General features: G+C 48.1%; 48 protein-coding genes (1 of these 48 running past the window's edge). 24 read left to right on the forward strand and 24 right to left on the reverse strand.

The annotated features are described in order from the left end of the window. The 4 genes from DXZ20_RS33330 to petP form a co-directional block, all read right to left on the reverse strand. The coding region (locus DXZ20_RS33330) for a transglycosylase domain-containing protein (protein WP_163703705.1) at positions 1–766 on the reverse strand (766 nt) is incomplete at its 3' end. Between the two features lie 149 nt (positions 767–915). Further along, positions 916–1,932: a chlorophyll synthase ChlG gene (gene chlG, locus DXZ20_RS33335; protein WP_163702977.1), complete on the reverse strand. Its 1,017-nt coding sequence runs from the start codon at positions 1,930–1,932 to the stop codon at positions 916–918. A gap of 48 nt (positions 1,933–1,980) precedes the next feature. Further along, the gene (locus DXZ20_RS33340; protein WP_163702978.1) at positions 1,981–3,063 is read right to left on the reverse strand and encodes a Get3/ArsA fold putative tail anchor-mediating ATPase NosAFP; all 1,083 of its coding nucleotides are present in this window, start codon (positions 3,061–3,063) and stop codon (positions 1,981–1,983) included. Positions 3,064–3,168: 105 nt separating this feature from the next. Continuing rightward, positions 3,169–3,363: a cytochrome b6f subunit PetP gene (gene petP / locus DXZ20_RS33345; protein WP_036021259.1), complete on the reverse strand. Its 195-nt coding sequence runs from the start codon at positions 3,361–3,363 to the stop codon at positions 3,169–3,171. Between the two features lie 170 nt (positions 3,364–3,533). Between petP and hisF the strand changes: the two genes are divergently transcribed. Together hisF and DXZ20_RS37980 are read left to right on the forward strand one after the other, a co-directional pair. Further along, positions 3,534–4,295: an imidazole glycerol phosphate synthase subunit HisF gene (gene hisF, locus DXZ20_RS33350; RefSeq protein ID WP_163702979.1), complete on the forward strand. Its 762-nt coding sequence runs from the start codon at positions 3,534–3,536 to the stop codon at positions 4,293–4,295. Positions 4,296–4,455: 160 nt separating this feature from the next. Next, entirely contained in the window at positions 4,456–4,752 is a 297-nt protein-coding gene (locus DXZ20_RS37980) for a hypothetical protein (RefSeq protein WP_250564732.1), read from the forward strand. A gap of 14 nt (positions 4,753–4,766) precedes the next feature. Here DXZ20_RS37980 and DXZ20_RS33360 read toward each other — a convergent pair whose 3' ends face one another. Next, a complete protein-coding gene (locus DXZ20_RS33360) occupies positions 4,767–5,462 on the reverse strand; it encodes a peptidoglycan-binding domain-containing protein (protein ID WP_250566018.1) in 696 nt (231 codons plus the stop codon). Positions 5,463–5,652: 190 nt separating this feature from the next. Between DXZ20_RS33360 and DXZ20_RS33365 the strand changes: the two genes are divergently transcribed. Then, positions 5,653–6,441 (forward strand): ADP-ribosylglycohydrolase family protein, encoded by a 789-nt coding sequence (locus tag DXZ20_RS33365; protein WP_163702981.1) that lies wholly within the window; start codon positions 5,653–5,655, stop codon positions 6,439–6,441. Positions 6,442–6,901: 460 nt separating this feature from the next. Then, complete coding sequence (locus DXZ20_RS33370) at positions 6,902–9,436, forward strand: HD family phosphohydrolase (RefSeq protein ID WP_163702982.1); 2,535 nt, start codon at positions 6,902–6,904, stop codon at positions 9,434–9,436. Positions 9,437–9,462: 26 nt separating this feature from the next. On the opposite strand, the gene DXZ20_RS33375 is transcribed toward DXZ20_RS33370, so the two are convergent. From DXZ20_RS33375 to amt, 5 genes are all read right to left on the reverse strand, one after another. After that, the gene (locus DXZ20_RS33375; protein WP_284681701.1) at positions 9,463–10,365 is read right to left on the reverse strand and encodes a metal ABC transporter permease; all 903 of its coding nucleotides are present in this window, start codon (positions 10,363–10,365) and stop codon (positions 9,463–9,465) included. Beyond that, positions 10,358–11,134, reverse strand: coding sequence for a metal ABC transporter ATP-binding protein (locus DXZ20_RS33380; protein ID WP_163702983.1), 777 nt, complete (start codon positions 11,132–11,134; stop codon positions 10,358–10,360). Before DXZ20_RS33380 ends, DXZ20_RS33375 begins: the two co-directional genes overlap by 8 nt. 137 nt (positions 11,135–11,271) lie before the next feature. Next, a complete protein-coding gene (locus tag DXZ20_RS33385) occupies positions 11,272–12,228 on the reverse strand; it encodes a metal ABC transporter substrate-binding protein (protein WP_163702984.1) in 957 nt (318 codons plus the stop codon). A gap of 302 nt (positions 12,229–12,530) precedes the next feature. Further along, complete coding sequence (locus DXZ20_RS33390) at positions 12,531–12,854, reverse strand: low molecular weight protein tyrosine phosphatase family protein (protein WP_163661144.1); 324 nt, start codon at positions 12,852–12,854, stop codon at positions 12,531–12,533. 44 nt (positions 12,855–12,898) lie between these two features. Beyond that, positions 12,899–15,541, reverse strand: a complete 2,643-nt coding sequence (gene amt, locus DXZ20_RS33395) for an ammonium transporter (RefSeq protein ID WP_163702985.1) — start codon at positions 15,539–15,541, stop codon at positions 12,899–12,901. A 458-nt stretch (positions 15,542–15,999) separates the two neighbouring features. Between amt and polA the strand changes: the two genes are divergently transcribed. Then, a complete protein-coding gene (gene polA / locus DXZ20_RS33400; protein WP_163702986.1) occupies positions 16,000–18,876 on the forward strand; it encodes a DNA polymerase I in 2,877 nt (958 codons plus the stop codon). Positions 18,877–19,194: 318 nt separating this feature from the next. Here polA and lepA read toward each other — a convergent pair whose 3' ends face one another. Continuing rightward, a complete protein-coding gene (gene lepA / locus DXZ20_RS33405) occupies positions 19,195–21,000 on the reverse strand; it encodes a translation elongation factor 4 (protein WP_163661151.1) in 1,806 nt (601 codons plus the stop codon). Between the two features lie 495 nt (positions 21,001–21,495). Here lepA and DXZ20_RS33410 point away from each other — a divergent pair, with 495 nt between their 5' ends. Further along, a complete protein-coding gene (locus DXZ20_RS33410) occupies positions 21,496–23,259 on the forward strand; it encodes an ATP-binding protein (RefSeq protein ID WP_250566019.1) in 1,764 nt (587 codons plus the stop codon). Between the two features lie 42 nt (positions 23,260–23,301). Here the strand turns inward: DXZ20_RS33410 and DXZ20_RS33415 are convergent, their stop codons facing one another. Further along, positions 23,302–24,180 (reverse strand): prephenate/arogenate dehydrogenase, encoded by an 879-nt coding sequence (locus DXZ20_RS33415; protein ID WP_163702988.1) that lies wholly within the window; start codon positions 24,178–24,180, stop codon positions 23,302–23,304. 174 nt (positions 24,181–24,354) lie between these two features. Between DXZ20_RS33415 and DXZ20_RS33420 the strand changes: the two genes are divergently transcribed. The 5 genes from DXZ20_RS33420 (at position 24,355) to DXZ20_RS33440 (ending at position 28,952) form a co-directional block, all read left to right on the forward strand. Continuing rightward, positions 24,355–25,920, forward strand: coding sequence for an ATP-dependent DNA helicase (locus DXZ20_RS33420; protein WP_163702989.1), 1,566 nt, complete (start codon positions 24,355–24,357; stop codon positions 25,918–25,920). 35 nt (positions 25,921–25,955) lie between these two features. Beyond that, positions 25,956–26,171, forward strand: a complete 216-nt coding sequence (locus DXZ20_RS33425) for a DUF2839 domain-containing protein (protein ID WP_006517270.1) — start codon at positions 25,956–25,958, stop codon at positions 26,169–26,171. A 522-nt stretch (positions 26,172–26,693) separates the two neighbouring features. Next, entirely contained in the window at positions 26,694–27,035 is a 342-nt protein-coding gene (locus DXZ20_RS33430; protein ID WP_006517269.1) for a DUF1815 family protein, read from the forward strand. A gap of 108 nt (positions 27,036–27,143) precedes the next feature. Continuing rightward, positions 27,144–28,016: an alpha/beta fold hydrolase gene (locus tag DXZ20_RS33435; RefSeq protein WP_163661159.1), complete on the forward strand. Its 873-nt coding sequence runs from the start codon at positions 27,144–27,146 to the stop codon at positions 28,014–28,016. Positions 28,017–28,322: 306 nt separating this feature from the next. After that, a complete protein-coding gene (locus DXZ20_RS33440) occupies positions 28,323–28,952 on the forward strand; it encodes an FHA domain-containing protein (protein ID WP_163661161.1) in 630 nt (209 codons plus the stop codon). Positions 28,953–28,991: 39 nt separating this feature from the next. Here the strand turns inward: DXZ20_RS33440 and recA are convergent, their stop codons facing one another. Further along, positions 28,992–30,080, reverse strand: a complete 1,089-nt coding sequence (gene recA, locus DXZ20_RS33445) for a recombinase RecA (protein WP_163702990.1) — start codon at positions 30,078–30,080, stop codon at positions 28,992–28,994. Between the two features lie 259 nt (positions 30,081–30,339). Between recA and xseA the strand changes: the two genes are divergently transcribed. Both xseA and xseB read left to right on the forward strand, forming a co-directional pair. Further along, a complete protein-coding gene (gene xseA, locus DXZ20_RS33450) occupies positions 30,340–31,572 on the forward strand; it encodes an exodeoxyribonuclease VII large subunit (RefSeq protein ID WP_163661165.1) in 1,233 nt (410 codons plus the stop codon). Between the two features lie 90 nt (positions 31,573–31,662). Then, positions 31,663–31,890 (forward strand): exodeoxyribonuclease VII small subunit, encoded by a 228-nt coding sequence (gene xseB / locus DXZ20_RS33455; RefSeq protein ID WP_163661167.1) that lies wholly within the window; start codon positions 31,663–31,665, stop codon positions 31,888–31,890. Positions 31,891–31,962: 72 nt separating this feature from the next. On the opposite strand, the gene DXZ20_RS33460 is transcribed toward xseB, so the two are convergent. From DXZ20_RS33460 to DXZ20_RS33470, 3 genes are all read right to left on the reverse strand, one after another. Beyond that, a complete protein-coding gene (locus DXZ20_RS33460) occupies positions 31,963–32,706 on the reverse strand; it encodes a sensor histidine kinase (RefSeq protein ID WP_163661169.1) in 744 nt (247 codons plus the stop codon). Positions 32,707–32,848: 142 nt separating this feature from the next. Continuing rightward, positions 32,849–34,351 carry a UDP-N-acetylmuramoyl-L-alanyl-D-glutamate--2,6-diaminopimelate ligase gene (locus tag DXZ20_RS33465; protein ID WP_163702991.1) on the reverse strand — a complete coding sequence of 501 codons (1,503 nt, stop codon included), beginning with the start codon at positions 34,349–34,351 and terminating at the stop codon, positions 32,849–32,851. A gap of 29 nt (positions 34,352–34,380) precedes the next feature. Then, positions 34,381–34,677: a glutaredoxin family protein gene (locus DXZ20_RS33470; protein ID WP_163702992.1), complete on the reverse strand. Its 297-nt coding sequence runs from the start codon at positions 34,675–34,677 to the stop codon at positions 34,381–34,383. A gap of 159 nt (positions 34,678–34,836) precedes the next feature. On the opposite strand from DXZ20_RS33470, the gene cysH reads away from it, so the two are divergent. The 4 genes from cysH to sbcD all read left to right on the forward strand — a co-directional run bounded on the left by cysH (position 34,837) and on the right by sbcD (position 40,227). After that, the gene (cysH, locus tag DXZ20_RS33475) at positions 34,837–35,583 is read left to right on the forward strand and encodes a phosphoadenosine phosphosulfate reductase (RefSeq protein ID WP_250564736.1); all 747 of its coding nucleotides are present in this window, start codon (positions 34,837–34,839) and stop codon (positions 35,581–35,583) included. Positions 35,584–35,787: 204 nt separating this feature from the next. After that, positions 35,788–37,365, forward strand: coding sequence for a D-Ala-D-Ala carboxypeptidase family metallohydrolase (locus tag DXZ20_RS33480; protein WP_163702993.1), 1,578 nt, complete (start codon positions 35,788–35,790; stop codon positions 37,363–37,365). Positions 37,366–37,403: 38 nt separating this feature from the next. After that, a complete protein-coding gene (locus DXZ20_RS33485; RefSeq protein ID WP_163661177.1) occupies positions 37,404–38,852 on the forward strand; it encodes an aminotransferase class I/II-fold pyridoxal phosphate-dependent enzyme in 1,449 nt (482 codons plus the stop codon). Between the two features lie 70 nt (positions 38,853–38,922). Beyond that, entirely contained in the window at positions 38,923–40,227 is a 1,305-nt protein-coding gene (sbcD, locus tag DXZ20_RS33490; RefSeq protein WP_163702994.1) for an exonuclease subunit SbcD, read from the forward strand. Between the two features lie 24 nt (positions 40,228–40,251). Here the strand turns inward: sbcD and DXZ20_RS33495 are convergent, their stop codons facing one another. Then, positions 40,252–41,106 carry a M28 family peptidase gene (locus DXZ20_RS33495; protein ID WP_163702995.1) on the reverse strand — a complete coding sequence of 285 codons (855 nt, stop codon included), beginning with the start codon at positions 41,104–41,106 and terminating at the stop codon, positions 40,252–40,254. A 388-nt stretch (positions 41,107–41,494) separates the two neighbouring features. Here DXZ20_RS33495 and DXZ20_RS37985 point away from each other — a divergent pair, with 388 nt between their 5' ends. Continuing rightward, the gene (locus DXZ20_RS37985; RefSeq protein WP_250566020.1) at positions 41,495–42,670 is read left to right on the forward strand and encodes a septal ring lytic transglycosylase RlpA family protein; all 1,176 of its coding nucleotides are present in this window, start codon (positions 41,495–41,497) and stop codon (positions 42,668–42,670) included. Between the two features lie 95 nt (positions 42,671–42,765). Here DXZ20_RS37985 and DXZ20_RS33505 read toward each other — a convergent pair whose 3' ends face one another. Then, positions 42,766–43,008: a 2Fe-2S iron-sulfur cluster-binding protein gene (locus tag DXZ20_RS33505; RefSeq protein WP_006517251.1), complete on the reverse strand. Its 243-nt coding sequence runs from the start codon at positions 43,006–43,008 to the stop codon at positions 42,766–42,768. A 55-nt stretch (positions 43,009–43,063) separates the two neighbouring features. Next, entirely contained in the window at positions 43,064–43,513 is a 450-nt protein-coding gene (locus DXZ20_RS33510) for a DUF8632 family protein (RefSeq protein WP_163702996.1), read from the reverse strand. A 131-nt stretch (positions 43,514–43,644) separates the two neighbouring features. Here DXZ20_RS33510 and DXZ20_RS33515 point away from each other — a divergent pair, with 131 nt between their 5' ends. Beyond that, on the forward strand, positions 43,645–43,923 hold the full coding sequence (locus DXZ20_RS33515) for a DUF2470 domain-containing protein (protein WP_163661183.1): 279 nt from the start codon (positions 43,645–43,647) through the stop codon (positions 43,921–43,923). Positions 43,924–44,067: 144 nt separating this feature from the next. Here the strand turns inward: DXZ20_RS33515 and DXZ20_RS33520 are convergent, their stop codons facing one another. Beyond that, positions 44,068–44,703 carry a pentapeptide repeat-containing protein gene (locus DXZ20_RS33520; RefSeq protein ID WP_250566021.1) on the reverse strand — a complete coding sequence of 212 codons (636 nt, stop codon included), beginning with the start codon at positions 44,701–44,703 and terminating at the stop codon, positions 44,068–44,070. A 367-nt stretch (positions 44,704–45,070) separates the two neighbouring features. On the opposite strand from DXZ20_RS33520, the gene DXZ20_RS33525 reads away from it, so the two are divergent. Together DXZ20_RS33525 and DXZ20_RS33530 are read left to right on the forward strand one after the other, a co-directional pair. Continuing rightward, complete coding sequence (locus DXZ20_RS33525; protein WP_163661187.1) at positions 45,071–46,312, forward strand: DUF3747 domain-containing protein; 1,242 nt, start codon at positions 45,071–45,073, stop codon at positions 46,310–46,312. Positions 46,313–46,563: 251 nt separating this feature from the next. Continuing rightward, the gene (locus tag DXZ20_RS33530; RefSeq protein ID WP_163661189.1) at positions 46,564–47,898 is read left to right on the forward strand and encodes a TrkH family potassium uptake protein; all 1,335 of its coding nucleotides are present in this window, start codon (positions 46,564–46,566) and stop codon (positions 47,896–47,898) included. Positions 47,899–47,953: 55 nt separating this feature from the next. Here the strand turns inward: DXZ20_RS33530 and DXZ20_RS33535 are convergent, their stop codons facing one another. The 3 genes from DXZ20_RS33535 to DXZ20_RS33545 all read right to left on the reverse strand — a co-directional run bounded on the left by DXZ20_RS33535 (position 47,954) and on the right by DXZ20_RS33545 (position 51,683). After that, the gene (locus tag DXZ20_RS33535; protein ID WP_163661191.1) at positions 47,954–49,435 is read right to left on the reverse strand and encodes a M16 family metallopeptidase; all 1,482 of its coding nucleotides are present in this window, start codon (positions 49,433–49,435) and stop codon (positions 47,954–47,956) included. A gap of 140 nt (positions 49,436–49,575) precedes the next feature. Then, the gene (locus tag DXZ20_RS33540) at positions 49,576–51,162 is read right to left on the reverse strand and encodes a M16 family metallopeptidase (RefSeq protein ID WP_163702997.1); all 1,587 of its coding nucleotides are present in this window, start codon (positions 51,160–51,162) and stop codon (positions 49,576–49,578) included. A 173-nt stretch (positions 51,163–51,335) separates the two neighbouring features. Beyond that, entirely contained in the window at positions 51,336–51,683 is a 348-nt protein-coding gene (locus DXZ20_RS33545; protein ID WP_163661195.1) for a hypothetical protein, read from the reverse strand. A gap of 151 nt (positions 51,684–51,834) precedes the next feature. On the opposite strand from DXZ20_RS33545, the gene DXZ20_RS33550 reads away from it, so the two are divergent. Continuing rightward, positions 51,835–52,620: an MlaE family lipid ABC transporter permease subunit gene (locus DXZ20_RS33550; RefSeq protein ID WP_163661197.1), complete on the forward strand. Its 786-nt coding sequence runs from the start codon at positions 51,835–51,837 to the stop codon at positions 52,618–52,620. A gap of 75 nt (positions 52,621–52,695) precedes the next feature. Here the strand turns inward: DXZ20_RS33550 and DXZ20_RS33555 are convergent, their stop codons facing one another. After that, positions 52,696–53,142: a RuvC family protein gene (locus tag DXZ20_RS33555; protein WP_163661199.1), complete on the reverse strand. Its 447-nt coding sequence runs from the start codon at positions 53,140–53,142 to the stop codon at positions 52,696–52,698. A 435-nt stretch (positions 53,143–53,577) separates the two neighbouring features. On the opposite strand from DXZ20_RS33555, the gene smc reads away from it, so the two are divergent. Continuing rightward, positions 53,578–57,420, forward strand: coding sequence for a chromosome segregation protein SMC (gene smc, locus DXZ20_RS33560; RefSeq protein ID WP_163661202.1), 3,843 nt, complete (start codon positions 53,578–53,580; stop codon positions 57,418–57,420). Between the two features lie 172 nt (positions 57,421–57,592). After that, on the forward strand, positions 57,593–57,671 hold the start of the coding sequence (locus tag DXZ20_RS33565; protein WP_163661203.1) for a PRC-barrel domain-containing protein. 734 nt of this gene lie beyond the right edge of the window; 79 of the gene's 813 nt are visible here — the first part of the coding sequence; the start codon lies at positions 57,593–57,595; its stop codon lies beyond the right edge, outside the window.

Below are 57,671 nucleotides of genomic sequence, written 5' to 3' on the forward strand. Positions count from 1 at the left end.
CCCGCTGCTGACGGGCCGCCGCTTCATCCACCAGCGGCGAGTAAAAGCTGGGAGCAGGAGCCATGCCCGCAATCAGAGCAATTTCCGAAACCGTCAGCTCTTCAACCGTCTTACCAAAATAAATCCAGGCAGCATCGGCCACGCCGTAGGCACCTGCCCCTAAATACACCAGATTTAGGTAGCGCTCTAGGATTTTCTCTTTGCCTAATTCTTGCTCTAATTTATTGGCAAGTAAGGCTTCTCGAAACTTTCGCTGAAAGCTCCGGTCTTGGTCCAAAAATATGATCCGGGCGACCTGCTGCGTAATTGTGCTGGCCCCTTCTAACAACTGCCGATTACGCAGGTTAGAGTTAATGGCCCGAGCAATACCCTTGTAGTCAATGCCATTGTGCTCGTAAAACCGACGATCTTCAGAGGCAATAAACCCCTGGACTAACGTATCTGGAATATCGTCAAACTCCAGATATTCCTGGGTCGCCGGACCAATTTTTTGAAGAACACTACCATCATCGGCCTTAATGGTGATGGTACCCGTACGCTCAAAGGTCAAAGCATCGGACACATTGGGCAAATTGGCATCGGCTTCTTGCCAAAATCGATAGCCACGGGCTGCTGGCCCAGCTATACCAGCTCCTGCCAACAGCGCCAGCCAAAACAAAACGCTCTTATAGAGAGGCTTAGGCCGTTTCTGTTTAACAACTTTAGTAGCACCTACAGAAGCTGTTTTAAACCGATCATTTTTGACTTTGCCAATCCAATTAGCCACGTTAAAGAAACCCTACCTAACCCATTTTCAAAAATGGTTACCTTGTTAGCACCCGTTGGTTCGCTTTGCGATGAGAATTTGCACCTGAAACTAACAAAACCTGGTTGACATATCTTGACACACCTCCAAAAAGGCTATCAGAATCTGACCTAACTCACCAAATAATCAGTGTGGCCAAGCGCCAAACCCAAAATCAGCATACCAATTACTAAAAATGGCTGAGCACTTGCCTGATATTTCACGTCATTAGCCAACGGATCCCGCAGAAAATACATGTCTTGAAAGGTTATTTGCGGAATAATCATCAAGATTAAAAGCACTGCATAGAGATTCTTGTGAATAGCGATCAGGTAAGTGGCCATGCCGGCTTGGAAAATATCGATCATTAGGACACAGATCCAAGCGGCAGCCCCCACACCAAACATCACTGGTAAAGACTTAAGGCCCAGAGCCTCGTCACCCTCAACACTCTTAAAGTCATTGACAACAGCAATCCCTAGACCAGCCATGCTGTAGAGCAATGTCAGCACAACGACAGTGGGATTAAGCTGACCAAACAGAGCATGCCCCGCCCACCATGGCAAAGCAATGTAGCTAGCACCTAAGGCATAGTTACCAAGCCAACCATTCTGCTTGAGCTTAAGCGGTGGAGCAGAGTAGATGTATGACACAAATGAACCACCTATTGCCAGCGCTGTCAAAATCGGAAAATCATGACTTGCCCAACGGTCCAAACCGTAGGCGACTGCTATTCCCCCCAGCAACAACACCCAAATTTGCAGCTGCACCTGCCCGAGGGCAATTGCCCCAGAGGGGATAGGACGATAAGGCTCGTTAATGGCATCTAGCTCTCGATCGTAATAATCATTGATGGTCTGGGTATACCCTGTCAGCAGAGGTCCTGCCATCAACATGCAGGCTAAGGATGCCAACACATGGTCCACACTCCAGACAAAATGCCCTGATGAGGCCGCACCACAAAGGACGCCCCAAATCAGAGGAATCCAGGTGATTGGCTTCATTAACTGCAGACGAATTTTCCAAATAGACGTTTCACCATCGGCGGCACCTTTCATCCCCAATAGCTGACGAGCCTTGGAACCTTCTGATGCTGCCGATACCTGGTCATCGGCGCTGGACGTTACTGGAGAAGAATTGTCAGCCATAGCTTCGAAGGTATTAGCAGTGGTATTAACAAAGAAATGATCAAAACCTTACCCAAAGGTCAAGATGAGATAGCCAGATTGAAACTTAGCTCCAGTCACCGAACGACCGTTCAAAGACTTCGGCAGGCTTAAGTTCCGACGCTGGTCCCCAGCTTCAATGGTGACTTCTGGGCCATATTGAGTGAGCTGAATCTGTTTTTTATCAAAGCTTGGTAAAAACAGACGGACGGTATTACTAGATAAATCAATCTCTACAGGGGCTGGCACTGAAGGAGCCGCCATATAGTCTGGCAAAGAATTCATCAAAGGCTTCCAGTCGCTGGACTGAGGCAACGTATGGACCGGCAAAGGCTCAAAATCTTGACTAGTATCAGCACGATTCAGCAAGACTCCACCCACAGTCATTTCTATTTGCTGAGCGGCCCCCCAAAGGTAGCGAGCAGTTGCGATCGCAACCTGCTCACCGGTAGATACCAGATAAGCTCGCACTCGCATCGGGTCTTTAACGGCAGCAATGCCCTTAACTACCAGATTTGTACTTTCCGCCACTTGGGGCTGGTCAAATAAATCACCAGACATACCACCGCTAAGCACTGCACCAGCAATGGGCTGCACAAAGGGCATTACTGATTTAGAGAATTGTGATTCCTGGAATACTTGCTTGAATCGTCGGAAGTACCAGTCTATGCCCGCTGGCATCCCCCACATTCGTAGACTCGCCTGATTTCCTGGACCATCATGGACGATGACATCATAGTCGCTGCTGGCATCGTATTCCCGCAGCGCATTGAGGGTAAGCGCCTGGTCCATCCCTGGCAACAAACTCAGCTCTTGACCATATACGGCTTTGAAAAAGGGATCCCTTAGATATTGGGCTTCAAGCTTTTTTAACTGCTCCCAATTTTGTCCCAGGAGCTGTGTAAATTGCAGCTGAACCACCGATAAAGTCGGAGACACTGGCTTAGGGGCAGCTGTAACAGCATGGCCTAAAAGCAGACCAAACCCTGGCCCAGCATCTTCAGTGACCAGCAACACACGCTGACCCTGGGTCGATAGTTTTTTGGCGGTTGCGATCGCAGATGTTGAGCGACCACTGCCTCCCTTGCCTAAAAACGTAAGAATTAGCGCCATCAGTGATAAATACAGAACTAGCGGATGATCTGAACAACTCCAATTAGGGGCACCTATTTCTAGGTGCCCCTATGTAATAGTCAAACAGACATGCTCAACAACGGCTTAGGTCGTTTGCTTCAGTTCATCTTCAAAAAACCAGCTAGAAAACTGATCTGAAAACTCAACGACAACGCCCACACCACTACCATCAACCATTTTGAACTGAGTAATCGTGCCCTCTTGCCCTAGACGCTTGGCAACGTTATCAGACACCCGATCTCGTACGCGTACAACTTTTACCTTTTGTCCGATATCCAAAGCCATACTCCAAGATTCTCCTCTCTGGGTAAGATTGACAAATATTAAGAATTAAAACTAATCCTCAGTCTATCAGTGTCTTGCTCTTTGTAAGCTATCCTGAAGAACTGTTGCTGGAGCCATGCCAGCAAGCGCTCTATTTATTTTTTGTCTACTTTACGGAAGCACCTATGCTGGCTAAGCGAATTTTGCCCTGTCTTGACGTCAAAGCGGGTCGCGTTGTGAAAGGCATTAATTTCGTAGAGCTGAAGGATGCAGGCGATCCAGTTGAGCTCGCTCAAGCCTATAACGCAGCAGGAGCCGACGAGCTAGTCTTTCTGGACATTACAGCCACCCATGAAGATCGCAACATCATTTTTGATGTCGTCTATCGGACGGCAGAGCAGGTCTTTATTCCTCTGACCGTCGGGGGTGGCGTTAATTCGGTTGAAACCATCAAGGCCCTTTTACGAGCTGGAGCAGATAAGGTCAGCATCAACTCTGCCGCTGTTCGTAATCCTGACTTTATTCAAACAGCCAGCGATCGCTTTGGTAGTCAGTGCATTGTGGTTGCCATTGATGCCAAACGCCGCTCTGATAACTCAGGGTGGGATGTCTTTGTGCGGGGTGGTCGAGAAAATACTGGGCTAGATGCGATCGCATGGGCTCAAGATGTTGTCGCCCGAGGTGCTGGTGAACTGCTGGTGACAAGTATGGATGCTGACGGCACTAAAGCCGGATACGACCTAGATCTGACCCGCACCATCGCTGAAGTAGTGAGCGTTCCAGTGATCGCATCAGGGGGGGCTGGAACCTGTGAACATATTCATGAAGCACTAACCAGCGGTCAAGCAGAAGCGGCCCTACTGGCATCCCTGCTACATTACGGTGAGCTTACAGTCGCAGAAATTAAAACTCATTTAGCAGAAAAAAACGTAACCATCAGGCCCTAAGATCAGATTCGAGTCCTCAAAAACCTTATACATCAGATACTTCAACCAATTCTTTCGGACTTATAAAATATTGCCGTTAGACAAGGCGCTTTTATGATAACTCTGTTACAATATGTAAAAGATAATAGTAAATCTTTAAGGCCTACTTACTTCTTAATCGATGACTCTTCTCATAATAGCCATCGTTACCGGTTTAGTTTTTTGGGCCCTACGTCTCATGGATAGGGCTTTAGTCAGCCAAGAGTTCTCTCTCATGCTGGCAGGTTTTTTGGTGGCTTCCGCTGCCGCCGCCATGGTCGGTGTTTACTTTCTTATGAGCGATTACATGGTGTACATGCACCAGAGTGAGCTTTTATTGAAAGACCAATATCCGTCTGGTTTCCTAGTATTGGATGAACAGATATCGTCCTTAGATGCTGAGCTGTACTCACTTGATGTAGCAAGCTTACCTAAGTAGCAGACTTAATACTGTTACTTGAATAGTTCTGACCAGGTAGCTGGCCCAACGACACCATCTACCTCTAAGCCGACTCGACGTTGAAACTCCTGTACTGCTTCCTCTGTGAGAAAACCAAACACACCATCAATAGGCCCTTGGTAAAGATTGAGGTCAGCCAAACGGTTTTGTAAACGGCTAACATCAACTCCAGAATCATCTAGCTGCAAAATTGGCACATTGCCTGCCGTCGCAACGATGGTGTCTTCAGCCAATGAATCGTCGTTGCTATCATCATCTGACACGGTTGTTGTCTCGTCAGTTGCGTCTGCGGAAACCTGCGGTTCGATAGGCTCTGTCAAATTTTCTGGTGTGGGCAATAACCGACGCCATGTTAAAGGTCCGACCAATCCATCCGCAGTCAATCCCGCATCGACTTGAAATTGACGAACAGCTTCCAGGGTCATCTGTTCATAGGTACCATCTACAGCACCGGAATAGTAGCCCATCAGCGCTAACATCGCCTGCACTCTTTTGACGTCAGAACCTGTACTGCCCGGTCCTAAAACCGAACCTGCTTGTTTGAGGGAAGCAGTTCCGGCAGCATTCAATTCATCGCTTTGCTCTGGGGATGAACCCTCTATTTCCGCCAATACAACTGTTGACATCAATCCCGCAACAGCTGCTGACAAACAAAGATTAGAGATCGTAAATAAACCCCAACGTTTCATGTGAAGAGCTCACCATAATGTGTGGCATGGGCATAGACCAATCAAGTTTAACGCCCAGTCAAAGTTAAACAATACGATGGCACAGCATGCTGATTGCGTCCAGATAAATTGATATTTCTAGGTATTAGACATAAGCCCTGTAACGTTATTGGGTTCATTACAATCTGCTCAGTCTTACTCCAGAGAAACTATGCCGACTATATCAATCGCCGCTAAATTTCACGGGAGTCTGATGGGAGCCTATCTAGGCCATAGCTATGGGGCTGGTTATCGAGGCCCGTGGCTGCCTCTCCATGAGAGCCCCCTATATCAATCATGGCTGCACGGTACACAGCAAAACCTATTGCAGCCAACACCCACAGATGCTAATCCGCTCCTAGGGCTACCCTGGTTGTTACATCATCACGATAACAGCGATGCCCGTCATCGTTGGCTAGCGCAAATCATAGAGTCAGGCCATCACACCGAGGCTATAAGTGTGACTGAGACTATGGCAACTCTTGGCATATTGGGTGACTGCTTAGCATGGCTCATGCACTACAATCCAGTCACTCAACACTCACCTCCATTGCTGAGTCAGCACCTCAGCCAACAGCTACCCGACTATCCAGCCAGTCTTATACCCCAAGCCCAGCACATCATCGAGTGCTTAGATCCCCCGTCACCCACACTCAATCTTGAAGCGCTGGATCCTCAGCCCTCAGCGATCATGGTATTAGCCATCCAACAATCCCTAAGTTACCGAGAAAATTTGGCCTTAGCGATCGCACACCCAGACATCGTCACACCAATACCAGCAATGATTGGCTGTTTACTTGGCGCTTGGGGCGGTATGTCGGTTATTCCAACTAGGTGGATACTGACAATCCCCCCTGAGCAAAGGCATTCCCTTGAGCAAATTGCTAGCAAACTCTATCGCCATTGGGCTGGTATTGCTAATATTTCAGCCAACTGCGAAGTATTCCCCCTAGATTTATAGGCTCTGCCCCCTCTCTTAAAATAGAGCTAGCTATAATAGCTGCATGGGTATGCTAAGCATCTTCCAACACAGTTGCCCATTAAAGCTGAGGATGAAAAGAGTGGTACGCTTAGGCGACTGCTTATTTAAAGTTAGTAACACTGACCGACTCAGATTGGCACAGTGTTGTTTAGGGTGCATGTTCAGCACTGAATCGTAGGATTCAAATGCGTTCTTTTAGACAATGTATGGGTAATTATTAGCTCAACAGAATCTATAAGAATATGGCCAACGTTCTAGTTAATGAGCCCTAATAAACCAAAGCGTTGACTGTTGATTGTTTGAGACATCTAGGGTACTTCCAGGGGCAATTTATTGCCCTCCATCACCTTTATCAGGTGTCTAACGCTATTAGGCCACTAAATCAGCGGTGTTTCACACCTGTAGCTCATAATGGCAGCCTTGGTTGTTGAGGCCTTTCATGCAGTCGGTGACATTCATGGTCAAAGCAGTTTGGCAACGTTTGCGTACTTCGGTTGGCTGGTGCAAAACTCAGTTACCTCAAGTTTCGACGTCTTTGCGTCAAAGATCTAATACATCAATCCGTCAGTCTACCAAGTCAGGCAATGATTCGACGGGGCGTTACGTTATTTCCCGTCACAATCCCTTCAACCAAACTCAAATTGCCATTGTATTCACAGTGTTGCTGCTGACAGCCATACTGGGTCAGCGATTTTATAACCAACCGGCATTGACTGTAAGCACTATCGCTGCCGACACCTTCATAGCGCCCTACAACGCGACTTTGCCAGACATGATCACCACTGAGGCCAACCGCCAAGCGGCCCGCAGTGGCTCTATTATTGTTTTGCAGGTTGATCAAGCAAAGACAAAAGCGATTCTAGAAGAAGCCAACGGCATCTTGAGCCAGGGTAGTACGTTACGGCAGCAGGCTGGTGATATCCCTTATATTTCAACAGCTCAGTTATCAACTAGAACCCAGCAACATCTACGCCAAACCACGTCAGAGGAGTGGACGGAAATTTGGAGTTTGACTCAGATTTCCACACTGACAAGCAGTGTCTTACAACAGGGAACCAATGGCGCACTACAAGGACGTCTCAATAATTTAGAAACTAATCAGCATATTGCCCTCGACGAGCTATTACGCCTAAGAGACCGCACCTCTCCCCAGTCCATGGCAGCTGTACGGAGTCAGGTGGATGCTAATCGACAACAGTTAGCAGCCACTAAACCCAAACTACAGAGTCTGACGACTCGTGATGGTGGTCAGCCATTAGACACCAGACTTTTTGATTTAAGTGAGCCCAGTTGGCAAGCTGTTCAAACCACCAGCCGCTTAGTCTTAAATCGAATGCTGACCCAAGGTATTCATGAAGGTACACCGATCGCACTATGGCAGCAGGCCATCGAGACTCAGCTCCAAGGGACCTTAGATTTGGCAGATTCCACTATTCTTAATCGCGATGAGCTGCTAGCCCAAGAAACCATCGCCAAGGAAATCACCGCCAAGATCATTAGCTCTGTTTTACGCCCTAATCTGATTGAGGATCAAGAACAAACGCGTTTACGGGCTGAACAGGTGGAAAATGAGGTCCAAACAGTAACTGTATCTATTGAGCAGGGTGACGCGATTGTCGAAAAAGGAGAGGCCATCACCCAAGGAGATTTTGTCTTGCTGGATCATTTTAATATGACCCAGCGACGCATTAACTGGTTAGGTTTTGCTGGCTTTGGTGGATTAGTGAGTGTCGGTGTTGGCTTATTGCTATGGATCGACCATTGGCAAGCAGGGGGGCTACGGCAGCGCGATCATCTATTGGTGCTGTGTCTCATTGTCAGCGTCGCTGTGTTAATGGCCCTGAGAATACCTGGCTTAGGGTTACCAGCTGTTGGCCTATTACTGGGTAGCTTTTATGGCTACATTTTGGGAGCAGTCACCATTGTCCTATTGGTGATTCTATTACCAGTAGGGGGCTCAGTCGCCTTTTTATCTCTATTTTCAGCAGCCTGCGCAGCGTTGGTAGGGGCATGGATTGCACCACGGTTGCGATCGCGAGAAGAATTTGCCCTACTAGGTGGTGTGGTCGGTCTCACCCAAGGTGTCATTCACCTAGTCTTGACCCTCATGTTCAACAGTGTTGCCGCCTCCCTTTGGTACACCGTCATTCGTGATTCAGCTCTGTTTGGGGTCTACGGTATCGCCTGGAGTATTGTTGCTCTGGGGGTAAGCCCCTATCTAGAGTCAGTATTTGATGTGGTCACCCCCATCCGTCTGGCTGAATTATCCAACCCCAATCGTCCTCTCCTCAAACGTCTAGCGGCGGATGCCCCTGGCACATTTCAACACACCATGTTTGTGGCTAATTTGGCAGAGGCTGCTGCCCGTGCCTTGGGTCACAATGTTGAGCTTGTCCGCGCAGGGACGCTTTATCACGACATTGGCAAGATGCATGATCCTTTAGGATTCATTGAAAACCAGATGGGAGGACCTAACAAACATGATTTGATCGACGATCCATGGGTCAGCGCTGACATTATCAAAAAGCACGTAACAAAAGGGTTAGTCATGGCTCGTAAACATCGACTCCCCAAGGCGATTCAGGCCTTTATTCCTGAGCATCAGGGAGCCATGCTGATCAGCTACTTCTACTATCAGGCCCAGGAAATTGCCAAGGAAAATCCTGAGATGGAGATCCGCGAAGAAGACTTTCGCTATGATGGCCCGATTCCCCAATCTCCTGAAACCGGCATTGTCATGCTGGCAGATTCATGTGAAGCGGCATTGCGATCTCTCAACAAAGAAGCCTGCGCCGAAGAGGCCTATGCCATGGTGAACAAAATTCTTCGCGCTCGCTGGAAAGATAAACAGTTAATTGACTCTTGCCTCACCCGGAAAGACATGGACATCATCGCCAATGTATTTGTGCAAGTGTGGCAGCAGTTCAACCACAAACGCATCGCCTATCCCAAAGGCGCACTAACCGCAAGGTAAGGCTGGCTAGGAAATGGTATAAGCCCTTAGAGCTCTTGACTCACCTGCATCTGACGCCTCAACCGTTGCCCCAAAATGCCGTACTTAGGGGCAAACACCATGGCTAAACCAAACAGAACAGTCATTAGAACAACAATGCTGCCCCCCGTCGAAACATCCAGGTGATAGCTCAGATAGGTGCCTAAAACACAGGAAAGCACACTGGTAGCAACTGAGATCGCTAGCATATGGTCAAACCTATCGGTCAGTAGATAGGCTGTGGCTCCTGGCGTCACTAGCAGGGCAACCACCAAAACAATGCCTGCTGTTTGCAAGGCTGTCACAATAGTCAGCGCTAGCACCGACAGCAGCGTGTAGTACATTAGCTGAGTGTTGAGACCAATGGCTTTGGCATGGTTAGGGTCAAAACAAAAAAGCAGCAAATCCTTACGGCGCAGCAGAATGATCACTAATGTGACGATACCTGCTATTAAGGTTTGCACGATATCTGACCGGGAAATCCCCAACACATTGCCAAACAAAATATGAAACAGGTCTACATTGCTCGGGATTCTGGTGGCTAATACCAGCCCAAAGGCAAAGAAACCAGTGAAAATCACGCCAATGACGGCATCTTCCTTAAGTCGCGTTTGGGATTTTACATAGCCGATGAGCACCGTGGCCCCAAACCCAAAGATAAAAGCCCCCAAGGCAAAGGGTAATCCTATGGCATAGGCCACCACTACACCTGGTACTACTGCATGGGAAACCGCATCACCCATTAAAGACCAGCCATTGAGGGTGATGTAGCAAGACAAGACGGCACACACGACACCGACAAAGGCACTGACCCACAGGGCTTTAACCATAAAGCCAGCCTGGAGTGGCTCGCTGACCCACTGCCAAAGGGGGCTTAAGACTGCTCCACTGATAGCCCATAGATTACTCATAGCGTTGTCTCGATAAATTTACCTTGGATAAACTGCTCAATGGCAAACCGCCAAAGGTCATGGACAGGTTTTCTTCGGTGAAGGTATCGGCGGTGGTGCCTTCGGCCAGAACAGTATGGTTAAGCAGAATGGTGCGATCGCAAAACGTAGAAATTGACGCCAAATCATGGGTAGACACTAAAATCGTGTGTCCCTCTTCACGTAATTGCAGCAGTAGATTGACAATCCGCTTTTCCGTCTTCACATCTACCCCAGTGAACGGTTCATCAAGCAAAATCACTGGGCTATTTTGCGCCATCGCCCGCGCCAAAAATGCTCGTTTTTTCTGCCCCCCCGACAATTCGCCAATCTGCCGCTGACGAAAATCAGCCATACCCACACGGTCTAAACTCTCCGCCACCTGTCGACGATCCTCACGCCCAGGAATGCGCAACATATTCATGTAGCCATAACGCCCCATCATCACCACCTCCGACACACTCACCGGAAAATTCCAGTCCACGTCGTCTGATTGGGGGACATAGGCCATGAGCTGACGCTTTTGCGCCATTTTTACGGAAAGGCCGTCAATGTGTACTCGTCCTTGATTAGGGTTGAGAAACCCCATGATGGTTTTGAACAGCGTAGATTTGCCGCCACCGTTGGGACCAATCAAGCCCGTAATCGTGCCAGGGTAGACATAACAGCTAGCGTTGTACAAAGCCAGGTGGGCATTGCTGTAGGTAACACTAATGTTCTCGACAGTGATGCCAAAAGTATCTGATCGCATCGTTGGCTAAGGAGTAAAGGACAGAGTAGGGTGGGCAATACCCACCAAAACCTATTGCATGTGAATCATATTGATGGGGCAATGCCCACTCTAGAAATTTCCTGGGATGAGAAAGCTATTGGCCCATAGCCAAAACATTATGGTGATAGCAGTCCTTCGCTAATCACCTGCACGTCATATGCCAACAGATCTAAAAACGTAGGTACAGGACCATCAGCCGTAGACAGCGAGTCAACATATAAGTTGCCACCGAACTTAGCCCCGGTGGCCCGTGCCACCTCTCGTTGCCCCTCATCACTAACGGTGCTTTCACAAAAAACGGTTGGAATATCGTTAGCTTGAACGTCTTCAATCACCCCTTGAATTTGCTTAGGGGTAGATTGCTGTTCGGCATTTATGGGCCAGAGATAGACTTCTTGTAGACCATAGTCGCGGGCTAGATAAGAAAACGCACCTTCACAACTCACCAGATAACGCTGGTCAACCGGCACCTGAGCTAAATTGGCCTGTAGCTTTTCATCAATAGCTTGCAGCTGTTCACTGTAAGCGGCAGCATTGGCGTTGTAGATTGCCTCGTTTTCAGGGTCAAGCTCTACAAACGCCTGGCGAATATTTTCCACATATATCAGTGCGTTTTGAGGAGACATCCATGCATGGGGATTTGGTTTATCGGCATAAGGACCTTCCGAAATAGCAATCGGTTCAATCCCTTCCGTCAAAATCACCGATGGCACATCCTGCACATTGCCCAAAAACTGCTCAAGCCAGCGCTCCAGATTCATGCCGTTATAAAAAATGAGATCAGCATCCTGGGCTTTGGTTAAATCACTCGGTATCGGCTCATACCCATGGATTTCTGCGCCAATACGGGTGATAGATTCCACCCGCAGCTCATCCCCAGCTACATTCTGGGCCATATCTGCCAAGATTGTGAACGTTGTCAGTACAACTTTTTGGTCGTCAGCAGTCGCGTTCTCAGATGTTGGAGACTCCTGACCACAGGCGGTTAAACTCAACAAGACCGCAATACTAGATGCCCAAAACACTCTGGATGATAGAGACTTAAATTGATGTCCCCACTGTTTATTGTTCATGATCCATTACTGGTGGGATTGACCCAAGTTCTTATTTCATAATTACTTCACTTTTCATAATTGTCTCATAATTAGAGGACGCTGTGGAGATGTGAAGCTTAAAATCCGATTAGACTTTTGCAGCCGTCTGGTCTAGAGCTAGGGTTTTAACCAGGAAGACTCTTCCATGCATCGAATCCGCCTTGTTCACGTCGCGAGACAAGGCGGCGGCTGTAGATTTTCCAGTGAAATTTATTGGGACATTGCATTTCAGCAACTGCTACTAGCCGACAAGCATGGGCAATAATCAAGTGCAGCATCTATCAGATGCCAAGATAGCTTTCAATAGAGTTTTGCAAAATTTCTACCAGCTCTGCATCCATAAACTGATATTCATCTGGAATATCAAGTACATGGATAGTCTTGTGGCTCATCAATCGAGGAAATTCAGCCTTGAGTCTATCTTTGTGCTTTTGCTCCATGGCAAAAATCGTATCTGCCCATTGGATATCCTTGGCTGAAACTGTTTTACGGGCTCTAGGGCTAGTACCCGCTGATCGGACATAAATACCTGGCTGTTTTGACCAAACCTTCTCAGCAGTAGGGCTACGCCATTGATTACGACTACAGATGAACAAAATATTCATGTCATCTAGGTCAGGAGAACGGGGTCATGATTGGTGCTATGAGCTCAAGGTGTAGACATGTTTGCAGCAGTTTTAGAGTGCGATCGCAATGCCAGTGTCTTCGGTACAACCACCTGAAATTCACTGCCCTGACCCAATACAGAATTGCAGCGCAACTCACCACCATGCTGGTCTACAACAATTTGATGACTGATAGCTAAACCCATCCCAGTTCCATAACCAACAGGCTTGGTCGTGAAAAAGGGATCAAAAATTTGCTGCTGTAAGGCCTTCGGAATACCTGTGCCATTATCAGCAATAGTGATCACAACACACGCTGACTGCTCCTCGGTTGTAATCGTAATTGTGCCTGACCCGTGCGTCTCCAAAGCATCAATAGCATTATTGAATAGGCTCAAAAAGACCTGGTTCAAAGCCCCTGCATAGCATTGAATTTTAGAGACATTACCATAGCGCTTATCCACCAAAATCTTGGGACGTCTAGCAGTCATATTTAAACGATGTGCCAGCATCATCAACGTATTATCCAATCCCCTATGGATATCGACAGTTTTCACATCTGATTCACCAAAGCGGGCAAATTGTCTCAAGGACTGCACAATTTCTCGAATGCGTTCTGTACCAGTTGTGATGGAGCCAATTAATTTTGGAAAATCTTTCCTGATGTAGGCGATATCTGCATCCTCGACATCTTTTTGCATGTCAGGTGGCAGTTCAATTACCTGTGATTGGTAGTGGCTAATCACCAGTAACAAATCTTCCACATACGCTATGGCATGTTCAAGGTTGCCATAAATAAAACCGACGGGATTATTGATCTCATGGGCAATACCAGCCACTAACTGCCCTAACCCTGCCATTTTCTCACTTTGCAATAGTTGAGCCTGAGCCTGCTTCAGTTCGTTTAGTGCTTTTTCCAGTTGACCGGCAGTTCTACGGGCCTCTAATTCGGACGCCATCAGAGCCGCTTCTGATTCCTTACGCTCGGTGACATCCCTCACCATGATGGTCAAAAAGTTGGCGGACCTTAATTGAGAATCAGTGACCAAAACTTCAATGGGGAATCGTCGGCCCTGATTGTGTATGCCAATCGCCATGTAGGCCTCACCTGTACGGCAACCCTGTTGCAAAAACTGTTGCAGGGATTGAAAAGCGGCATCTTGGGACTGCACCAAATCTGTCTCAATCAAAGTAGTTAGGGATTGCCCAATCATCTGTAACCAGTGGCCACCAAAAATTTTTTCAACAGCCGGATTCGTGCTCTGAAGGATCAAGGTCTCAGGATCAACCGTCAAAATGCCATCCGCTGCAGTCATGATAATTGCATTTGTTCTGGCGGTAGATCGGTCTAGCGCATCAACCACCTGGTTATACCAACGGCTAATTTGACCAATTTCTGTCAACGCACTGACTGTCACCCGTCGCTGTAAATTACCGGTTTTCGCATGGGTTTGCATAGTTTCAAATAAGTTCTGAAACTCATTACGCGCACCATGCTCTGACACATTTAAGCCAATGTACTCCTGCTTCAGGGATACCCGTAGCGACGCATACCGATTAAGCAGTAATAAGACTAGCAACGTTACCGTGAATGACCATAGTCCACAAGCCAAAATGCCTGAGCACTGAGCAATAAATTGCTCCCAGCGGTTCAGCCCAGTGTCTAATCGCCCTAAATCACCCAATAATGCAACGGCTAATGTTCCCCAAACACCTGGGCCAAGATGGACAGGAATGACCCCGACTGCATCGTCAATGCGCAGTTTGTCTAGGAGGGCGTCAACGCCTAACATCACCAATCCACCCATGCCGCCAATCAGCACCGCACTGCTCAAAGACACAGCATGACAACTAGCCGTAATCGATACTAGGCCCGCAAGAGAGCCATTCATCACGGCCTTAAACGGCAAATGGTTCTTTTGCACCATGAGAGACCATGTCAAAGGAGCAGTCAATCCCGCCGCCCCTGCTAACAAGGTATTTACCAAAATTCTTGGGACCTGATCATTGAAAGCAAGGGTACTGCCGCCATTAAATCCAAACCAGCCAAACCACATCAGTAGCGCGCCTAAAAAAGCTAAGGGCAGATCTGAACTGGGGGCTTGTTGATCAAAGTTTTGTCGAGAAAAGCGACCAAGACGCGGACCGATGACCAAAACTGCAGCTAGGGCAACCCACCCACCTAAACTATGGACAATCGTAGAACCTGCAAAATCGACAAAGCCTTTTTTGCTTAACCAACCAATTGCAACTGATTGATCTAAACCACCCCAGACCCAATGACCAAATACTGGATACACCAACCCGGATATCAGTACAGCGCTGAATAGATACCCTCGAAATGTCATGCGCTCAGCCACTGCTCCTGAGACGATAGTGACAGCAGTGCTACAAAACATTGCCTGAAATAGAAAGAAAATGAGAGGCCAACTATCCGCTTGGTTAAACTCAGGCAAAAAGTCACTAAAACCCCACCAGCCATACATAGAGGTGCCAAACATCAAGCCGTAGCCAAAGGCCCAAAACATCATGATTGATAGGCCAACATCCGCAATATTTTTAATGGCAACGTTGATGTTGTTTTTGCGACGGGTGGAACCAGCCTCTACACATAAAAAACCCGCTTGCATCAGAAACACTAGGCTAGCGCTCATAACCACCCACAGTGCATCTAATGAAAGCGACATAGTTCTGAAAAGCTAACTATATAGGTACAAACTTCTCTATGGCAGCCCGATCGTCCGGAGACTAACTAGCTTTGAATCCTGATGGGTGAATGCTGATGTGGAGTATCCGATGGATTTAGGTGAGACCACAACACCTCCTTGCTCTCACACCAAGGAGAAGGCAAAACTATTTGATATCAAATAACTCTCAACTGAACACTTCAATACTCGTCAACTCTAGCTCCACAAGCAGACTATAGTCACCGCTTATATGAATAACTTTTACATTGGAAGCAAGACATACTTGCCAGATAAGGAGCAGGGTAAATGCTGAATTCACAATCGATATGGCGTGCCCCTATCGCCAAACTACCCCATAGACCACGTCCCAGTTGAAACCGGTCGCTTCGTTACCGAAAAAACTACAGTTCTGGCCGTGGACACGCTTTAATTAAAAAGCTGCATTGGCGACAAGTGTTTTGAGTTCTGACAGACCCACCCTGCTAATCATCGACGGCCACTCCCTGGCGTTTCGGTCTTACTACGCCCACGCCAAAAGTCGCGATGGAGGATTACGCACATCCAAAGGCATTCCCACTAGCGTTTGCTTTGGCTTTCTCAAGTCCATGAGCGACATGATGGTGGTGGAAAAACCTGACTATGCAGCCGTCGCATTTGACTTAGCTGAGCCCACCTTTCGCCACAAAGCTGCTGATAGCTACAAAGAAGGGCGGCCAGAAACACCAGAAGACTTTATCGAAGATGTAGAAAACCTCAAGCAGCTGTTGACAAGCTTTAAGCTGCCGATTCTCACAGCCCCAGGATTTGAGGCGGATGACGTCATTGGCACGTTAGCAACCAAAGCCGAGAAAGAAGGTTATGCAGTCAGAATTTTGAGCGGCGACCAGGATCTATTTCAGCTGATCGACGATAACGAGCACATTAAGGTACTGCATCTGGGCAGTACCTTTGGCCGCACCAATGGTCTGGCCAAGGAATATGGCATTAAGGAAGTTGAGGAAAAACTTGGCATTAAGCCTAACCAGGTAATCGACTACAAAGCCCTCTGTGGCGATACCTCGGATAATATTCCTGGAGTGCGAGGCATTGGTAAAAAAACTGCCGTCAAGCTGCTGACAGAACACGAAAACTTGGAACGTGTCTATGACGCAGTGCCTGACATGAAGGGTGCAGTCAAGAAAAAGCTGGAAACTGGCAAAGAGGACGCAGACAAGTCCAAATATCTCGCAACTATCGTCACTGATGTTGAACTAGATGTCGATCTAGCGGATTGCAAATTAGAAGGGTTTGACGAAGGCAAGGTCATCCCTCTACTGAAAAATCTGGAGTTTCAGTATTTCATTAATCGTCTGAACAAGTTACAGGAGGCATTTGGCGGCGAGGTTACAGCCACATCAACAAAGGTCTCTACACCGATTGATGATGAGGAAACATCTTTTTTCACCGCAGAAGAAACTGATACCGCTACCGATGTGGAAGAGGTGGACATTAAGCCACAGATTGTTACTACAGCGGAACAGTTGCAGGCTCTGGTGGCTGAATTAGAAACTCAAACAGATAAAGCTCGGCCCGTGGCTTGGGATACGGAAACGACGGCGATTGAGCCGCTGGATGCTGAGCTGGTAGGGATTGGCTGCTGCTGGGGAGATGGACCAGAGGATTTGGCCTATGTGCCAGTCGGTCATGGTTCAGGAGAGCAGCTACAGTTAGCACATGTCTTAGCTGCACTCAAGCCAATTTTAGAAAGTGCCGACTATCCAAAATCTCTACAAAATGCCAAGTATGACCGAGCGGTGCTCAAAGGTCAGGGGATTGAGCTAACAGGTGTGGTGTTTGATACCATGCTTGCCAGCTATGTACTGAATCCAGAAAGCAGTCACAATTTGACAGATATGTCGCTGCGCTATTTGAATGTGGCAGCACAAAGTTATAGCGACTTAGTACCAAAAGGTAAAACCATTGCAGATATTGCGATTGATCAGGTAGCAACTTACTGCGGTGGGGATGTGCACACCACCTATCGGTTAGTGCCGATTTTGCAAGATGAATTAAAGCAGGTGGATGCGATCGCAACCCTATTTCGCGACATCGAAGTCCCCCTCGAAGCCGTCCTTGCCGACATGGAAGCCACCGGTATCCGCATTGACGAACCTTACCTGAAACACTTCTCAGAGCAGCTCGAAGCCGACCTTTACGAGTTGCAAATCAAAGCCTACGACTACGCGGGCGAAGAGTTTAACCTTAGCTCTCCCAAGCAGCTCAGCGTCTTGCTATTTGAAACCCTAGGGTTGAACAAAAAGAAAACCCGTAAAACCAAAACTGGCTACTCCACAGACGCATCTACTCTTGAGAAACTTCAGGGCGATCATCCAGTGGTGGACTGTATCGTCAGCCATCGCACATTATCCAAACTGAAATCCACCTACGTGGACGCCTTACCCAAGCTAGTGCGAGCTGATACAGGCCGTGTCCACACTGACTTTAACCAGGCCGTCACTGCCACCGGTCGCCTGTCCTCATCGAATCCGAACCTGCAAAATATCCCCGTTCGCACCGCCTTTAGTCGCCAAATTCGTCAGGCATTCTTGCCTCAAGAAGGGTGGCTACTAGCCGCTGCCGACTACTCCCAAATCGAACTAAGAATTCTCACCCACCTCAGCGGAGAGTCAGTCTTGGTCGATGCCTATCGCACCGGACAAGATGTCCATAGCCTCACCGCGCAACTACTCTTGGATAAAGAAGAAATCACTTCAGACGAACGCCGCATGGGTAAAATCATCAACTTCGGCGTTATTTACGGCATGGGTGCTGTGCGTTTTGCTCGCGAAATGGGTGTGAGCCGTACGGAGGCCAAGGCCTTTATCGATAAATTTAACGAGCGCTACTCGCGGGTCTTTGAGTACTTGCAACAAATGCAGCGTGAGGCCATTGCCCATGGTTATGTGGAAACCATCTTAGGTCGCCGCAGATATTTCAACTTTTCGAGCAATAGCTTGCGGCCACTGAAGGGCAGATCTCCAGATGAAATTGAACTCAATAAGCTCAAACCGGGTGGCTATGATGCAGGCCTATTACGGGCAGCTGCCAATGCCCCAATTCAGGGTTCTAGTGCTGACATTATCAAAATCGCGATGATTCAGCTGCATGAAGTCCTCAAGGAATATCAGGCCAGACTTTTACTACAGGTCCATGACGAATTGATTTTTGAAATTCCCCCCGATGAATGGCCGGAACTAGAGGAAAAAATCACCCGAACAATGGAATCCGTTGTGAAATTATCGGTGCCCTTAAAGGTGGAAATCAACGCTGGCAAAAATTGGATGGACGCGAAATAATCCACACATCCATTACGTCACGTAGGGGCCATCCCTTTTGGCTGTCCTCACTCGCTAACGCCATTAACCAATATCCAAAATCCATAGGCCATCATAAATCCCACAGGCATGTTGATTAATCACCATCGTAGGGGCCATCCTTTGTGGTTGCCCTCGATCGCTAACGCTATTGACCAACATGCAAAACCAATAGCGCCATTATTTTCATGGGAATTTTGGGTTTTCGGTTGATAGCGAAACGTAACCCAGGGCAGCCACAAGGGCGTGCCCCTACGGAATATCTAATTCAATGGGGGGATTCAGCGTACCCAAACCCATTTAATTCAATTTCAATACCGCCATAAATGCTTCCTGTGGCACATCCACCGTACCGATGGCCTTTAGGCGCTTCTTACCTTTGGCCTGTTTCTTCAACAGTTTCTTCTTACGGGAGATGTCACCGCCGTAACACTTAGACAATACATCCTTGCGCAGGGCTGGAATACTGGCACTGGCAATGATGCGACTACCAATGGCTGCCTGAATTGGGATCTTAAACTGGTGTCTGGGAATTAGCTCTTTGAGCTTTTCTGCCAGCGCCTTACCCACATAGTACGCTTGGTCACGGTGCACAATGGCCGCCAGCGGATCAACCTTATCGCCATTGATCATCACATCCAGCTTCACCAGATAATTCACACGATAATCAATCAGTTGGTACTCCATGCTGGCGTAACCGCGAGACCGAGATTTCATCTGGTCGAAGAAGTCAGTCACCACTTCAGCTAAGGGGATTTCATACACCAGCGTAGTACGCCCTTCTGTTAGATACTTCATATCCTTAAAGTCGCCCCGTCGGGTCTGGCACAGGTCCATCAGTGTTCCGACAAACTCTTCAGGAGTAAAAATTTCTACTTTGACATAGGGCTCTTCAATTTTTTCCCGCTCTTGGGGCTCCGGCAGTTCGCAAGGGTTGTCAATATTTAGCACCGCGCCATCGATCGTCGTGACTCGATAAACCACCGATGGCGCTGTGGTAATCAAATCCAGGTTATATTCCCGCTCCAGCCGCTCCTGCACAATTTCCATGTGCAAGAGTCCTAAGAAACCACAGCGGAAACCAAAGCCCATGGCACTGGAGGTTTCGGGCTCGTACTGTAGGGCAGCATCGCTGAGAGTTAACTTTTCTAAGGCATCGCGCAGATCTTCGTAGCGATCAGAGTCAGTGGGAAAAAGTCCACAGAATACCATGGGGTTAGCTTCTACGTAACCCGGTAAAGGTTCTTCGGCTTTCTTTTTAACTAGGGTAATGGTGTCGCCAACTCGGGCATCAGCCACGGCTTTAATAGAAGCAGATATATACCCCACTTCACCAGCATGGAGTTCATCAACTTCGATTTGATGGGGAGCGAGTACGCCCAGCTCATCGATTTCGTATTCCTTACCGGAGGCCATCAGACGGATGCGATCGCGACGACTTAACGTTCCATCCACCACTCGGAAATACACAATCACCCCGCGATAGCTGTCGTAATAGCTATCAAAAATCAGCGCCCGCAGCGGCTTCTCCGTATTATCTTCAGGCTCGGGGACGGTCTCTACAATAGATTCCAAAATCTCAGTGATGCCTAGCCCCTCTTTAGCCGACGCCAGAATAGCATTGCTACAGTCCAGACCAATGATATCTTCAATTTCTTTCTTGACCCGATCCGGTTCTGCACCGGGCAGATCTACTTTATTCAGAACGGGAATAATTTCTAGATCGTTTTCCAGGGCCAGATAGACATTGGCCAACGTCTGTGCCTCCACACCCTGGGAGGCATCCACCACCAGTAGCGCCCCTTCACATGCAGCTAAAGCGCGGGAGACCTCGTAGGAAAAATCAACGTGCCCTGGCGTATCAATCAGGTTAAGCACATATTCGTCGCCACCCTCAGCCTGATAGTTCATACGAGCCGCCTGGAGCTTGATGGTAATGCCCCGCTCCCGTTCTAGGTCCATGGTGTCGAGGACCTGAGCCTTCATATCCCGCTCGCTAATGGTTTTGGTTTCCTGTAGCAACCGATCAGCCAGGGTAGATTTTCCATGATCGATGTGAGCAATAATCGAAAAATTTCGGATGCGAGAGACGGGCGCGTCGGTCATGGAAAGAAGAAACTCAAACTAGAGAGCAAGAAGCACTTAGCTTATCTTAATGCTTTGTTCCAATACTTTGTTCATCCATAAACCTACCCACCAATATCCATAAGCTTATCCATAAGCTTTTTCAGGGTGAGCGTTTGCTTGGATGATTCAGGCAGTACCTTATTCAAGCAATCAAGTAATAAAGCTTTATTGCTTTTGCATGGGATCCTTGCAGGGAAAACATTAAGGGATGACCATTTGATGAATCCCATGACAAGATAAAGATTAATCGGGGCGTCTTACCAACGAACAGTGCTGAATCAGTCGAAGCGTTTTTTTGACTTGCGGCACCCATTACCCTGTGATCAGAGAATTTTGAGGTCTGTCATACTGCTGACGAGCGATCTCAGCTTAGATGTTTCTGATCCAGACAGGGAAAACTCGTAAGCAGTTAAGTATAGGGCTAGAGATTTCTGACGGACTATGAGATCGCAATTGATAGTTGACCCTGAACCTATGGCAGTTCCCGCCACAGTTGATAATTCTTCCCTCCAAGTTATTCACGATCCCGACGGGCGGATTGTTGCTATCAATTGGCCTCAAGCCCTTCACGCTGCACCTGATCGCTATCTACACGAATCCATTGATCAGCTTTTTGGCCCTGTCGCCATAGCCCCTTACCTACAACGCGTTAAACAGGTGTTGGACGATGGGCAAAACCAGACATTTCAATGCATTGTCCGCTGTGGCCCTCACCCAGTAGGCCTAGATTTTAAGCTAAGCCTAGTCGATTGGCACGATGCCCCCGGTCAACGATATATCAAAGGGGAAGGTTCTATCCTCACTGTCGCGGATACGGCTCAGATGCCTCAGCATGTAAGCACCATGGGTATTGCGGTAGATCCCTGTTCCAATAATGCCCAAGCAGGTCTATTAGCTAATATTTCTAACTACCACGGTGTTCTGACCAATATCGCGTCTAATATCCGCAAAACTCTAGAACTCGAAACTATTTGGCAGCAAACCGTAGATGGTCTAGGTACCCTTTTAGACCTGCATCGCTGTCTCGTCTGCGACTACTCAGTGGCAATGCAGACCTTAAATGTAGTTGCTGAGTTTCATCAACCCGAATTAGATCCTTGTTTGGGGCAAACTTTTGAACTCGCTAACAAGGCAGATTTTCGCTGCACCATTAACACTCTCAAACCCGTACTGTCAGATTTTGATCGGAAAGATAACGACGCTGGTCCATATACCGTTTTAACTGTAGCCACCTGCTATCGAGACGAACCCAACAGCGTTTTACTGTTGCAAATGCCACCAGAGCGCCCCTGGCACCCACTAGAAATCGAACTGGTTAATGAGCTCACAGACCAAGTAGGAACAGCCATTGCTCACGCAAAACTCTTTGAGGCAAGTCGTACGCTCGCAGACGATCTTCAAAGGGCTAACGAAAAACTAATCGATAAAAATGATGAGCTTGAAGAAGCAAGACGCTATGCCGAGGAAGCCTCGCGACTTAAAAGTGAGTTCCTGGCCAATACATCCCACGAATTGCGCACCCCGCTGAATGGCATGATTGGCTTTCTGCGATTGGTGCTGGATGGCATGGCCGACGATCCAGAAGAGCAAGAAGAGTTTATCGAAGAAGCCCATAAATCAGCCCTCCATCTCCTCAACTTAATTAACGATGTCCTCGACATCGCTAAAATTGAGGCAGGCAAAATGGAAATTGATTTGACCGCCATTAGCCTGCAAGAGCTCTTCTCCGATGTGGAGAATTTCACCCGCCCTCAGGCGGAACAGCGAGGCCTCTATTTCGATATGAAGCTGCCTGCCACGCTAGATGAAATCAAGCTATACGGAAACTACCAGCGGATCTTGCAAGTCCTCCTCAATCTGATTGGCAATGCCATCAAATTTACACCTGAGGGAGGGGTAACCATCAGCGCTGAAGTCAAACCCCAGAGCATACGCTTCCAAGGTCGGGTCTGGCCTGGACATATCAAAATTAGTGTTGAGGATACCGGGATCGGTGTTTCCTTAGAAAAACAAAATCGTCTGTTCCAAACCTTTAGTCAGGTAGATGGAGAGCGCACCCGTCAGTATGGTGGCACTGGTCTTGGGCTGGCAATTTCCCAACGGCTGATCGAAGCAATGGGGGGCAAGGTGCAATTTATTAGCATGGGCGAAGGTCTCGGTTCCACTGTTACTTTCACGGCAATTTTGTATCAGGAACCTGTGATTATGGCCGAGCTAGAAGGAAAGCACATGGCTTAGGTGCAAATCTTGGATAGTGGTTTATACGGCAAAATAATAACTTCAGAGGTACTTCGGCCGTTCTTGCTGGGCGACAGTGAGCCTTTGTTTGAGCACATCCCATTCCTCGGCGTCGATGAGATTGATCACGGTATCTAACTGATGCCGGTATTGCTGTAAGGATTGGAGTAAAGCTGCCCGGTTGAATTGGGCCATCATAGCGCCCAATTCAGGATTACCGCCGCCGACGCGACTGGTATCGCAAAAACCACTACTGGCTAATTGCTGGGCCAGAACTTTGACCTGGAAATCCGACTCACTGAGACAGGTGTGGAGCAGACTAGAACTGACCATTACGGGTAAATGGGAGATGGCCGCCACAGCACGATCATGAGCTGCTGGTGTGGATGTATAGATTTTGGAACCAAGCTGGGTAGCGATCGCAACCACCTGATCCAGTGCGACTTGTTTTGTGGTTTCAATTGGCGTCACCACATAGGGGCGATCGCGAAATAATCCCGCTTCAGCTGCAGCTAATCCTGACTCCGCCTTACCTGCCATGGGATGCCCCCCAACAAAATTAGGCCATGCTGTAGTCGCTGCAGCTACAACCTCCCCCTTCACAGACCCAACATCAGTCACAATTGTTGATTCTGGCAAATGCTCCACCAGTTGATGCACGGTTGGCACGATTAGGGCCATAGGCGTACAAACAAAAACAAGGTCAGCCTTAGCCATCAGGGCCAGGTCGCATCCTGCTTGATCCACCATGCCTTGCTCAACCGCTGCCGCTGTAGTTGCTGGTCGCCGAGCCACTCCATAAACGGTATAGCCCAGACGTTTACAATCAATGGCTAAACAACCACCAATCAGCCCTAAGCCAACAATCCCAATGATTAAATCTGGCTGTGAAGTTTGCGCTGAGATAGAGGTCAGTGACATGGTGGAAGATCAAAAATTATGTCAATAATTCAAAGGGACATCTGTCCAGAGGCTATGAGCTGGTCGGCGATAAACCAAACGCCCCAAGGGAGTATGTCACAATGAGACACACAACTGAGTCATTTTTTAAGGATTTAGCTGAATTATCGAGGCATAGCGAGAGTTGCAGCAAAGGTGATTGAGGCAGAAGTTCATCAGCTACTCCGAGAGTTTTTACGCCAGCAGGGGCACATTCAATGGCCCCACCATTTAACGATGGCACGGTTAGTAGCTAGAGCCCTCAGATTAGGTCGCAGTGCTCTTCTGCAAATCGGTAGCACTGCGGCGTATCGAGGCCGTTATCGCCTGAGTTATCTGATGCCAGCCTTAGTGTGGCCTGGACCAATTGTCTTGGTTGTCCCCCAAGCAATCCAGCAGCAACTAGTCCAAGATGAGATTCCCACATTGCTGCAAACGCTCCCTACCGTTAAATCCATCCAGGTAGGTGAACGTTGGCCTGGTGAAACGTTTCAAGGCATTTTAATTACAACGCCGAGTGCCTGGCTGTCCGGCCAACTAAGTGCCTTAGAAAAATCCAATTCATCAACGACAGCAGCACCCGCTTTCCCAAAAAATATCCTCACCTTGATCGATGGGATTGATCCGCTAGTGAACTGGGTACGTCATGAGCTAACTTGCCGCCTCGACGATGGCGACTGGCATCAGCTAGGGCTGGCCTACCCCTCTCAGCAAACACCTATTCGAGATCTGCGGGTCAAACTAACCCACCTCGCCTTTCAACATCCAGCGAACCCCTATAGCTGTTATCTCGCCGACGCGGAGGAACATGCGCTGCTTGAAGAGCTATACAATCAGCTGACCGAAACCCCTTTAGGTTTAGAGGCATTGCCACCTACATGGCAGAAATTTCGCCAGCAATTAACCCAAGAAGACAGCATGACATGGCTACAGCTGAATCGTGGTTCGGGCCAGTTAGCCTTGCATTGTGCGCCAGTGCACCTGGCAGATATCATGCAACCGCTTTGGGAACGACAGCCCGTCATTTTAATCGGTGCTGCTGTAGATGAAGAAAACCGTGCTGAAAATTATCGACAACGGCTGGGGTTAGAGGATCTCACTTGCCTAAAATTCACCCCAGATCGACAGCGGGATGGGATTCAGCTCTATGCTCCTGACCGCCTGCCCATGCCTAATAGCAATCAGTTCCCCAGTGCTATTTTGCAGGAGATTCGCAACCTGCTGCAGCTGCCAGAAACCCGCACTCAACCCACGGTTATTTTGGTAGGTGATAATCCCCTCAAAGCTCAAATTGGCTCAATTTTAGCAGCGGAATATGGCTCTCGCGTCCAGGTTGAAAAAACCGACGGGCCGTCTAACGGCATCCTGGTAACAGGTTGGGAATTTTGGCAGGACCATCGGCTACGGTGCTTGCCCCCTGGGTTACTGATTATCACCACACTACCCATCCCCTCCCTTGAAAATCCGTTAGTTGCGGGTCAAGTGGCCTACTACAAACGTCTGCGCCAGGATTGGTTCCGACTGTTTCTATTACCCTCAGCACTACAAACTCTGCAGCTTGCGATCGCACCCATCAGTGCACAACAGGGCAAAGTAGCCCTGCTAGACAATCGAGTCAATCATCGTAGTTATGGGCGCACCATTCTCAAAACCTTGAACCCAATTGCCCAAAGCACTTACCTAGACCCAAGCTGGTTAGCACCGGTAAACCAAGCGCTATAATCGAATAATAAAATTTGCAGATTTAATAGGGCAACATGGGCGAAGCAAAGCGTCGGCAGTCAAAACTCGGTGAAGATTACGGGAAAGCCGAACGCATTTTTCCATGGCTGCCCATTACAAAAAAGCAATCCCAAGCCTTCGTAACCTGGAGTACTCGTGGGGCATGGGCAGGAATTATTCTCATGATTCTTCTCTGGCTCACTGTTAGATTTATCGGCCCAGCTTTTGGCTGGTGGGCCTTAGCTGAATGAGATTGCTACCAGATTGACAATGAAAACATTCATATTTTTAGCAAAACCGTTACAAAGAAGACCTCATTTCTGGACAGATAGACCTATGGTAGCTATGGTGTGGCTAATGTCATAGTTTGATGACCAAATACCATAAAGTTAGTATTTGGCATTTTTAACCGTTAGCAACAGTTATCTTTAATTTACTTATTCTCACGAGCCTTTTTAATACAACACCATCTTTTAATACAAAGGCTACATAAGGTTCTAGTCTGGGCAAATTGATACAAGGAACATAGCGAAATACAGTTAGTATGAGCCTCTAGCTCATCTACTGAGTTAACCGGAAAGCTCTTTCCTGACAGCAACTTAAGCTCATGTTCAAAGTTCAGACAATTATGTACGTACAATCAATCATTTTTGCCCTGAATTAGTTCTACCAAAACTGAAAGTTAAGGAGAACCAATTAGATAGTTTATAAAAAACATTAAGCAAAAATTAAGATTCAACCTTACAATGTGACCGGTGGGAAGGAGAACGTAAATGTTTGTTCGACTTGCAGAGCAGCACCGCCAATTCGTAAAAGATTTGGTCCTAAACCTAAAAGCGCTAGCAATTGTCCTTGAGAATCAAGGCTATTTAGCGTCCTGTTATACATGCGGTGATCAGCTCAATAGTGCATCATTCATGGTCAGCCTCGGCAATGACCATCTGATTCGTTTTTTGGTTTCAGATTACGGTATTACGTGGACAGAAATGCGTGATGATCGCGAATTAATGAAACTAGAGGGCGCTGAAGCAATTAATCAGCTGCAAGAGCTCGCTAATCTGGTGAAGTACCGGATTCAGCCCGTTGAGTACCAGGTTGCTTATCGTTCTGCCTAAGTGGCCAGCTAAAAAACACAAGCTTTAATTGCTTGTGATACAAAATATAAGGCGGCACCTAGTTAATTGGATGCTGTCAATTCAGTCAATTGATTTGGAGTCGCACCGTTGAGTTGGGAACATAAATACGTCAAAGCGAATTCGGTGCAGCTCCATTACGTAACTCAAGGCAGTGGCAAGCTCTTAATTTTGCTCCACGGCTTATTTGAGTTTTGGTATTCTTGGCGGCATCAATTACCCTACTTATCTCGACATTTTAAGGTAGTTGTACCTGATTTGAGGGGCTATAACGACTCTGATAAGCCAAGACTTGGCTATGACTTGGATACGCTCAGCTCTGATATTCATGCGTTGATCCACTCATTAGGCTATAACAAGGCCCATATTGTTGGGCATGATTGGGGCGGAGCCATCGCTTGGAATCTTGCACATCGGTTTCCTAAAAGCGTAGACAGATTAGCTGTACTCAGCACTCCTCAACGCTGGCAATCTGCCCTGAGTCATGGACTTGCTAATAGCTGGGAGCACCTACAGCGAAATTGGCACCTATTAGCGCTACAAACTCCTGGTTTGCCTCAGTGGTTAATCAAAGAGAATTTGCCTTCTCTACTGAAGTATCTCTTTCAACAACAAGCCGTTAGGAAAAGCGCGTTTACTCAAGCTAATACTGATCTATATCAGGCTGCGTTACAAAAGCCTGGTGTCATTCCAGCTGTTTTACAACATGTGCGTCACTGTTTTAGCTTGAATGATTGGCTAAATGATTGGTTCACTCCCTCAAGACTCTCTACACTTGCAATTGCATCGCCCACACTTTTAATGTGGGGAGAAGATGACAATCTTGTACCCGCTACAGGTATTTTTTCTGATGCATTATCAATAGAAAAATGTATTAGGCGGTCTATCCCTGACTGTGGTCATTGGATCCAGCAAGAGGCACCCAATAGCGTTAATCGTGAGCTCATAGAGTTTTTAAGTTAGGGTTTACTGCCAAGATCACTATCCTTTAAAGCTGTTGCAAAGACAGGGCTCAAACTAATAATAGTTTTGAGAATAAACTATACGGTAAAAGTAAAAACCGCTATTCAAGTTCAGCTCATTTTATCCGGACGATTAATCAACTTTTCATAATTATTCCAGTCAAGTTCAAAGTTTCATAGAAATACGTTGGTGCTCCCCATATTCCTCAGGTTCTAAAGAATACTGGAGTTGGAGATCCATTTTTTGAATCCATATCGTCACTTCATTATTAATCGGGCTCAAACTAAACGTTCTATTTGAACTTTTATGGCTTATCCAAACCACCTAGCTGAATATCGCATGATGTTCTCAGCTGAAGATGAAGCAGAGGCTGAGTCTAAGCTAGGTCTATTTCAAGCGTTCTCTAAGTTATATGAAGGTGATCGCAAGCTATTGGATGACATGCTTGCGATTGATGCGAATAATGCATCGCAGATTCCTAGCTATATTCAAGGCATGATTTGCGATCAGCAAGTCTATATAATCAGCAATCTGGCAAGTGGCAAATCCAAAAGTCTCTATTCCAAAGACGGTTTATGGACTATTGGTCGAGATCCTCGTCAATCAGATCTTGCGGTGCTAGATAAGCGTCTATCTCGATGCCACGCTGCCTTGCAGTACAGTCCAGATCAAGGCTTTATCATTTCTGATCTAGAAAGCACTAATGGAACCTACGTTAATGGCGAAAAACTAAAGCGCGTATATACACTGCGTGATGGCGATCGCATCCGCATTGGCAGCTCACTGTTCTATTTCTTTATCTGTGGCATCTGTGGCCCCGCCAGTCAAGGTGCCCCCCATGCGAGCCAAAGTGGTACCCACACCAATCAAGGCGACAATCCATCAACCCTTGAACCAGAAGTAGATAGCTCAGAGGGAGGCAGAACCTTACATTAAGGCTTTCCCAAAATCAATGGCTCAAGGAGGATAGGCTCACTACGACTTACCCTTTTTAGCAGTGGTTTTTGCAGGTTCGGGGGCTGCTGACTCATCAACAACGTCAACTGGTGCTCCTGAATCATCACCAATCTGTAGCGTCTGACGTAGCTTTTGCTCAATATCAGTCGCAACCTCTGGATTATCGGATAAATAGCGAATGGCATTGTCACGACCCTGACTGATATTTTCTCCCTGATAGCTATACCAAGCTCCCTTGCGGATCAGAATGTTATTTTCTTCTGCAAGATCGACAATACAACCTAGTGTGGAGATGCCTTCACCAAAAATGATGTCAAATTCACCGATTTTGAAAGGAGGAGCAATTTTATTCTTGGCGACTTTGACTTTAGCGCGAATGCCAAATTGATCATTACCTTTTTTCAGTGTTTGAATACGGCGAATGTCTAGCCGCACAGATGCATAAAACTTAAGGGCATTGCCTCCAGTGGTAGTTTCAGGATTACCGTAGGTCACACCAATCTTGAGACGTAGCTGATTGAGGAAAATAACAGTGCAGCCAGACTTACCAATATTCCCGGTGATTTTACGTAGGGCCTGGCTCATCAATCGCGCCTGCAAACCTACGTGGGCATCGCCCATTTCCCCTTCGATTTCAGCACGGGGGACTAGGGCAGCCACAGAGTCGATCACCACTAAGTCAATCGCTGAGGACCGCACCAGCTGATCCACAATTTCTAAAGCAGCTTCTCCGGTATCAGGCTGGGAAACCAAGAGGTCATCGATATTGACGCCAAGAGCACCAGCATAAACGGGATCAAGAGCATGTTCAGCATCTACAAAAGCTGCTACACCGCCTTGTTTTTGAGCCTCCGCGATCGCATGTAGGGCCAGCGTAGTTTTACCTGAACTCTCTGGCCCATAAATCTCAATAATTCGGCCTTTAGGCAATCCGCCACCTAAGGCCAGATCCAACGTCATGGCTCCAGTGGGGATAGTCTCCACTTTCATACGCTGCGCATCCCCAAGGCGCATGATGGTACCTTTACCAAAGTTGCGCTCAATTTGATTGAGCACCATATCTAACGCTTTTTTGCGCTCGTTACTTTCGGTGGATGTTTTTGCCATGCTGCCTAAGGGGTGGGATAAATTTGGCCAAGTTCAGCAATTATAAGCTCCCAGACTGTGCGCCAATCATGCTGGATCGGGCTAATCAATGGGTCTTTGTAAGGACATCATGCCCAACTTTGTGATTGTACCTCAAAAACATACAAATGTACTATTAAATTACCGTTTATTTGCTCAAATAATCTAGGGAGTAGGGTAAAGGTTTTGTGCTCATTTCATAGAGACTAAGATCGGGGGCTGTGGAGGTTTAGCAATATCGATGGCAACGGAAGCGTTGGACTTTAAAGCGATTAGTGTGGCTGGTGTCACCGAGTATATTCAGCTGCTGCTGGAGGGGGATGAAAACCTGCGCAATGTTTGGGTCATTGGCGAAGTTTCTAGTGCTCGAAACCATGGGAGTGGGTGTTTTTTCTCATTGCAAGAAACTGACGGGTCGGCCACACTCAACGCTGTGGTTTGGCGTAGTCAGTTGCCCAAACTCAACGTTATACCCACGGTGGGTGAACAAGTCGTGGTGCTGGGGCAGCTCAAGGTTTATCCCAAACGCGGTAGTTATCAGTTAACGACCTGGCAGGTATTGCCTGCTGGTGCTGGTCTTCAGGCATTGCGCTATCGTCAACTGCGCAATCGCCTAGCCAGGGAAGGTTTGTTTGATGAGGCGCGTAAACGACCGCTACCCGCTTTACCAACCTGTATTGCCGTGGTCACCTCCCCACAGGCTGCAGCTTGGGGTGATATTCAGGAAACCTTGAACCAGAGACATCCTGGCTTAAACGTGCTGTTGTCACCGGCCATGGTGCAAGGGGAACAGGCCCCTAGGTCTATTGCTCAAGCCATTGAGCGTGTTGGCATTGATGGGCGAGCTGATGTCTTACTCCTTGGGCGGGGCGGGGGTGCCGTCGAGGATTTGGTGTGTTTTGATGATGAGAGAGTGGTGCGTGCGATCGCAACCTGCCCAATCCCAGTCATTACGGGCATTGGCCATGAGCGGGATGAGTCCCTGGCCGATTTAGTCGCTGACGTTTACGCCCACACACCGACAGCGGCTGCGGAACAAATTGTGCCAGCACTGAGGGATTTACGCTACACCCAAGGGCAGCAACTCCAGCGACTAGCTCAAGCCACTGGCACACGGCTTTTTCAACATAAGCAAGATCTACAACAGCTCTATCTACGACTACAGCAACTACAGCCCCAAAGCCAGTTAGCCCAAGCACAGCAAGCCCAAGATTGGCGCACCCAACGACTGATTAAAGCACTAACTCAGCGATTGCAAACAGCACAGCATCAACACCAGCTCCTCAACGAAAAACTCGTCACTCTAGATCCAGCAGCTGTTTTGCGACGGGGTTATGCACTCGTCCGAGCAACAGCTGGAGGTGTGGTTAACCAAGCAAGTAGCCTTTCCCCTGGCGACCATATTTCTGTCCAGCTTGGCCAGGGGCAAATCGAAGCAGAAGTTCTCAGCGTTACTGAGGAAGCAAAATCTTGAGATTGTTCATCCTCATAACTTTGCAAGTCATGCGATTAAATGAGGGCCACCAGAATTTCATCATCCCGTCAGTGCTACCACTAACTCACTATGCCTAGAACCAAAAAATCTGATAACAATTGGAATTACGAAGCCTCTGTTGAACAGGTTGAGGCCATCATTACTGATTTAGAAACGGGCGATCTACCCCTGGCTGATATTTTTGAGCAGTTTGAGAAGGCCGTCACCGAATTGAAAAAATGCGACAGTTTTTTACAAGAAAAACAACAGCAGGCTCAGCTATTGATCGAAACCTTGCTGCCAGATGAATCCGAATAGACACGAGCTCTCTACGAATATCCATAGCCTCATCACACGCTAGCGTTTCAGGCGTCTAGAGTATTCATCGGACTAATCAGGAGCAACTGCTAGCAAAATTGTAAATGCGGTTCCTTTGCCAGGCGTGCTGCTGACAGAAATTGAAGCCCCACAGTGGGTTAATAACTGTTGGACCAGCGTAAGCCCCAGACCACTACCTTCAGATGTGTTGCGATAAAACGAATCAAACACCTGGGACAGCATTGAAGGCGGAATACCACACCCACTATCTTGAACAACCAAAGCAATTTTGCCATCCTGACGCTGCTGAGCGGTCACCCAAATTCGTCCCCCCGTGTCCGTGAATCGAATGCTGTTACTTAGCAAACTCACCAGCACCTGTTTGAGATGGGACTCAATCGCCAATACAGACGGCAAATGACTCGATACCGTGTAAGCCAATGAAATATTGTACTCTGTGGCCAAAGGTTGATAGGTACTGACCACGCCAGGAACTAAATCCCACAGTTGCACATTATCGAGCACCATCGACTGAGGTGTAAGCTGCAGTTCTAGCAACCTAAACACGCTATTAATCAGATGACTTTGCCGATCGCAAGCTTGGCCAATCATATGTAGATAACGCTCACGCTGTTTTGGTCTTAGGCTCGATGAATTAAGCAGTGTGAGCGCTGTTTTAATGGTTGTAATTGGATTATTGAGTTCTTGGGCAGCAGTTTTAAGAAACTGGGAGTCAACCTCTGAAGTGCATGGGGGTGTTGTCGATGCCACAAAGGACGTAGTTAATGGAGATGGCTTTAGCGTAGAAGCGTCCATAATGGCTCTAAAGTGCCCCAGGCGTATTAGATCATGATCTATGCTCCTAGGGTAGTTAAGGAGAATGTTAGATAAATGGGTATTTCCACTTAACTTTCCGTACTAGCACGGAGTTTTACTACCGTAACTAATAAATCTCTAACTAAGACGTCAGACGCATTTTGAGGGCTCGTTGAGACTGCTCGCGATCATCAAAATGATTTTTTTCGTTACCCAAAATTTGATAATTTTCATGCCCCTTACCTGCAATTAATACCCCATCCCCCGGCTGAGCAGAGAGAATAGCTCGTTGAATAGCGGTAGCGCGATCGCAAATCACTTCATCCTCGCCTAAATCAGCCTCAATCCCAGCTACCACATCAGACAGAATCTGCTGGGGATCTTCAGTACGGGGATTATCGGAGGTGACAACAACACGGTCAGCTAGCCCATAGGCAATTCGTCCCATTTGAGGGCGTTTGGTGCGATCTCGATCACCCCCACAGCCAAATACACAAATCATCTGACCTGAAATAAACGGACGGGCCGCCCGCAAAGCATTCTCCAAACTATCGGGAGTATGAGCATAGTCCACAATCACGCTGATATCTTGACTGGGGTCAGCCTGCACTCGCTCCATCCGACCAGGCACACCGCTAAATGTGGCCAGAGCATTAACCAGAGACTCTACAGCCCCCCCGAGATGAAGTACAGCACCGGCTGCTGCCAGCAGATTCTCAAGGTTAAACCGACCCACCAAGGGAGACGTAAATGGGGCTGAACCCACTGGCGTAAAGAGATTGCCACTCACACCTGCTGCACTGTAGTGCAGATCTGTCGTATGGAGGTCAGCCGCTGTATCGTCGATGTTATAGGTCCAAACTTGGTCAGCACTAAGCCGGTCAATCAGTTTCTGGCCATAGGGATCTCGACTATTAATGATGGCACGACCTTTTAAATAGTCAGGGCTAAACAAGAGAGCCTTGGCTTCAAAATAGTCGTCTAAGTTTTTGTGATAGTCGAGGTGATCCTGGGTGAGGTTGGTAAACACTGACACGTCAAAGGGGCACCCCCATACTCGCTTTTGAGCCAGTGCATGGGAGCTGACTTCCATAATGGCGTGTTGACAACCTGCCCCAACCACGTTGGCCAACTCTCGCTGTAAATCAACGGGGAACGGCGTAGTATGGACAGCCGTTTCTTGGTGACCGGGCCAGCGGGTATAGAGGGTGCCAAGCAACCCAGTGGGCATATCAGCACTATTGAGAAAGTGCTCAATCACATGGGTGGTGGTGGTTTTGCCGTTGGTGCCAGTGACTCCCACCAGCTTGAGAGTCTTACCAGGATAGTTATAAAACGCAGCGGCGATCTCACCGCAGGCCTTTGGTATATCTTGAACGGGAATGAGTAAATTTGACGGGTTTGTAGCAGGCTGCGTTTGCAAGGCGTTAGGTGAGATGATTGCTGCGATCGCGCCCTTTTCCAAAGCACCCGGCCAGAACTCCCCACCATCCACGCGAGTCCCCGGCATACCAATAAATAAATTGCCCGGTTGGCAATTTGTTGAGTTAGTGCAGACCCCAGTCACAGTTTGATCCAAGGCTGGATGATCAATAGTAGGCAATAACTCAGGGGGCAATTGTGCCAGTAACTCACGTAGCGTCATACAGACCTCTTCTCTAAACCTAAATGCCGCTATTCTGCATCAAAGGGACCCAAATATGTCTGTAGCATTTTCTCTAATTGCCGCACAGGTGCTCTTGGCGATAGGCGTGGCAACGGCTGTTCCTGGTCTAATTCAGGCGTTTCAGGATGACTAATGACACGGCACAGCACCGGGATTTCATACTGGTACTCCGTAAACCAAGCAGGATTCTGAGTGATGTCGCGGGACTCCACATCGATCGGCAAATGATCCAACTCAGCCAGTTTTTCCTCTAAACCTTCGCAGAGATGGCAACCGGGTTTTGTGTAAAAAATAAGCTTCTTCATACCCTTTATTCTCCTACGGTATGTGGGCAAGATTCGATCGTTACGGTTAACGCTCCTAATTTGATCGGATTAATCTACATTTCCCCGGTGGGTTATGAGGGATTATTGCGATAGGATATTTCAAGTGGTTGTTTACGGGTTGAAACCCCATCTACAGCAATGGTTTCTTGCATAGAAGCGCAATCGTTGACGCACTTGCAATCGGTTGAACGAATTACGTTTGACCCCAGTCAGTTAGATTTAGCTGAACTCAATCGTCGATTTGAATCAGCGAGTCCTCAAGAAATTTTGGCATGGGCTATCGCCACGGTTCCTAATCTGGTTCAGATGACGTCCTTTAGCATGCTGGCGGTGACCCACATGCTTTATCACGAGCTCAAGGCAGAGATTCCCGTTATTTTTCTCGATACACTCCATCTTTTCCCAGAAACCCTAACAACTGCCGAGCAAGCACGGTCCCTTTATAACCTCAAGCTCCATACCTATAAAACAGCCGCCAACCGTGAGGAGTTTATTGCCCTCTATGGCGATCGTCTGTGGGAAAAAGATGTTAATCGATTTCACGACTTAACCAAGGTAAAACCCATGGAACGGGCCTTCGATGAGCTTTCTGTCCAAGCCTGGATTACTGGCCGTCGTCGCGATCAGTCAGCCACACGGAAAAACATGCCCTTTTTGGAGCGTGATCAGGCTGGACGCATCAAGATTAATCCCCTGGCCCACTGGACACACAAAGATTTGTGGCGATACACCTTTGCCCATGGCATTTTATACAATCCGCTACATGATCAGGGTTACACCAGCATTGGCGATCAGCCATTAACCACTAAGGTGCACGCTGGCGAAGATGAGCGTGCCGGTCGTTGGCGCGGCAGTATCAAAACTGAATGCGGCATTCATACATAGAACTATTCATTAACTAGCAATAGATAGACTCATAGTCTGTCCATATAGGGTTGTTTCATAGATCGCCCCCATGTGGACAAATCTTTATGTATTCCGAAATTTTTCAGCCATGTAGTGTTGTAAAAGCCATAGCTAACTGATATTTCAGCCCAGACACATCCAAAAATCCACGGGCTAACATCTACGTAGAACAGGCATACACTTATGGAAACCTCAAGTACTTTAGTCGGAAAACTCTGGCGGAGCTCATCCGCAGGTGGCGGTGGTGGCAAAGCTTTCTCAGATATCAATTGGCCTCCCGCAGGCAGTGATCAGATTTTTGCCCAGCAGGCAAACCCCGTCGAAGTTAGAGTACGGGTCGGTCGGTATGTCGACCAAGTCCAAATGATTTGGGAACATTATGAGCACCCTGCCCGTGGCGGAGACGGATCAACGCTTCAATCCTTCGTTCTGAATGCCAACGAATATATTACTAACGTTAGACTGACAGGCAGCCGTTATGTCGGTTCTATAGAGTTTATTACCAACCAAGGGCGCAACATCCTCTTTGGTAAACAACCCAATACGGTTATTGATTTAGAGGTTCCCGCAAACCACCAGGTTGTTGGCTTTTATGGCCAAAGTGGACGATGGATCGACCAGCTGGGTGTTATTGCGGTGCCTGTCAGTGGTCAAACTATTGGTAAACCTAAGCCGCCTCAGGTTCCTAACCCTGAACGTCCATCGGACTCCTTGCTGGGCAAACTTCCTCGAGCTGGCATTGAGTTAATCAAGGAGTTTGAGGGCTACGCTAAGGCGCTATCGGATGGTCGGGCTCAAGCCTATGCCGATCCGCTCAAGGGCTGGGCACTGCCTACTATTGGCTATGGCACTACTCGCTATCCTGACGGTGTTCCCGTCAAGCAAGGTGACATTATTAACAAGGATCAAGCAGAAGAATATCTCATCGACCATGTGGATAAGTCCTGCCGCAAAGCCTTAGAGAAAATTCCCACATGGAACCGTATGAATATCAACCAGCGTGGGGCGCTTTATAGCTTTGCCTATAACCTGGGTTCTGGTTTTTATCGCGGCTATAATTTTGAATCCATTACACGCGTCTGTGATTCTCCCGAGCAGTGGAATGATCATCGCTGGATAGAAGCCCAATTTGTGAAGTACAGAAATCCGGGCACATCGGTCGAAGAAGGTCTGCGTCGCCGTCGTTTAGCAGAGGCGGCTTTGTTCTGCAAAAAGGTGACCTCAGCGGCACCCAACTGGGACGATGATCATGATGAAGCGGGTGAAGCAGGCGATCGCAAACCAGAAGAACGGTTAGATCGTATTGTTCGCGATGTCGCTGGAAAGCAGCCCGTCGGTGCGGGACTGACCCCAGAGATGTCCTTTGACACGCTAATTACTCCCCATATAACCTATGGAGAATTTGCACTTTATGAGGAATCACGACGCTTTCGGCATGGTTTTCAGTGCAAGACAGCCTATGAGATCGCGGTGTTCCTTGAGAAATGCCGTGACTACTTTGGGGGTAATCCACTGGTGATCACCTCAGGTTATCGTCCTCCCAGCATTAATGCCAAAGTGGGTGGTGCTCGACGGTCTGAGCACCTATACGATGCGCCAGATACGGGTGCGGTGGATTTCTACATCAAAAACGTTAGCGTCTATGAGGTGGAGGCTTGGTGTGACCAACAATATCCCCACAGTATTGGCTACGGTGCCAAAAAAGGATTTGTCCATCTAGGGATGCGACCAGGTAAACCGCGTGTTCGGTGGGTTTATTGATTACCCTGGTAAAGCACCTTCAATAAACAACTGATACGGTGGATTTTTCGGCCTTGCCGACAACGGCATTTATTCGTCCTGATGGAAAAAATCGGGATGCGATCGCAACTCTCTTACATCAAGTAGTCGATCTACTGGTTGAAACCATGGCTCAGGCAACGGAGCGTTCTCCGTTGCCTGAGCCTTTGCTTACAGAGGATTATGGCTGGGCCAAATTAGCCAAGGCGTCCGTGGATGTTCAACAGCTCTTGATAGAAGTCCAAACTCACCTCCACCACTCCATGAATGCCGCCCATCCAGGCTACATCAGCCACATGGACTCCATTCCATCCACCATGTCAGTGATTGCCGATCTGCTGGTGGCTGCCCTCAACAACAATATGTTGAGTGTGGAAATGTCGCCCGTTTTCTCCCGGTTAGAAATTCTTGTTTTAAAGCAAGTGGCCCAGTTGTTTGGTCTGGGTCCTCAAGCCAACGGTGTTTTGGTGAGCGGCGGCAGTCTTGCTAATCTACAGGCTCTCATCGTGGCACGGAATGCAGCCTTCAATGCTCTCGACCATGGCATTACGCAAGTAAAACAGCCCGTTTTCTTCGTCTCAGAAGTCGCCCACACTTCGTTTAAAAAGGCAGCCATGGTCATGGGTTTAGGCACTAAGGCGGCAATTCCTGTAGCCACCCATCAGAATTCTCAAATTGACATCACCGATCTAAAAACTAAGCTCATCCAAGCCAAGGCCAATGGTCAGCAGCCCTTTGCCATTGTTGCCACCGCTGGCACAACCGTCACAGGCAGCATCGACCCCATTGCAGAAATGGCCCATATCGCCAATCTGCACCAGCTTTGGTTTCATGTGGATGCAGCCTATGGCGGAGCGCTGATGTTTTCAGATCGTCATCAATCTCAGCTAGCAGGCATCGAACAGGCCAACTCAGTCACCTTTAACCCACAAAAGTGGCTGTATGTGGCGAAAACCTGCGCTATCGTCATGTTTCGTCAATTCGATCAGCTCCAGGAGTATTTTCGAGTATTAGCCCCTTACATGAACGATCACAACGACTGGCCAAATCTAGGAGAACTGACGGTGCAAGGAACACGCCATCCTGACATTCTTAAGCTTTGGCTATCACTGCAGCACATTGGTCGAAACGGCTACAGTGCCATCATTGACCACAACTATGCATTAACCCAAACCTTTACCTCAGCTGTGAAAGAACGCCCCTTTCTGACTCTGGCCAGCGAGCCGCAAATGAACCTGATCTGTTTTCGCTCAGAACCCAACACCGTGCCCATCGAAAAGCAAGACCAGTGGAATCACTCGCTGCAACAGTGGCTTTTAAAACAAGGCAATACCTGCTTATCTTTGCCAGTATATCGAGGCCAGCGATGGCTCAAGGCAGTTTTACTCAACCCGTTTACCACCAACGAACACATCGATAAGTTATTTGCTGATATAGACAGCTATCACACAACTCAGGCAGAACTATAGCTGTAACCCTTGACGTTCTGAACTAGGACAAAGATACTGATAGCGATCGCACGTCTTAGTCACACCCCCCATGGTTAAGGTTCTCCATCTCTCAGATATCCATATGGGTAGTGGCTTTAGCCATGGGCACATTAACCCCGAAACTGGACTAAATACCCGTTTAGAAGATTTTGTTACCACCCTCAGTCGCTGCATTGATCGAGCTCTCAGTGACCCCGTCGATCTAGTCCTGTTCGGCGGCGATGCTTTTCCAGATGCCACACCACCCCCTATAGTGCAGCAAGCCTTTGCACAACAGTTTCAGCGATTAGTCCATGCCCATATTCCGACTGTGTTGTTAGTCGGCAACCACGACCAGCATTCCCAAGGAATGGGCGGTGCCAGTCTCTGCATTTATCGCACTTTGGGAGTCCCTGACATTATTGTCGGCGACAGTTTAACCACTCACCGCATTGAGACCCAGGCAGGGCCTATTCAGGTGGTCACCCTGCCCTGGCTTACCCATTCCACCCTACTCACCCGTCCCGAAACCGAAGGATTATCCCTAGGTGATGTCAATGAGCTCATGCTTGACCGTTTACGAGTTGCCTTAGAAGGAGAGATTCGTCAGCTAGCTCCCAACATTCCCAGCATTCTGTTAGCACACCTGATGACGGATACCGCTCGCTATGGTGCTGAAAAGTTTTTAGCTGTTGGTAAAGGCTTTACCGTGCCCATGGCACTGCTAGCTCGTCCCTGTTTTGACTATGTCGCCCTCGGTCACGTGCACAAGCATCAAATCCTTTGCCAAGAACCTTTGGTAGTCTACCCAGGCAGCATTGAACGGGTAGACTTTAGCGAAGAAAAAGAAGACAAAGGATTCGTACTAGCAGACATACATCCTGGGCAAACGTCGATCGAGTTCTGCCCTTTGCCCGTACGTGCCTTTAAAACCTTAAATATTGATCTTTCCAAAACAGACACCCCCCAACAACATCTGGAAGACAAGCTAGCCAACACTGACATTGCCGACGCCGTTGTACGTTTAGCCTATAAATTAAACCCGGCTCAAATTGATCAAATTGACCATACTGCCCTACATCAGGCGTTGTCCCATACCCATTCCTACACCATTCATCCCGAGCTCGTTAGCCAACTCACCCGCCCTCGTCTACCCGAGCTCACATCGGACAACACCCGTGACCCCCTGGGCGCTCTGCAAACCTATTTAGCCAATCGTGACGACTTGACTGAGTTGGCCGACGACATGCTGCTAGCGGCCCAAACATTACTCAATGATGATAAACATCACCCAGATTCAGTAGATCTGGAGGCTGTGGACACAGAGGCTGTAGCCATTGATGAGCTACAAAATCAGCAGCTCAGACTGCTATAGATGTCCAATCATCACATTCAATCATTACAGTTGAGCAATGCATTGCCCCAACCCCAGACAAACCTGGGTCAAAAACTCTAGATCCAACGTTTCAAAGGTGTCTGTTGCAGCGTGGTAGTGAGGATTACGTAAATCAGCTGTATCCGTCACCATGATGGCGTTATAACCAGCATCCCAAAAGGGAGCATGATCACTGCGACGGGTCATAGGCAAAGGCAATCCTCGATTCATCATGGGCAACCAAGCGCAGTCAACGCCCGCTACATTGAAAGACCGATTCAATCGCCACAACTGAGGCAGCGCCTGCCAATTACCGATGAGAGCAATAAAGTCTCCTGTCTTGGGGTAGATGTACTTCAAAGATTCTAAAGGGTAAGCCTGGCTTGGCTGGTCAGATACCGACTGTTTGACACAATATCCAAGCATCTCCAAAGACAGCATGAGATGAATGGGCAGCCCATTCAGTTCTTTTACATAGGCTTTACTACCCAACAAGCCATATTCTTCTAAATCAAACGCCACTAAACGCACAGGTCGCCGTGGCGGCCGGCAAGAGAATCGGCGCGCTAGTTCCAATAAAACAGCCAGTCCAGTGGCATTATCATCAGCACCGGGGCAGCCAGGCACTGTGTCGTAGTGGGCACCAATAACCACAGGTGCCCGTGACGGTTGGTACCCCGGCAAGTCAAGACAGAAGTTAAAATGCTCCTTACCTTGTACCCTGAAACCCATGACAGTGATAGCCCCACATAGGCTTAACTGGGTGCGGAGGTAGTGCCGCGCATAGTGATAACCTTGCGTGGCAATGTAGGGATCTCGCTGACGAATTAGCTCTTTAAGGTGAGCAATTAATCGTTCTCTAACCCCATCATTCCCCATACCTATCCTCAGTTGCCATTTCTACCTGTCAAGCCGATTTTCATGAATATGAGCTATTTTATTGACAGCAAAGATTAATTTTACTTATTTTTTTAAGCAAAATATTGGTATCTAATTTCATGGCAATTCCCAACAGACCTAGTTCTTCACCCGTTCATTTTTCCTGATATTGCCTTTTCAGTTATTAATGAGTCGATGACAGAAAGTATTAATACTAAGAACAGACTGTATACTGAACGGACTGTAATTTTAGATACAATACCTGGCCAGAGGGTAGAGTTATTTCCTAATTTTTTCTGGCACCAGCTACCGTCTATGTTGAAATTACGGTTTCACACCAGGTCTGGGAGCTGGTTCTTTAGTAAAGTGTTCATCTGTAAGCTCTTTTATGTTTGATGTACCGGTTCTTGAAGTAACCGTATCTTCAGCGCCCGCGCTTACTAATGGTGTAAGCCGAACTAATCAAATCACCCTACAGAAACCAACCATTTCTTCGGGTTTGCTCGAAACCCTAGCTGTATTATTACCTCAGCAAGTTCGCCAACAGTCACACGTCTTCGCTGAAGCATTACCGACCGACTCCGACCAAATTAAAACCCTACTGCCTGATAGGTCCTTTCAACTGTTGGAGCCTCTAAATTTAGCCTATGGGGCTGAATCTCTTGAGCAAGCATTTGCAACTAGCTCCCTCAGCAATCCTTTATCACAAATTGAGGCTGCCAGTACAACCTCATCATCAGATATTCCTTCCATAGCAGCGCAAACTCCTGAGTTTGGCAAAACGCAAGCTAGCCAGAATTCATCCACTAGCACCACTACTAATCCAGTGGTTGCAGAACCGGAAAGTCCAACCCCAGTGATGCCTAGACAGGAATTGCAGCAGTGTGTTGATATTCCTTACGCCGCCCCTCAGGGCACTGCGACGTTACAGGTTTTACTGCGAGGGAATGTCATTGGCGCAGTCAACAGCACAAACGACACTGAGCAGGTGGCCCAGAGCCTGCAAGCAATGCTGGTCGATGAGCCCATCAATCCTCATGAAATAGCACCTGTTTTAGGTAGCCCTCAACCCGCCATTCGTTTAAGCAGTGACATCTTGCTGAAGATACTAACCCAGGAGAATAGGGACGATGTTTCTGTAGATAGTGCCTTGGCATTAAGCAACGAATGGGCAGCCATTGCTTGGAGCGACCACCTGCGTCAGAAAATGGGTGCAGCCCCGTTAGACGCTGGCACAATTCAGTTAATGTTTAAGGGATTAAAGCCTTCTGAACAAGAGCTCAATGGCATTGCATCTTGGTATGGCCCCTATTTCCATGGTCGCTTAACGGCCAATGGAGAGACCTTTGATCAAAATACTTTGACCGCAGCCCACAAATCCTTACCGTTCAATACCATTCTGCAAGTCCGTAATTTGAACAATAATCGGACAGTGGTTGTGCGCATTAACGATCGAGGACCTTACATTGGTAAACGTTCCTTGGATTTATCTAAGGCAGCTGCCCAATGTTTGGGCAGCGACAAGGTCGGCGTCATTCCTTATGAAGCTGTACTCTTAGAGTGAGCGCCAAAAGCACTAACAGAGTAGCTGTCTGTCACCCATAAGTCTTGATTACTAGCTGCCACCTGGTGGATGAGGGATCACCAAGTGGTGGCTACTTACCAGGTGGGATCTACATAGAGATTAATAACATAGGGAGACTGGGTCGCTGGAACAGCAGAGATACAGGCACAAATCGGTTCTTCTTGACCTTCCACATCAACTTCACAGGCATGACATGAGCCCATCAAGCATCCAGTGGGTATGGTAACTCCAGCACGTTCTGCAACTTGTAAAATAGGTTCTCCTGGATTGGCCGAAACGGTGACGTTATCGGGCAAGAAATGAACCTCAATACTCATAACCGTCCGTCAATATGAATTGCTAGGAGAGACATTAACAATCCTATCGCAAGATTTATGGAGCGGGTTGAGCACTCCTGACTTGCATAGGTATCATCTCTTTAGATGAATTGGCCTTCTCTAACGAGCCAGCATCGGTGGTTCCTGATTCTAAATAGCGCCGCTTGGTGTGCCACCAGTTCTGCATCTCCCTAGATAAAAGACTCATGTAGAGAGTCACCACAATGGGTTGGGCACGATATCCTTGGCCCACAATCTCAACACAGTAGGATGGATGACGCCTAGTCGCTAGATCCACAATGAAGCGTCGACCAATGCGTCGCCAACTCGGCTCTTTGCCACGCCACTGTAGACGACAACAAGGCCAAGGCAATTGTTCACGGTCAAATAATCGGCAACAGGGACCGATAACACGATAGGTGAGATGGGCCCCAGGGCTCTGAAAAATATGCCCCGTTGGCCAAGGATGCTCGCTGCCGGGCGGGGGAGATGAGGATACTATCAACTGCCTGAGCGCAAAGAAACAAGTTCTATAACGTCTCTAACAATGCCATGAATTGTTATTACAAAACAATCATGTTGAAGACCCGCCTATGATTTAGAACAGTAGTGTAGGAAATTTTTCAGGAAAATTCTATGGCTGAAGCAATTACGTCAACTGTCAGCGATCGCATCTGTAAGCACATGAATGATGATCACGCCGATGCAGTGCTAATCTACGCCCAAAAGTTTGGCGATGCCACCGCTGCAACAGCGGCCACCATGACAGCCATTGACACCACTGGCATGGATCTAGATGCCACGGTAAACGGCCAAAACACGCCCGTACGTGTTAGCTTTGAGCGTCCCTTAGCCGATGCCAAGGACGCCCACCATGTTCTCGTAGAAATGCTCAAAAAAGTGAAGCAAGACTAGCCAGGTTTAGAAATTTTGAGTTTTGAGTTCTTAATTTTGAGTGAGCTACAGTTCAGTAAAGACATCATTGGCGATGGTCTACAACTCAAAACTTGGAAATTCAAAACTCAAAATCTCCTTGTCCATTTAATCAAAAGGCCTCGCCTACTCTACCAAATCAGGTACGGGCACATTACAAGCACGTCTATAGTCAATGCCTCCCCAGTAGGTCGCACCACAGAGATTGGCCCCTGTCAGATCAACATCGTGGATAACCCCCACAAAGTTGGAATGCTGTAGTTGAGCTCCTACGAATTGAGTCTTATTGATGTAAGCATCTAAAAAATTAGCTTCCATCATTTCAGCACCAGAAAAGTCAGCATAGTTTAGTAGAGCCCCCTCCAGGTCAGCACCTACAAATTGGGCTGGAAATTCGAGGAAGTTGCCTTCACTATCGGTGGCCTCTGTTAGGATAGTCAGGGCTCTGACATACGCCAAGTTACTCTGGCTCAGATCGGCCCCTTTGAGATTAGCGCCATCTAAAACTGCATAGAACAAATTAGCGTCTCTCAAGTTGGCACCTTCCAGATTGGCACCTGTCAGATCTAAGCGTCTTAAATCAGCCTGTTCTAAGTTGCAACCAGGGCATTCATTCGTTTCAAGCAAGCGTTTGAGATCATTTTCATCCAAGGCTTGGGCGATTGGACTCTGAACAAACATCATGGTCAATAGTGTGACGCCCGCTAAAGCGACCGGATGAAGTCTGCAATGCCATAGCCACTGGGTTATTCCTAGAACCATCGGTTGCATTCTTGAGGAGCTCCTTACACAGCAGTTCTATCGTGTCAAATTCAACATAACAAAGGCAAGTTTGTGGTCTAGTTTCCGTAATGGCACTTACCCATGTAGAAGCATATGGTTCGCCGTGCGGCTTCGACACGAAGGAAACGGTCTTTATTACGTTCCTGAAAGCCTAAGGGTAACCCTAAAAAAGCCAAAATCACGGCTTTGAGTGCTGGGTTAGTCCTTAGGGTTAAAAATATCGGGTTAACATCTGAAGTTTTTAAATTAAAGCTTCCATCAAGAAAAATTACCGTAACGTCACGTCTTTATGCCCATCGGGCAACATTCAAATCAGGTCCTGCTTCATACTTTCAAGAAATCAACAATGAATCCACTACGCTTAGCTATCGCTGCTGCCACCGCAGCGACCCTAACTATTCTTGGAGCGACTACCCGCGTAGATGCCCAGTCTTTTGGCAATGTTGAAGTTGATCAAGAAGACTTTGTACTCGTGGCCGCTCCTGGCGGTGGTCTGCTGGGTCGCCCCCAATTCATGATCATCGAACAGAGAACCGATGAGCGTCAGTGTTGGAGTGAGTCTGGCTCACAACCCACTCAAATCGAACCACTATTGCTTAACTTTGACTTCAGTGGCATCTGTGGACGTAGCACCGACAGTAATGGTTACTCCATTCGCACTAGTGATGGCGAGGCTGGCAGCCGTTTTAACCTGGAGATCAGGGAAGCAGATGGCGAGTATATTTTGGTTGGTAGACCTAGCAGTTTCCCCACTAATCCTTATCGCAATGCAGATCCCATCAACCTTGGTCGTACCTTTGGCCAAGCAGAAAATGGGTTTACCAAAGTCTTTCTCAATCCTGGCTGGCGTCTCACCCGTCGCACCCTTGAAGGGCGTCAACTAGGACACTTGTATCTGACTAACGATGCCAGCCTAGCGTCGCTAGTAGAAGGGGGTGGCCCCGTAGTGACCGACCCTGGGACACCTACTACGCCTGATCCTGACACACCGACAGAAGTCGCTTTTCGCGATGTCACGAACGATGTCTACGCATCACAGATTAATCGTGCAGTAGAAATCGGCTTCATTGCCGGCTTCCAGGATGGCACCTTCCGTCCTCGTAATGCCCTGACCCGTGAACAGCTCGTCTCCATGGTGATTGAAGCACTGGATGCCCAGGACAATATCTCTATTGCCCTGCCCAGTCAGGTTACTAGCTCTCCCTTCTCCGACGTTCCTCAAGATCGCTGGAGTGCTGCAAAAATCCAATTTGCTAGCCAAAGTGGCATTGTCAGCGGCGACCCTGAAGGTACCTTCAGGCCCAGCGATGAAGTAACTCGGGCCGAGATGATGGCTGTGCTGCGTAGAGCGGCTGAGTATCGCAAGCGCACCCTTGGTCAGGGAACTGCTTTAACGCCCACACAACAGGCCTTTGCGTTCTCTGATACTGAAGGTCACTGGGCTGATAGTGTGATTTCTAACCTCTCAGCCTATTGTGGCATTGCCAGCCCTGTAAATGAGAGTGGCACAGCGTTTGCACCTAATACTGATGCCCTTCGCAACTATGCAGCCACTGCTGTTGTGCGCCTGGTAGATTGCACTAACTAAATTCAACGTTGACCGATAACTGCGGTCACTTGATCAATACAGGCCTATGGAAGGGGGTTGTTCTCATGGAGAATTGCCTCCTTCTTGCTTATTTTCCAAGGGAATATTGCAAAATCATCTCCATTGAAAGAAGACAGCATCATAAAATTGACCGATATGTAATTTAGGTATTGGCAGATTGGGCCAATACACCGATTGCTCCACAATCAGCAGGGACCATCCTAAATTAGGACTATGCGAGTAAACCACCAATGACCGTTTCAAGGACTGTATGTGTCGGCTTTTTGACGGTGATCACCGTTGGCACACTGTTACTAATGCTGCCCTTTGCAACAGCCAATGGTGAATGGAATGACCCTATCGTGGCCCTGTTCACGGCGACATCAGCGGTGTGTGTCACAGGCCTGATTGTGGTGGATACGGGCTCCTATTTTTCACCTCTCGGCCAAGGCATCATTTTACTGCTGATACAGCTGGGTGGTCTGGGATACATGACGGCAACCACGTTGCTACTGCTGTTATTGGGGCGACGTTTAGGTCTCAAAGATCGGCTGGCCATTCAACAATCGTTGGACACGACTGAATTATCATCTGCGGCATCCCTGATCAAATCAATTATCGCCATGACCATGATTTTTGAGCTGAGCGGGGCCTTTTCACTACTGCCTCGCTTTGCCAATGATTATGGTGCAGGACAAAGTCTGTGGCTATCTATCTTTCATAGCATCAGCGCCTTTAATAATGCGGGGTTTAGCCTATTTTCTGACAGTCTGGTGCAATATGCTCGGTCTCCTTGGATTAATGGGGTGATTGCTGGCTTGGTGATTATTGGCGGTATTGGTTACCAGGTGATTATGGAGATGTTTATTTGGGTACGCGATCGCATCCGCCGCAAACGTCAGCACCAGGTTTTTTCACTCCACTTCAAGGTGGTCACTAGCACCTCCATAGTCCTTTTAATTCTTGGCACCCTGGCCTTTTTTGCTGTGGAGTTTAGCAATCCTGCTACTCTGCGTGGCGAGCCTTTGAATATGAAATTGCTGGAGGCGGGCTTCCAATCAGTAATTATGCGAACCGCTGGGTTTAACTCCATTGATATTGGGGCCATGGAGACTAGTTCGTTGTTTATTGCGATCGCACTTATGTTCATCGGCGCTAGTCCCGGCAGTACTGGCGGCGGCATCAAGACCACCACAATACGCATTTTGCTCAACTGCACCCGCACCGTCCTCAAAGGTGAAGATGAAGTCCTGGCCTATCAGCGGGAAATCCCTGATAAGCGGGTGCTTAAAGCCGTTGGTGTTGTTGTTGCATCAGGCATGACGGTGGTCATGGTGACCATTCTGCTGTCGCTAACAGACCCAGGCATCGAATTTATCGACCTGCTATTTGAAACAGTGTCCGCTTTTGCCACCGTAGGGCTATCCACAGGCATTACAGCTCAGCTATCCACCCTCGGCCAGTTGGTCATCATTGTCACCATGTACATTGGCCGAGTAGGCATTTTATTACTCATGTCTGCTCTTTTGGGGGATCCCAGACCCAGCACAATACACTACCCCGAAGAAGATCTGTTAGTGGGCTAGTACTCCTCAGACATTCTCTATATGAGCAATGAAGCATGGGCAATAAAGAGTCCTTCTATACCGATGACTCCGGGATAGAAATATCGATCGGAGTAATTTTGACCTCCTCTGCTAAGGTCCCTAAAGAAGGGTCAATGGCATCAATATTGCCCACCACGATGGTCACCAAATCACTGGGCTTCAAATTACGTTGAGCCGCTTCTAGCACCTGCTCAATTGTTGTCGACTCTACTGCCTTTTGAAACTCAAAGACAAAATCGGATGGATAGCCGTAGTACTCATAGCGAATCAGCCGCGACAGCGTTTGCTCCGGAGTTGCAAAGTTAAACACAAAGCTATTGAGCACTGCATCTTTGGCATATTGCAATTCCTCAGCCTTAATCGGCTCCTGACGTACCCGCTGAATTTCCCTATACATGGTTTCAATAAAAGGTACCGTCGTCTCAGACCGAGTTTGACCACCGCCAATAAATAAGCCAGGGTAGTCATAGCGAGGACTCCAGAAGGCATAAACCACGTAGGCCAGACCCTGACGCGAGCGAATATCATTAAATAGGCGACCACCAAAGCCGTTTAGCACTTCGTTGAGAATGACCATCGGGGCATGGTCAGGGCTATCTAAACGACCCCCCAAATGACCAATGTGAATATAACTCTGGGTGAGCTGGGGCTGATCTACCACATATAGACCATTGGTTTGCTGCTCTACCTGAGGCACTTGCACATTAGCCTTTGCCCTAGCTGAGGGTGACCAGTCAGCAAAGAACTCTTCAATCAGCACCTTCATCTGAGTAGCATCAAAATCGCCGCTGATACCTAAAATTGTGCCGCTAGGCTGAATAGCTGTTTGATAAAAGTCAATAACGTCATCCCGTGAAATATTCTCAATGTCGCTGTACTCCACCATTCGAGCAAAGGGACTTTCATCACCGTAAATTAATTTGCGAAACTCACGGGTAGTGACATCATCTGGGTCATCATTACGGCGAGCAATGCTGCCACGGTACTGACTTTTAATTAGGTCAATTTTTTCTGGGGCAAAGGCTGGCTGCTGGATCACCTCTGAAAAAATTGCAAATACGTCGGCTAGATCCTCACTCAGAGCGCTAAAGCTAGCACTCCCCGTAGTCGCACTCAGACTACTCTCAACCGATGCCGCCCGCTGTTCTAAAAATTGATTGAGTTGATCAGGAGTATAGTTAACTGTTCCCCCTACCCGCATGGATTCTCCCATAATGCTGGCTAGGCCGGTTTTGCCCTCAGGCTCCATAAATTCCCCAGCCCTAAACGTTGCTGAACCGCTTACTAAAGGGAGGTCATGTTTCTCCATGAGGTACACAACCAGGCCATTAGGCAGTTCATAGCGTTCAAACTCAGGAATTTGAATTTCGCTGAGGGGTTCAAATTCTAGATCAGTGTAGTGGTGCGCCGTCACAGCATTGGCGGGCTTGCTCCACCCCAGGGTGAGAACCAAGCCAAGAGTAGCCATGGCCAGAAAGAAGCTTGTGGTCAGACGACGCTTAGAAAACCAGAACATAGGGTTTAAGGAGAATGGGCAGTTGGCAAGAGAGAACCGTTGTGAAGATGCTTAGCTAAAGACTAGAAGAAAGTAAAAGAAAAGATAGGTAGAGAAGAATTTGTTCTCGTTCCTATCTTCTGGCTTCTATATTCCGGCTGCTATGGCTCCGTCGATAGCAGTTTACCAACGGTGCGATTACTCGGCACAAAGGTTGCTTGAGCTACACGCTGCACATCTTCAGCTGTAACCGCTTCAATGGCTTTTAATTCTTCAAATACATTACGCCAGTCATTGGTTTTAGCTTCGTATTCAGTCAACAGGCTCGCCATACCGGCATTGGAATCCAGATTGCGCAACAGAGAAGCTCTAGCTTGAGTTTTCACCCGGTCTAATTCCTCAGGGGTCACGGGTTCTTGCTTTATTTGAGTAAGCAAAACATCCATCCGCTCAGCCATATCATCAACGGTATGACCAGGAGCCGTCAGGCCATAGAGCAAGAGAATATTGTCGTAGCGATCACCAGGGAATCCATTGGCGCTGCCAATATTCAGAGCTACTTGGGATTGCACCACCATGTCTTGATACATGCGTGAGGTGCGCCCCCCTACCAAAATGCTCTCAATCATGGCATAAACCACATGGTCAGAATGATTAATACCAGGACGATGGAAGCCTTCTAAATACCAGGGTTGACTGGGTAGCTTCAGTTCAAAGGATTTAGGCTCTGTCTGAGGTGGTTCCTGTATGCCGACTTCGGGAGGGAGGCTACGGGATTGAGTGCGACCAAAATAGGCGGTGGCTAGAGCCTTGACATTATCAGGGTCAACATCCCCCACCACAGCAGCAATCAAATTGCTCGGTCCATAATAAGCATCAAAAAACTTGGCGATATCTTCGCGAGTGGCTAAGCGCAGGTCTTCCTTATAGCCAATGACCGGACGACGGTACGGATGCTGGTCAAACGCCACTTCTAAGAACTTTTCAACGATTTGGCCGATGGGGGAGTTGTCCACCCGCATGCGGCGCTCTTCCAGGATGACTTCTTTTTCTTTGTAAAATTCACGGAATACAGGATCAATGAAGCGTTCTGATTCCAAAGACATCCACAGCTCTAACTTATTTGAGGGCAGGCTATAGAAGTAACGGGTGGCATCGGCAGAGGTGGTGGCATTCAGACCACGACCACCAGACTGCTCGATAATTTGGCCAAACTTATTTTGTTCAACGTATTCTGCAGCCTGAGATTGAAGGGTATCGAACTGCGATCGCAACGTCGCCGTTTTTTCTTCATCACCTGATTTCTCAGCCGCCATCAGCTGATCAAAGACCACATCCATCTCCTGTAGCAGCGGTGCTTCTGCCGAGTAGTCCTTGGTACCAATTTGAGTTGTGCCTTTGAACGCTAAGTGCTCCAGATAATGGGCAACACCGGTATGACCATCTTCCTCATTAACCGCCCCCACCTTGGCATAGAGCATCATCGACACCACTGGAGCCTGATGACGCTCCAACACGATAAACTTCATGCCGTTATCAAGCGTAAACTCGCTAACGTCATTAGCCACGCGATCAAGATAAGGCTGAATAGAGCTTTCTGGCTCGGCCTCAACCGCGAGTTGCTCTTGGCCAGATATCACCGAGACCTGAGCCCAAGCCGGTTCACCCAGTCCCACCCATAACAAAACAGCCAGAGCGACTGTCCATAGAAACGTCACCTTTGGCTTAGCCAACGGAATTACGCCCATAGCACCTCAGCGCAAAATACCGTTACCAGCATAGATACTTTTCTTTATGTTGTGCCAACAATATATTGATGATTCAGTGAAATCACTAATATTCGCCCTAATGCCGTGAGAGTAAATATCGTCCTGTTAAATAGTCAAGCTGGCTGATATATTCACACGCTCCGGCAAACTCTCTATTTCAAATAGAGATATTTGTAAAACGTAAACATATCGAATAAGCCACCCACAATACTGATGGTTAAGCAAATAATTACAAAACCTTGAACCATATTGCCTGCACCAAAGGTGATTAAAAAATCCACCATATAATCTTTACCTACAGCACTAATGGTCGATAACGGCGACCAAACGCCCAAGGTCAAAGCACCTAACGCTACTCCCATGCCAGCTGCAGGCAGCAAAAAGCAGATGACCAATGTCAGCACTAAAGAACTAAATAACTGCAAGCCCATCTCTACCTCCTGCCATTTTTTGGCTGCATGGGCATAAGGAACAACCACCCCAACAATACGAGCAATCATTGAATATGGGCGTCAACTTGAGGAATCTTAAATTTTCATAAAACTACGGAGCATTTAGAGTCTTGCCTTAACCCACTGCTTAACCCATTAAAATAATTAAGCCTCATGCTCAAATATTCATTGCTGCCCCGCATCTAAGGAGTCATCCCCTTTGTCTGCTGCATTTCCTACGTCGAGCCTTGCCAAATGGGGTCAGCGTTTGATGGCTGCCATTCTACTGGGTGGTCAAGTCATTGTTCACCTCGCAACTCGCCCTTTACATCGGCGTAACACCATTGAGCAAATGGCTGCCGTGGGACCAGAGTCTTTGCTGATCACTTTGGTGACTGCCAGCTTCGTCGGTATGGTGTTCACAATTCAAGTCACCCGTGAATTTATTAACTTTGGAGCTAGCACAGCCGTTGGTGGAGTGCTAGCGTTGACGCTGGCAAGGGAGCTAGCCCCAGTGTTAACTGCCGTGATCATTGCTGGTCGGGTTGGTTCTGCATTCGCAGCTGAAATTGGCACTATGCAAGTGACCGAGCAGATTGATGCATTGCAGCTCCTGAAGACAGACCCGGTTGACTACCTGGTATTGCCCCGAGTTGTTGCCTGTGCGTTGATGCTGCCTCTGCTAACAATCCTGTCATTCATTACAGGTATGACGGGGGGTTTGCTGATCACAAGCACAATGTTCAATATTTCCCAAACTGTCTTTCTAGACTCAGCAAGGCTGTTTCTAGAGGTCAGGGATTTAGTCGCTGCAATCATCAAAGCCCTCGTATTTGGCGGCCTCATAGCAATCATTGGTTCGAGCTGGGGCTTAACCACAACAGGGGGAGCCAAGGGTGTAGGGCAATCAACCACGACAGCAGTGGTGACCGCCCTACTGGCTATTTTCATTAGTAACTTTTTCCTATCCTGGCTGATGTTTCAAAGTTCGGCATTTCCTGGCTGATGTTTCAAAGTTCGGCGTTGAACTTTTAGAGATATTAAATTGCTTGGATAGCGAAATATAAAACATCTGCCCAAATCACAGCTCGACTTCAGTCAGCTTGTTGAGGTACCGCTCAATTAATAAAATCGCGACGATATCATCAATGGGGCGAGGAATACTGCGCATACTCTGGGGCAATATCCGATTCAGACCTTTAGGGGGAAACATTTCCCAATAGCGATCGCGAGCTTCCAGACTGCTATAACGCTCATCCACCAAAATGATATTGGGACTTTCTCGTAGTCGCTGCGATAATTCCTGTTTCCAGATTTTGGCCCCAGTCTGGTCCCCCATCACAATCAGCGAGATAGGATAGGTCTGACGTAGGGATTCAATATGCTCAATCACATCCTCAGCCGGAACCACCTCGTGGTAGCACAATGAGCGATCTACCCCAACAATGGCTAGACCACACTTAGCGCGGCCTGGGTCAAATCCTAAAATAACCGGCTGAGATAGTTTAGAAAAAACAGTGGAGGACACAGAGCAAACCAGAGGAAAAAGGAAACACTGGAATTCAAAGTACACATATGTAGAACTGCAACTTCCACCAGCTCAACCATCAGGGTCCCATTTGGATACGCCCTAGGCAAATAAAGGTCTTTGTCTTCCCGTAGTCATTTTAGAACTATCCTAAGGTAGCCTGCATCGTAGACACGAATGCTGGAAATTGGATAAGGTTATCTTGCGATTTCAACAAAATCTGGCAAACTATAGTCTGGCTAAATAAATAATCCGCTTTACACATTCCTGGCTAGATTATTTTAGCTTCTTGGATTGCCCCACCAAGTCTTGCTGTTTGGAGAGCCATCGTTCTTTACAGCAGTTGTTGATCCCCCCATTGCACTGGCTGTACATGGAACGCAAATGTTATGGTCTAAGTACACTTGTATGCACTAGTTCGAGTGCGTTTGCTTTGTGCATGTAAAGCGAGTTGAACTCTCCCACTTTAAATCTTTTGGAGGTACGACTCAGGTCCCTCTGTTACCGGGTTTTACCGTTATTTCTGGACCCAATGGTTCGGGAAAGTCGAACATCCTTGATGCACTTCTATTCTGCTTAGGGTTAGCCAGTTCTAAGGGTATGCGAGCTGAGCGCTTGCCAGATCTGGTTAACCAAAGTCATGCCAGTCGACGCTCCACATCAGAAGCCAGCGTCACAGTCACGTTTGACATCAGCGATATCCCGCCAGAACTTTTAAGTGATGACGACAGTAATCCTCAAGATCGGCAGATGGAAGAGGAAGAAAGTGGCATCCATGACAACTCAGATACAGCAGCGAATTCGGTAGAGGCCACAAATCCAGAGCAGGAAGCTCAAGAGCCTAACGATACAGAAGGTCCTGAAACAAATTTAGAACCAGACATCAACGCTACCGATAATGGGGGCTCGACAGATCCAAGCTTATCGGTAGTGTCAACCACAACTCCAGCTCATCAGAATGGTGCCGAAGCCAATGGGCAGGCCAGTAATGCTAGTGCCCCTGATAATGTGGTTCCGTTACCGCGAGAATGGAGCGTGACTCGTCGCCTGCGGGTCACAGCCCAAGGCACTTACACATCAAATTATTTTATTGATGGCCAGCCCTGCACCCTGACTGAGTTGCATGAACAGTTACAACGATTTCGCATCTATCCTGAAGGCTACAACGTAGTCCTACAGGGGGACGTTACCAGCATCATCTCGATGAAGGGGCGCGAGCGTCGAGAAATTATCGATGAACTGGCAGGGGTGGCATCATTTGATCGGAAAATTGACCAGGCAAAGCTCAAGCTTGATATGGTGCGGGAACGTGAAGAACGCTTTCGCATTGTGGAGCGAGAATTAATCGACCAACTAGAACGGCTTGATCAAGATCGTAAAAAGGCTGAAAAGTATAAGCAACTCAAAGCGACACTCCAGGAAAAGACCCAGTGGCAAGCGGTTTTAGGGTGGCGTCAACAACAGGAACAAGCTGATAATTTAGAGCGCCAGATTAGCCAAGGCAAGGAAAAGGCTACTAAATTGGCTGAACAGCGCCTCACGCTGGTCAAGTTAATTGAAACCACCGCCGCTGAACTAGATGTACTTAATACCAAAGTCAAAGCTCTGGGCGAAGATGAGCATTTAGCGCTGCAGTCTAAACTTGCTACGCAAGAGGCGGAGTCGCGGCAGCTTGAACGTCAGAAGCAGAGCCTCAGCCAATCGACACGGGAGCTAGCCGCTAAACTTCAAGCCACCCAGGTTGAGTTACAACAGCGCAGTCAAGAGTTAGAGTCCCTGGGTCAGCAGCTGAATATTCTCACCACTAATGAGATAGTGCAGCTTCAAGCTGAGCGCGATCGGGCAGCTCAGGCGGTGGAGGAAAGCCGAGAAGCTACGAGTGCGATCGCAACTGCCTCCCAAGCCTGGGTCGAATCTCAAACAAACCTACGTCGCGAAGTAGAAGCGCTGCTCAAAGCACTGGAACCTCAGCGCGCTGAACAGGTACGACTACAGGAACGCCTAAATCAACTGCAGAGCCAGATCACGGCTCAAACCACTGCAATTCAGAACCTGGAAGCTGAGCTCAGCGCTACCCCTCAAACCGCAGACCCTGAGCTCTCCAACACAGAAACGAAAATTCAGACCCTAGCGCAGGCTGTAGCAACAGCTGAACAGGAGCTTAAGACCCACCGCGAAACCCGTGACCGATTACTACGGGAACAACGAGAACAGCAGCGAGAGTTAGACAAGCTGGAAGCCCAGGAGCAGGCACTCCAAGAAACCCGTGGGACCCAGGCTACGGAAGTTTTGATTAACAGCGGTCTGACCGGTATTTGCGGTCTAGTGGCCCAATTGGGGCGTGTAGATCCTAAATATCAAACCGCGCTAGAAATTGCCGCTGGAGCAAGATTGGGTTATTTGGTCGTTGAACATGACGGCGTTGCCGCCCGAGGCATCGACATTCTTAAACGCAAGCGCGCTGGTCGAGCCACCTTCTTACCGCTGAACTCTATCCGCGCACCTCGGGGGCAAAGGTTAGGGCGATGGGAACGCCCCGATGGCTTTATCGACTACGCTGTCGACCTGATTGAATGCGATGACATGTACCGAGAAGTGTTTGCCTTTGTCTTTGGCAACACCACTGTTTTTGAGCGTCTCGACGATGCGCGCCGCCATCTCGGAAAGTTTCGCATGGTCACCCTGGATGGTGAAGTGTTAGAAAGCAGCGGCGCGATGACCGGCGGTAGCCTGCGGCGTCAGGGTCGACTACATTTTGGCACGGTTGAAGCTGGAGAGTCTGAAGAAGCGAAAGCCTTACGAGAACGGCTGCACGAAATTGAGCGGATTTTAGTGAGTTGCGATCGCGCCCTTGCCCAGGCCGATGCCACGGTCAAAGCCCAATCTCAGACATTGATCGAAACCCGCCAAAGCTACCGCGAACAGCAATTACAAAACACCCAAACCCAGCAACAGCAACAGCAACTACAGCAACGTCTAGAAAAAGCACAGCAGCAGCGACAGCAATATCAATCTGAATATGCCGCTGCCCAGCAGCGTTTGCAGCAGTTGGAAACCGCTCTTCCTGAACAGGAAGGACAACTGATACAAAAGCGCCAAGAACTGACGGCTTTAGAGGAATCCCAAACCCATAGCGAATGGCAACAGGCCCAGGGTAAAGTGCGAGCCTTAGAAGCCGAACTGACAGAGCGTCAACAGCTATTACAAATCGCCCAGCAGCGACAGAACGAACTAGAGGCTCAACGCCAACGCTTACAGGAGAAAATTCAAACCAACCAGCAAAGCCTTGCACAAGGCCGTCAACAGCAACAGGGTCAAATTAATCAACAGACAGAGATTAATAAGCAGCAAGCAGAGCTGAAGCAAGAGATTATTGCTACCCAAGCAGCCCTGGCCGAGCTAGATAAGACTTTGGCAGGTGAGAAGGCGGAACGCGATCGCAAAGAACATCAACTACGGGAACAACGCAACCAGCTACAGCAGCTAGAGTGGCAGCAACAAAAACTCAGCGAAACTCAGCAAGAGCGACAGCAGCAGCTCAACGAGCTACAGATAGCCATCGAAACCAAACAGGCTGAACTCCCAAGCCCGCTGCCTGAGATTCCTGAAGACCTGACGTTAGAAACGTTGCAAAAACAGCTCAAGTCCCTGCAGCGTCGCCTTGAGGCTATGGAGCCAGTCAATATGCTAGCCCTTGAGGAATATGAACGCACTCAAGAACGTTTGGAAGAACTAACCAATAAGCTCACCACCCTGGAAGAAGAGCGTACAGAGTTATTACTGCGTATTGAAAACTTCACCACTCTGCGTCGTCACGCATTCCAAGAAGCATTTGAAGCGGTCAACAAAAACTTCCAAGCCATTTTCGCGCAACTCTCTGATGGAGATGGCTATCTGCAGCTCGACGATCCCCAAGATCCCTTTAATGGTGGATTAAATCTAGTTGCCCACCCCAAGGGCAAGCCCGTTCGTCGGCTCGCGTCCATGTCGGGTGGAGAAAAATCCCTCACTGCCCTCAGTTTTATCTTCGCCCTACAACGCTATCGTCCCTCCCCCTTCTATGCCTTTGACGAGGTGGACATGTTCCTAGACGGTGCCAACGTCGAACGCCTTTCCAAAATGATTCGTCACCAGGCACAACAGGCACAATTTATGGTCGTTAGTCTTCGACGCCCCATGATCGAGTCTGCCGAACGCACCATCGGCGTAACTCAAGCTAGAGGAGCCTACACGCAGGTACTGGGGATTAACCTGCAGCGGGCCTCCGCCGGAGGGTAAATAGATTTGTAGAGGCGTTCCATGGGACGCCTCTACAAATCCAATACGGTTTCACACACTGTCAAAAAATCGATGCATAGGGTGTAATGTGATGAAGCACGCTTCTGTCAATTAAGAAACATGCACGCTGGTTAAGCAGACCCTATAGACACCACACAGTAGACCCCAAACGATGAGTTTTGAGCAAAGTCGGCTGCGTTCCGACATGATTGGCACCCAAGTGATTACCCGTTCTACAGGCCGTCGTCTGG

Origin of the sequence: Adonisia turfae CCMR0081 (assembly GCF_011009555.1) — a bacterium.
Lineage (GTDB): Bacteria > Cyanobacteriota > Cyanobacteriia > Phormidesmidales > Phormidesmidaceae > Leptothoe > Leptothoe turfae.

Coding starts and splice junctions, on each gene's coding strand:
- chlG (WP_163702977.1), bottom strand. CDS start 1,932: ATGGCTGACAATTCTTCTCCAGTAACGTCCAGCGCCGATGACCAGGTA.
- DXZ20_RS33340 (WP_163702978.1), bottom strand. CDS start 3,063: ATGGCGCTAATTCTTACGTTTTTAGGCAAGGGAGGCAGTGGTCGCTCA.
- hisF (WP_163702979.1), top strand. CDS start 3,534: ATGCTGGCTAAGCGAATTTTGCCCTGTCTTGACGTCAAAGCGGGTCGC.
- DXZ20_RS37980 (WP_250564732.1), top strand. CDS start 4,456: ATGACTCTTCTCATAATAGCCATCGTTACCGGTTTAGTTTTTTGGGCC.
- DXZ20_RS33360 (WP_250566018.1), bottom strand. CDS start 5,462: ATGAAACGTTGGGGTTTATTTACGATCTCTAATCTTTGTTTGTCAGCA.
- DXZ20_RS33365 (WP_163702981.1), top strand. CDS start 5,653: ATGCCGACTATATCAATCGCCGCTAAATTTCACGGGAGTCTGATGGGA.
- DXZ20_RS33370 (WP_163702982.1), top strand. CDS start 6,902: ATGCAGTCGGTGACATTCATGGTCAAAGCAGTTTGGCAACGTTTGCGT.
- DXZ20_RS33375 (WP_284681701.1), bottom strand. CDS start 10,365: ATGAGTAATCTATGGGCTATCAGTGGAGCAGTCTTAAGCCCCCTTTGG.
- DXZ20_RS33380 (WP_163702983.1), bottom strand. CDS start 11,134: ATGCGATCAGATACTTTTGGCATCACTGTCGAGAACATTAGTGTTACC.
- DXZ20_RS33385 (WP_163702984.1), bottom strand. CDS start 12,228: ATGAACAATAAACAGTGGGGACATCAATTTAAGTCTCTATCATCCAGA.
- DXZ20_RS33390 (WP_163661144.1), bottom strand. CDS start 12,854: ATGAATATTTTGTTCATCTGTAGTCGTAATCAATGGCGTAGCCCTACT.
- amt (WP_163702985.1), bottom strand. CDS start 15,541: ATGTCGCTTTCATTAGATGCACTGTGGGTGGTTATGAGCGCTAGCCTA.
- lepA (WP_163661151.1), bottom strand. CDS start 21,000: ATGACCGACGCGCCCGTCTCTCGCATCCGAAATTTTTCGATTATTGCT.
- DXZ20_RS33410 (WP_250566019.1), top strand. CDS start 21,496: ATGGCAGTTCCCGCCACAGTTGATAATTCTTCCCTCCAAGTTATTCAC.
- DXZ20_RS33415 (WP_163702988.1), bottom strand. CDS start 24,180: ATGTCACTGACCTCTATCTCAGCGCAAACTTCACAGCCAGATTTAATC.
- DXZ20_RS33425 (WP_006517270.1), top strand. CDS start 25,956: ATGGGCGAAGCAAAGCGTCGGCAGTCAAAACTCGGTGAAGATTACGGG.
- DXZ20_RS33430 (WP_006517269.1), top strand. CDS start 26,694: ATGTTTGTTCGACTTGCAGAGCAGCACCGCCAATTCGTAAAAGATTTG.
- DXZ20_RS33440 (WP_163661161.1), top strand. CDS start 28,323: ATGGCTTATCCAAACCACCTAGCTGAATATCGCATGATGTTCTCAGCT.
- recA (WP_163702990.1), bottom strand. CDS start 30,080: ATGGCAAAAACATCCACCGAAAGTAACGAGCGCAAAAAAGCGTTAGAT.
- xseA (WP_163661165.1), top strand. CDS start 30,340: ATGGCAACGGAAGCGTTGGACTTTAAAGCGATTAGTGTGGCTGGTGTC.
- xseB (WP_163661167.1), top strand. CDS start 31,663: ATGCCTAGAACCAAAAAATCTGATAACAATTGGAATTACGAAGCCTCT.
- DXZ20_RS33460 (WP_163661169.1), bottom strand. CDS start 32,706: ATGGACGCTTCTACGCTAAAGCCATCTCCATTAACTACGTCCTTTGTG.
- DXZ20_RS33465 (WP_163702991.1), bottom strand. CDS start 34,351: ATGACGCTACGTGAGTTACTGGCACAATTGCCCCCTGAGTTATTGCCT.
- DXZ20_RS33470 (WP_163702992.1), bottom strand. CDS start 34,677: ATGAAGAAGCTTATTTTTTACACAAAACCCGGTTGCCATCTCTGCGAA.
- cysH (WP_250564736.1), top strand. CDS start 34,837: ATGGTTTCTTGCATAGAAGCGCAATCGTTGACGCACTTGCAATCGGTT.
- DXZ20_RS33480 (WP_163702993.1), top strand. CDS start 35,788: ATGGAAACCTCAAGTACTTTAGTCGGAAAACTCTGGCGGAGCTCATCC.
- sbcD (WP_163702994.1), top strand. CDS start 38,923: ATGGTTAAGGTTCTCCATCTCTCAGATATCCATATGGGTAGTGGCTTT.
- DXZ20_RS33495 (WP_163702995.1), bottom strand. CDS start 41,106: ATGGGGAATGATGGGGTTAGAGAACGATTAATTGCTCACCTTAAAGAG.
- DXZ20_RS37985 (WP_250566020.1), top strand. CDS start 41,495: ATGTTTGATGTACCGGTTCTTGAAGTAACCGTATCTTCAGCGCCCGCG.
- DXZ20_RS33505 (WP_006517251.1), bottom strand. CDS start 43,008: ATGAGTATTGAGGTTCATTTCTTGCCCGATAACGTCACCGTTTCGGCC.
- DXZ20_RS33515 (WP_163661183.1), top strand. CDS start 43,645: ATGGCTGAAGCAATTACGTCAACTGTCAGCGATCGCATCTGTAAGCAC.
- DXZ20_RS33520 (WP_250566021.1), bottom strand. CDS start 44,703: ATGGTTCTAGGAATAACCCAGTGGCTATGGCATTGCAGACTTCATCCG.
- DXZ20_RS33525 (WP_163661187.1), top strand. CDS start 45,071: ATGAATCCACTACGCTTAGCTATCGCTGCTGCCACCGCAGCGACCCTA.
- DXZ20_RS33530 (WP_163661189.1), top strand. CDS start 46,564: ATGACCGTTTCAAGGACTGTATGTGTCGGCTTTTTGACGGTGATCACC.
- DXZ20_RS33535 (WP_163661191.1), bottom strand. CDS start 49,435: ATGTTCTGGTTTTCTAAGCGTCGTCTGACCACAAGCTTCTTTCTGGCC.
- DXZ20_RS33540 (WP_163702997.1), bottom strand. CDS start 51,162: ATGGGCGTAATTCCGTTGGCTAAGCCAAAGGTGACGTTTCTATGGACA.
- DXZ20_RS33545 (WP_163661195.1), bottom strand. CDS start 51,683: ATGATTGCTCGTATTGTTGGGGTGGTTGTTCCTTATGCCCATGCAGCC.